This window comes from Myroides albus (assembly GCF_024722315.1).
GTDB lineage: Bacteria > Bacteroidota > Bacteroidia > Flavobacteriales > Flavobacteriaceae > Flavobacterium > Flavobacterium album_A.
Genome location: NZ_CP102754.1, coordinates 692059 through 749729, shown reverse-complemented (window position 1 = coordinate 749729; position 57671 = coordinate 692059). Strand labels below are relative to the sequence as shown.

Genomic DNA, 57671 nt, shown 5'->3' with positions numbered 1-57671 from the left:
GAGAAAAAGTCGATTTAGTTTTAATAGCAGGTGATTTGTTTGATACATTTAACCCACCGATTGAAGCTGTCGATCTATTTTACAGAACACTCAAGCGATTGGCAAAAGATGGAGAAAGACCGGTCATTGCTATTGCAGGTAATCACGACAGTCCGGAGCGAATAGACGCTCCAGATCCTTTGGCACGTGAGTGTGGTATTATTTTTATTGGTTTGCCTAATGCGGAAATTTCAAAGTACGAGATTGAGAATCAATTCAAAATCAGTAAGACTGCACCGGGATTCTTTGAAATAAGGTTAGCCACTTTTAAACAACCTATTAGAATATTTCACACCCCATATGCCAATGAAGTAAGACTTAGAAAAGCATTAGATATCGAAGACAAATCAACTGCATTAAATGAGATACTAAAAAGCAGTTGGAGTGATTTAGCTAATAAGTACTGCAAAACAAAAGGAGTGAATCTATTAATCTCACATCTATATATGCTAAATAGAAATGGAGAAGTTTTGGAAGAACCTGATGGAGAAAAACCATTAAAAATTGGGAATGCAGATATGATTTACAGCGATATTATTCCCGAACAAATACAGTATACTGCTTTAGGACATTTACATCGAGCACATCAGATTGGTCAAGAAGAACGTCCTGTTGTTTATTCAGGTAGTCCTTTAGCTTATAGCTTTAGTGAAGCTGGGCAGCAAAAATATGTGATAATTGTAGAAGCAGAAGCTGATAAACCAATCTCATATAAGCAAGTTCCTTTGCAAAAAGGGAGGTCATTGGTTCGCATGAAGTTTGATAATGTAGACGAGGCTGTCTTTTGGTTAATGGCTAATCCAAACCAATTGGTAGAGTTAACTTTAGTAAGTGATACTTTTTTAAAAGCAGATGACTTAAAGCGAATTTATCAGGCTCATGATGGGATTATCTCTATTATTCCACAGGTTAAATTAGAGAAAGGACAAACAGAGGCGAATTTTAAGCAGGTGAATTTAGAACAAGATATGAGCGATTTGTTTAAAGACTATTTTAAACAAAAATACCAGGGGCAAGAACCTAATGAAGAGATTATGGATTTGTTTAAAGAAATTTTAAATTAGTGAGTGTATGATACCTATAAAGTTGACGATTGAGGGATTATACTCTTATCAAGAGAAACAGACTATTGACTTTACAAGTTTAATTGAAGCTGGACTATTTGGGATTTTTGGTAGAGTGGGCTCTGGTAAATCTTCTATATTAGAAGCTATATCTTTCGGATTATATGGAGAGAGTGAACGATTGAATGCGAAAGATAATCGCGCTTATAATATGATGAACTTAAAATCTAATCGTTCGTTAATTGACTTTGAGTTCTTTAATTTCAAAGATGAGAAGTATAGAATTTACAGAGAGTTCAAAAGGAATAGCAAGCGATTTGATGATGTAAAACGCGGAGAAGCTATCTTATATCAATGGAAAGAGGGGGAATGGGTTCCGTTGCCTGATCTAAACATAGAAGGTGTAATAGGCCTTAGTTATGAGAATTTTAAGCGTACAATCATTATTCCTCAAGGACAATTCAAGGAGTTTCTTGAACTTGGAGGTACTGCTCGTACAAAGATGATGCAGCAAATATTTGGTTTGGATAAATTTGACTTATCATTTAAAGTTAAGGGTATTCTTGCCGAAACCAAGCAGAATTTTGATCAACTACAAGGTCAGCTTCAGAGTTATAGTTTAATTAATCAGGAATTACTGGATATTAAAGAAAGTGAATATAGCAAGAGTGAAGCTTTACAAGAGCAGTTAACGGAGCATTTTAAGCATGAGAATACGGTCTTTCAGCAATTGAAAGCAGTTAAAGATGATTTTGATACTCTTGTTCTTCGCAGGGAAGATGTAAGTAAATTAGAAGCAGATGTTCCTGCTATTAACGATAAGAAGCAAGAGCTTATTCGCTACGAAAATTTAGATAAGGTATTTCGTATTCCACTTAAAGAAGCTGATGCAATACAATCTCAATGGCAAAGTAAACAGAATTTGTACGCTCAGTTTAGCAAGGAGGTTGAAGAAGTGTCAAAAGAGTTTGTACAAGTAGAGAGTACTCTAAAGAGTATTCAGCTTGAATATGCTACTTTAGAGCAAAAGAAAGCCGAGTTCTATGAGTTTGGTTTGATTAGAGATATAAAGAAGTTGTTTGTACAGCAAAATGATATAGAGCAGGGGATGACGTCAAGTAATCAGCTTGTTAAAACAGCAGGGGACAAGTTGGTAGAAAGTCAACAACTCTTGTCACAAAAGGAGCAAGAGTTAAATGCTGTAAAACAGAGTCGATTAGATACGAATTTGCTTTTATCTATTGATACTTGGTTCAAACAATTTGATTATTTAAACAAAACTATTTTTGATTATAAAGAGAGTTTAGATAAAGCAAATGCTGAAATAGGAAAAATTGAATCACAGATTAAAGGTCTTCGATTGAAAAACCCTTCTAATTGGAAAAATGAAATAGCTGAGTTTCACAGTTTATTTAACAACAAGCAAGAGGTTTTAGAGGAAGAAATAAGACATTTAGCAGTCTCTCATCAACTTACGCAGTTTGCCAATGACTTACAGCAAGGTACACCTTGTCCTTTGTGCGGTTCTCTATCTCATCCCAATCTATTACAAGGTCAGGATGTAGCTAAGACAATTGAAGATAGAGAGTCTAAGCTCAAAGATATCAAGGATAAGCAAAAGCGATTAGTAGGATATGAAAGCAAAGCAAGAGGTTTGTTTGAGCAATACAGTTTCTATGGAAATCAGAAAAGTGAAGTTGGGCAAAAGTACTCGTCTTTACAACACGAGTTGCAACAGCATACCCTGCAATATCAATGGGGAAATTATGTTTCCTTAGGAGATACTAATCAATTAGTTCAGTTAAAGCAAAAGGCTAGTGAAGTTCAGAAACAAATTGAATTATTGGAGTCACATTGTAAGCAATTGAGAAATGAAGTAGAACAGAATAGACTTTCAGTAGAAAAGGCAACAAGTGATTTTAGAACCTATGAGTTGACACATACAAAAGTGCAAAGTGAAATCCACTCAAAAAGCACACAAATTATACGCCTAAATCTAAATTCGTATTTGACTTTAGCTGATAGCTTGATTGAACAAGAAGCGCAACAGCGCGAGCAAAAAATTAAGTGGATTGAAGCCGAACACACGAAAGTAACAGCGAGATTTCAAGAGCTATCTTCACAACTTACAGCTTTGCAAACAAAGTGCAAAAGTGCGGAGGAGGAGTCAAAAGAGTTAGAAAGTGCAAATAAAGTATTACAGGACCATATTGCTACTTTGCTTAACACACACGCAATTGAATCAATAGAGGAAGTTAAACAAGTATTGAATATTGCAATTGATATTAGTGAGCAACGCAATTTCATTCACGAGTTCGAAACTAAATTAGCTGTAGTGCGTAGTCAAGTTTTAAACTTAGAAGAAAAGTTAGCCAAGGTTTCTTTTGACAAAGAGCGATTTGAAAAGCAAGAGGTTTTAGTAGCTAAACTTGAACTTGAGCTAAAAGAGGCTACTGAGGTTGCTGCAAAATTAAAAGGGGAAATTGAGCGAATTAAGCTGGACCTTAATACTAAAGCTAAACTATTGGTAGAGTACGATGGTTTAGAAAAGAGGTTAAAGAACATCACTGTACTAAAGAATATGTTCGATGGAGCAGGTTTTGTTAATTATGTATCTTCGATTTATTTGAAGAATTTATGCGATATGGCAAATCATCGTTTTCACAGGTTAACTAATAATCAGTTGAGCTTACAGTTGAATGAGAATAACGATTTTGAGATTATTGATTACTTGAACGAAGGTAAATCGAGAAGTGTAAAAACCCTTTCAGGAGGACAGAGTTTCCAAGTGTCTTTGTCCTTAGCTTTAGCTTTGGCTGAAAGTGTTCAAAGTTTGTCTAAGTCAAATAAAAACTTTTTCTTTATAGATGAGGGATTTGGAACGCAAGACACAGAATCTGTAAATGTTGTCTTTGAGACTTTAAGTAATTTGCACAAGGAGAATCGCATTGTGGGTATTATTTCTCACGTTGATGAATTACAAGAACGCATGCCTATTTCTTTATCAGTAGTGAAAGATGAAGAAAATGGAAGTATGATTACGGTTAATAATGTATAAGTTAAAAAAGTACGGGAATGGAGCATAGAAATAACAAGCTTAGAAAGTATAAGGTATTAGCAAGAGTTAATGTCTTTTTAGGTTTTTTTTCTTTGTGGTTTATAGGTATTCTCTTAGGAGTAATTGCTTTATTTAGTTTTAAAAGAGCAAATGCTTTTTTACAAAAGGGAAATAATAAACAGGTCAAAAGATTGTGCAAAAACATTATAGTATTGTTCATTATCACACTACTTTTGGTGGGATTGAACATCTTTATCTTCACTTCTTATATCGCAGAAATAGGAGGTTGGAGTAATTTTTTACTTGAAATGAAACAATCTTCAAATTAGATTAGCTACCATGATAAAAATCGGCCTACGCTTTGTGTTTTACAGTTTGCCACTTGTTGTACTTTATTATTATTTACAATATTTTGGTACCGATAACAATGAAGGCGTAGGCTGTTATATTTACGATACATCTGGATGGTTGTGCCCTGGTTGTGGAGGACAGCGTGCCCTTCATTCCATATTACAAGGGCATTTGCTTGAGGCATTTCACTTTAATCAATTGATTTACATTTATATTCCTTTGATCGCAATATTGTATATTGCTTTTGTTGAAACTTTTGTTTTGAAGAATAAGAGAATAAGAAATTACATTCATTTCCCGAGGTGGTTTTCTGTCTTTCTAATCGTATTGATTGCTGCCTTTACTATCTACCGCAATTGGAATAGATAGGCTATTTTACTAATCTTTTTGATGAATCGTGATGAATCTACTCAATAGTGAGATCGCTAATCCAAAGAAAGCTACGATAGCAAATGCAGTCTTTAATGACGAGTGTTGTGCAATAAAGCCTATTACAGGAGGGCCTAAAAAGAAACCGATAAAACCAATACTGGTAATCAAAGTCAATGCTTGTTGAGGTGGCATAGATTTGGTGTGACCTGCTAAGTTATAACACATCGGTACTACAGCAGATACCCCCAGTCCAACTATCATAAAAGAAATAATTGTCGTATATACACTTGGAAACATTACAGAGGCTCCTAATCCAATAAAGAGTAAAACACCACAGATAAGTAATGTTCTCTGTTCGCCATATTTTCTCACTGTAAAGTCAGAAATAAAGCGTCCACTTGCCATTGCAAACATATAAGCTGTTAGGCCATATCCAATAAGTTCAATAGGGGCATGAGTGACGTGTTTCATATATTCACTGGACCAGTCAGTCATCATTCCTTCTGCTACCATTGCAAAGAAGGCTAATAAGCCAAGCATAATTAAGTTTCTATCAGGCAATCGGAATCCTTTTTTTTCTTCTTTTATAGGACTGTCACTTTGTGGGTTTGTATCCTCAGGTATTAAGTATTTGAACAATAGAAGGGAGATGACAATACCTACTGTAGAATAATAAATAAAGTGTTCGATAGGAGGGACATAACTACTGATCATTTCTGCACCTATCCACGAGGCAGCAAAACCTCCAATGCTCCATGTTCCGTGTAGAGAGCCAATGATTTGTCCTTTGTATAATTTAGAAACTTTGATTGCCTGTGTATTAATAGAAATATTCGTGATATTACTAATGGCTCCGAATAGTACTAAATTTAGCTTCAATTGCCACAGCACTTCCCAATAGCCAATACCAACTAATAATACAAGATAGGTTAATAAAAAGATAAGAGTTGCTTTCTTGCTCCCCAGTTTCTCTATTATTTTACCTGCAATAGGAAGTGTGATTAAGGTTCCTATTGATATATAGAGAAGTACAAAACCCCAAGCGGAATCATTTACTCCAAAAGCTTCTTTTATCGTAGGAATACGCGAAGCCCATGAGGCTGAAATCCCTCCAAATATAAAGAATAAAGCAGTTACGGCTATACGTGCTAAGTGTTTTGACATAGTTCTTTTTGATTGAAAGCTGTAAATGTATGAATAAATAAAAACGGTCTGTATATTTACAGACCGTTGAAGTACTTTTATTTTTTAATCGCTTTTGCGATACTCTCTAAGTTTTGATTGAAGTCCATCAATTGACTTAATACTTGTGCCGTTTGATTGTCTTTACCGGCCATTCCCAACTTGTTTTGTTTGACGAATATATCTTTAATTTCTGTCCAGCGTTGGAGCTCTATTCCTGATAGTCTGCCCGCGAGTTCTTTTAATTTTAGCAAATTAGCTTCTGTATCAGAAGTCAATGTTTGTGATTCGTTTTCGTAGTGAGTCAAGATTAACTCATCTATTTCACTATCGTTCATCAGTGGAACAATTTTACTCATCATCTTATTCATATCACGGTAAGAACCTTGTAGCTTAAAGGCAGGTTCTGTTCTATAAGCATTGTCCATACTTGCACTTAAGATATACTGTTGGTTTACTTTTAGTACAATATCTCTTACAGCGATTGCTTTCTTTAAAACAGCTGTAAATTCTTCTATTTCTTGTCCACTGAAGTTTCCTTCTAAAGAAATTGAATCTTCTGATTTGGTTTCTATATGATTGATTAGTTTATAGAAATCGTCTAAAGAATTGCTGCTTAATTTCTGCAAATAAGTATTCTCAGCAATTGCATTTTCTAATAAACTCAATTTAAACAAATCTTCTGTGCTACCAATGACGTCTCCCAAGTTATAGGTATCTGCACGGTTGGCTAACATATCTGGTATTTGGAATTTCTCTCCAGACTCTGTATATGGGTTACCTGCCATAATGATACAAAAACGCTTACCTCTTAAATCATACGTTTTACTCTCACCTTCAAATATACCATCCATCTTACGCTGTCCATCAGCAAGAGAGATAAACTTCTGTAAGAACTCAGAACTACAGTGTTGGATATCGTCTAAGTATAGCATTACGTTATCCGCCATTTCGAACGATAAGTTGATCTTCTTCAGTTCTTCACGAGCACCGGAAGTCTTCGCTTCAGTTGGATCGATAGAAGTAATAGAATGACCAATAGTAGGCCCGTTAATCTTGACAAAGTGCAAGCCTAATGCATTTGCTAAATATTCCATTAGTGTAGTCTTACCATATCCAGGAGGTGATACTAACAATAACATTCCCATTCGCGCAGTACGCTTACTATCCCCGTGTACCCCAATCTGCTTGGCTAAGTTATTACCTATTAGAGGAAAGTACACTTCATTTATTAGTTTGTTACGTACAAATGAAGTTAATACACGTGGTTTCAACTCATTCACTTTAAGTGATTTTTTATACGTTGAAAGCAACATTTCTTTAGTAGCAATAAAGTCAGTAAACATTGGTATGCGCTCTGTTTCGAAACTCTCTAATCTCGCTATAAAATCGTGATAGTCTAAAGTATAGGTGTCATTGACAATTAAAGGATGATTGCCTTTGAGATTCTTTAGTACTATTGTATCACTACTTTCTTTTAAAGTATAGTTGTATTGCTTTTCAAATAATAGTAAACAACAAGTCTCATCAATGTATTTTTTATACTCACTTACTTTTGGCTCATTGTCAATATAAGAATACAGCCAGTTTTGAATCAAGTAAAATGCATCTAACCTACTTAAGTTAACATCGTTGATGTCATTTTCAAAAGTGATATTTGCATTTTTTTGCTGTAAGAAAGCAATAAATTGTTTCTTTAATTGGGAAGCTTGTACAGTTTTGGTAAAGAAGATACCTGTAGCAAATTCTTCATATAAATAATGTGCTATTGCTTTTTGATATTTTACATCGCGTAATGGAGATACCCATGAAGCGTATAATTCCTCTAATTGACTAAGTATATATTTATAGTTTGTACTTAGAGGGAATACCTTTTGTACTGCAGCTGCACTACTTATACTTTTCAAAATGTTATCTCTTACGGCTGTGTCTAATTCATACCAAAAGATTTGTGCAGATACGCGGATAGCAGGAGCATAGGTTAATATACCTAAGTCTTTGCGCAACTTTAACAGGGATTGAGTAATTTCTAAAGCGTCGAAATCGTGTACACCTTTAAGGTACCCTTCTGAATAGTTTTGTTCTGTTCTAAACTTGACAGCCTCTTGAGTATTCAAAGTAGGATTTTTTTGTAACTCTTTCAGTATTTGGTAAGCCAAATACTCCGCTCTATAGACCTCATTATTCTCAGAGATGATGTCTTGATTCCATATCTCTTTATAAGTATATATCTTGTCATCTGTGATAGGATACGAAAAACTTGTACCAGTAAGATGATAGTAAAGCGTATCGTTGCGTCTGACAATTGTCAAATCTAAAGGTTGTTTGTTAACCAAGAACTTGTGAGTACCTAAGCTAATGATATTCTCTCCATCGGCAAATAAGTCTTGCTTATCTCTAAGCGTACGCAGTGCATCTTCTTGACTGGTTTTAATACTATTCTCTAAGTTTTCTGCTTTAGAGACATCACCTAAATCTTTTAATTCAATAACCAGTTGACGTACTTTGTCCACCATTAAATCAGTAGAGAAGAAAGCCAATATTTCTTCTTTTGACTTAAAAGATGCTGATTTGTTTTCGATATTCTTTAGGATGCGCAGCCCTATCTGCTCTAACGAACTTGTACGTCTATTGATTTGCTCAACTAACTGTGTTTTTCGCGTGTCAAAAGCCTTAGAAACTTCTTCTCGTTTATCTGCTATCTTTAAGATAAAATCATCGAAGTCAGCAAACTTACTCTCCAGCTCTTCTACCTGTACACTTACTTTAGAATGGTATTCGTCACACTTTTCGGGTGAATTGGATAACTCTAAGAAGTTGATAATACTCTGATCAAGTAGAGTTAATTGAGCGTGAAATTCTGCGATAGACTCATTGGTACGCAGAGAATCTATTTTTCTCTTTAACTGAGAACGCACCTCATTTAGCGAAGCAAAGATGACAGATATCTTCTCAATAATCTTTGTCGCCTGGGTAGTGTCCTCTATTTTTAAACTATTCAGTATATCGATTAGTAATTCTAATTCACTGGATATAGCCTTACAGTTTTCATCAATAGCATTAGCGTCAATAACCTTAACTACCTCATTTACTTTATTCTTTTGATCAATAACCTTTTGTTCATAAGGAACTAAGGCTTGTTCCTGTAGTAAGAATGCAATTGTTTTATCTGATAAGGACTCATTGGTCTTACCTAACTGTTCTTGGTACTTTTCCAAGATAGTTAAATCGACATATTTTGTTTGACGGGCACTAATTACCTCTCCTAACAATTTTCTGTTTTCAGCTAATAGATGCACTAAACTTTCAAGGGTGTCTCCTTTGGCATTTTTAACATTAAAGAGTTGTTTATCTACCTTGTCTTTTAGCTCTGTCAATAAGCCTGCAGCCCTTTTACGTTGCTCTTGTACCTTTTCGAACTCGTCTATTGCTGTATTTGCAATTCCCTTGATCTGCTCTAAAGGTTCATTTAAACTTTTGGTCTCACTCGTTTTAATCCAGAAATAAGCATCTATGATGTCATTTGCTTTCTTGGCTATGTCACCATATAATCCTTCATACGAATCTTCTTTATCGATGAGGTGAATAATCTCTTGACATTCAGCCATTGCTTTGACGATGTCTTTATTTCCAATTTTGTATAAGTGATTTTCTTTTTGTTCTTTGTTTTCTATTAATGTAGCAGTGTATGGGGTTTCCCATATCTGTACGACATGATGTCTTACCGCTTCATTTTCTGAACGGAAATAAATTAACTTACCATCGTTGAACAAGGTAAAACCACTACATACGATAGGAGTTTCTACTTGTTGTTTGATGATGTTATAAGACATCAAGGTGTAGATGTTGTTTTCTGCTTGATAGAATAGGTATAAGAAGTCCTCTCCATTGTGGGAAGGAATGGTTCTGATGAACTCTAAGTTCTTGACAGTATTGTCAAATATCTTGTAATCACCATTTTGTAAATAATACCCATTAGAGAAGATAATACCTTGACCATCAGGTAATAATATACCTGTTTCATTTAGAGCAGGTACATTGATGACTTGTTTGGTTCTGTTGTTAAAGATAAATGCGCGAAAGTCTTCTTGGTAAGGCTTAATGCGGATGGCAATAAAATTACCCAAATCAGCGTAGAAGTAATCAGCATCATCTAATTGTTGATCTATATTGTTAACCGGTTCTGAGTAGATACCCTGTCCCTTGTCAGTATTGTCTTCTATTTTAAAAGTGATATCTCCTCCGACAGCTTCGATGAATACTTTGTCTTGTATAGAGATATGAGGGTGTATACCTAATCGTCTATTTTCGAGATTAGTTTTTACCCAATTGAATTCAAATTGAGGACTTTTTACTACCTCGTGTATGCTTCTATCATCTTGATAGATTAACTGATTATCCTTTATAAGCCATTTAAAAGCTTTTAGACTATCGGCATTTTTACTTGTTTGAAATACCATATAGAGGTAATTCTCTGTCTTCTTAAATCTACTGAAGATAGAATCTCTATAGTATTTGTATAAATTTTTGTAATCCTCAATGAAATTAGCATCATTGATAAAGTCTAAAGGTTGAGGTAAGAATTGATTGTCTTCAAAGCGATAAATGCTAAATACATCGCTTAGTTGAATATCCGTTTTAAGGCCAAAGTGTACGTTATAGGCAAAAATACAGATAGAGTCAAAGGCAATTATACCTCTGGCAGTACAGTTGTTTTCTGTTGTTATACGTTGATTGGCAATAAGTTTAAGGTCAACAGAAGTAAAGACATTTTTTCTATCTTCATTAAGGGCATTTAATCGTTGGATTAAATCTCCTTTCTGTGTCTGAAGCCTTTTCTGTATGATCTCATAAGTATTAGAATCAAGCGATTCTATATGTTGGTTTTCTAATTCAGCCATAGGTAATTAATACTTTGTATCAGTGAACGATCACGAATACTTAGGTAAATGAAGGATGAGATAGGGGATAGGATAAACATCACCCTTTTCTTTAGAAAAGAGTGATGTCAAAATATTTTGTTACGATAATTTTTTATTACCTATACCAAAGCTCTGAACTGCATCGGCAATACTGCTTAACAATCCCATATTGTCTTCTGTTGCGTTTTGTTGCATCTTTAAGACTAACGATGCGATACTAAGGTTTTTTAAATCTTCAGTGGTGATATTAAATTGACTCGCATAGTGTCTTATATTGTTAAACAACTCGCCTTGACTAATTGTAGAACCATCACCTAATAAAGCTAATTTGATATCTTGTGCATTCTGACTCTTGTCTATCAATTGATCAAATCCTTTAGCACGACTCACTTGGTTAATGATATTTTCAAAGAACATTGTTTCTCCTCCTACGATGTCAATCTTAGCTGTTTGTAAAGCGGAAGACAATACCTCTGCTTGAGATTTAGCAATGTCTTTTTGGATATTTAGAGCAGCCAATTCTACATCTTTTTCTTTTTGAAGTTGTAGTTTGAACTCTTCGTGTTCTTTTCCTACACCATCCATCTGCTTCATTGCTTCTGCTTTTTCTTTTAATCCTTCAGCATCTGCAATAGCTTTTTCTTTGATAATTTGGGCTTCAGCCAATCCTTCTTTTCTCTTAGCTTCTGCTTTCGCTTCAATACCTGCAGCTTCTGCAGCTGCGATGCGTTGTATTTTTGCAGCGTCAACAATACTTTGTTGCTCGACTGCTTCGGCTTTAGCTTTGATTACTTCTGCCTCTGCTAATCCAAGAGTAGCGTCTTCACGAGCTTGGGCATCTGCCAGTATTTTACGAGCTTCTGCTTGTTTAAGTGATGCTTCTTTTTGTGCCTCTGCTTCGATTAACATTTGTTGAGAAATCTGTTCTTGTGCAAATTTTTTAGCTTCAGCCTCTTTGATTGTTCTGATTAAGTTTTCTTCAGCTTGTCTACTTGCTTGAGTGATACCTACTTGTTTCTCTCTTTCTACAGAACGGAATGCTTCCACATCCTTAATACTTTGTTGTTCTTCCACTACTCCTTTTTCTAACTGTACTCTTTCACGGATAACATCTTGTATTGTTTTTTTCTCTTCCTCCACTGCGCGTTCTTTGTTAATTTGCGCCAAGGTTACGATACGCTCTCTTTCTGTTTGTTCTAACGCTCGATCTTTTTCAACTCTTTCTGTTTCTACAGCATCTGTTCTCTCTTTGTTTTTTGCAGCAATAATTACTTGGCGTAGTTTGTTTTCTTCTAACACAGCTAAGCTTTCTTCTGTTGAAATACGTACACTTTCAGACTTTAAGCGTTCTTCTTCACGTACCTTTTGAATTTCTGCTTCTTCACGAGCACGGATATTATCGACTTCTCTGCGTTGCTTTTCTTCTTTTTCAGATAATTGTCTTTCTAATTCTAAGATGGCTTCGCGAGCTTCAACATCTTGTTTTTTGATTACTTTTTGCTCATCTCTACGGATAAGGTTAGCATTGATGTTTTGCTGAGCAGTAAGTTCTGTAATTTTCTTAATCCCTTCAGAGTCTAAGATATTCTGTGGATCTAAGTAAGAAATGTTCGTTTGCTCTAAGTAGTCAATAGCACAGTCATCTAAAATGTACCCATTTAAATCTCGACCAATGATATTGATGATTTCTTCTCTAAATTCTCTACGCGCTTCGTATAATTCGATGAACTCAAATTTTTTACCTACCGTTTTTAAAGCTTCCGAAAACTTTGCTTCAAAAATATTGCGAAGTGTTTCTACATCACTTGCACGTTCACATCCCAGTGTTTGTGCTACGTTAATAACGTCTTCAATAGACTTGTTTACCCTAATAAAAAATGCTACCTTAATGTCTGCACGGATATTGTCCTTACAAATAAGTCCTTCATTTTGCATTCTATCTATTTGAAGTTTTTTTACAGAGATATCCATAATCTCCATTTTGTGGAACACTGGGATAACATAAATCCCTTTGTTAAAAGCAACTTTTGTTCCTCCAACCCCTGTTCTTACAATAGATTTACCTTGTGGTATTTTTTTATAAAACGATGCAAGTATTGCAAAGAATAATAAGACTAATAGAAATAAGGCTCCAATAATTATGGTTATCAATGTTCCTATACCAAACTCACCCATAGTTTTTAGTGTTTGTAGTTAATAATGTTATTGTATTTTCTGTACTTGATATATATTTTCTGTTTTTGATTTGTTGACGATAAGCACTTTGTCCCCATATTGTATAGGAGTGCCATCTGTGCTTGTCGCTAATATTTTAATTGGATCTTGGTTGATGACAATCTCTACGTTCCCATATTTATCTGCCGTTATACTCGACAACATAGTCCCTTCTTTTCCTATGCAGTTAATAGCTATTTCACCGTGAAACCCAGTGTCTTTTAAAAATTTAACCAAGGGAATAGTTGCGTAATGTGTCAAAATAACCGCAATAAAGGATAAGGGGATTAAAATAATTGCTGACCACAATCCTAAACTGGCAACTTTAGGGATAGTTGTAGTTAATAATGTTCCTGCCCAAGTAAAAAATTTGAAAATGGTCAGTATAATCATAAAGGGAATTTTGCCGACATTCATAAATTCGAGTATCTGCGTAAATAAACCTGGCTGTCTGACATTGACATGATCGGCTAAGTCAACCTCTTTATCGTGAATGACCTCTACATGATTTTGTTGTAAATCAAAATCAGTATCTACATTAGCATCTATATCTACATCAACGTCGATATCAATTTCAGGCTGTACATCCATATCAATATCAAAACCGTCAAACCCTCCTAAGACTGCCGAAAATATCCAATAGATAGTAGATATTCCCATTAATACAGTCATGATTGCATTAGGTAAAGGATTAAATAAATGATGAATAATCTCTGTCATTTAATAATATGTATGTTTTTAATATTTTATTTTTTAATATACTGAAATAGTGTTAACAAATATAGTAAAAATACACATGGTGAAAATTATGTTTTTTTATATTTTGTTAATTTATTTTTATTTTATTAATTTGTAATACTCTGTTAAAAGTTAATGCAATTAAAAAAAGGTATTGAACAATTCGTCAATACCTTTTTTTTGTTTTCCTATATGAGATGTAAATTAACTTAATCCTTCTATTAACCCATCGACCAAATCAATTCTCAATGCTTGTGGTGATTTAGGTAATCCAGGCATACGCATAATATCACCAGCGATGGCAACGATAAATTCTGCACCTCTGTTGATCACGATGTCGTTAATCACAATATCAAAATCTTTAGCTACACCATAAGCTGTTGCATCTGCAGAAAAAGAATATTGTGTTTTGGCAATACATACTGGAAACTTATCCATAGCTGTGTTTCGAAGCTGAGCTAATTTCTTTTTAGCTGCAGATGAAAACTCTACATTATTAGCACCGTATATTTTCTTAGTTATATTTTCTATCTTCACTGAGATAGTATCTTCATCTTGATAAGGAAATTGTAAAGGTTTGCTTGGATTAGTTGCAATAGTATTAGCTACAACTTCTGCTAATGCTTTTGCACCTTCACCTCCTTCTATAAATGCATTATTAATAGCAAATCCGATATGATTGTCTTTACAATATTGTTCTACGATAGCTAGTTCTTCGGCATCATCAGTAGCGTATTTGTTAAAGGCTACAACGATACTTTGCCCATATGACTTTATGTTTTCAACGTGCTTAGCTAAATTGTCTAAACCTTTTTGAATACCTTCTATATTTTTAGTCTTGATTTCATCGATTGCTACGCCACCGTGCATTTTTAATCCTTGAGCAGTAGCTACTACTACCGTCAACTTCGGCTGTAAGCCAGACTTACGACATTTGATATCAAAGAATTTCTCAGCTCCTAAATCTGCTCCGAATCCCGCTTCTGTAATCACATAGTCTCCGTAGCTCATCGCCATTTTAGTTGCAATAACAGAGTTACACCCATGAGCGATATTAGCAAATGGGCCTCCATGTATAAAAGCAGCTGTATTCTCTGTAGTCTGTACTAAATTGGGATTTAGTGCATCTTTAAGTAAAACTGTAATCGCACCAGCAACGCCTAAATCTTTTACAGTAAACATACTGCCGTCATATCTATATCCTAAGAGAATGTTTTCAATGCGGCGACGCAAATCTTCTATATCTGTAGCTAAACAAAGGATTGCCATAATCTCAGAAGCAGGAGTGATATCAAAACCTGATTCTTGAGGAACACCATTAGCACTACCTCGAAGTCCTGTATTGATATAGCGAAGACTTCTGTCGTTTACGTCTAAAACTCTTTTCCACAATATCTCCTTGATGCCATTTTCTAAAGATCTATTTTGATAAATATAATTGTCAAATAAGGCACTAATGGTATTGTGCGCTGAGGTGATAGCATGAAAATCGCCAGTGAAATGCAGGTTGATATTCTCCATAGGTAATACTTGCGCGTATCCACCTCCTGCAGCCCCACCTTTCATTCCGAAGCATGGACCTAATGAAGGTTCGCGTAGTGCTACTACGGCTTTTTTACCTATTTTATTTAATCCCAATGCTAATCCAATAGAGACAGTAGTTTTGCCAATTCCTGCTTTTGTAGGGGTGATGGAAGTAACTAATATGAGGTTTGATTTATTGATGCCTTCTGTGTCCATCTCACTTAAAGGAACTTTAGCCATATATTTCCCGTAGGGAATTAATTCATCAGGGTTCACACCAATAGATTGGCCTACATCTTGTATTCTTTTTAGCTCACTTTCGCGAGCAATTTCGATATCTGTTTTCATGTAAAATAATAGTTTGTGTTATTGATTAGTAAAGATAAGGTTTTTTGACACTGTCTTTCTGTTTATTCACCAGCTATGAGGTATTATGATGAATTGTGTAATGATTTAGAACGCTATTTAGGTGAAACCACAATTCTAAGAACTAATTTTTAGAAGCATTTTAAAAAATTAAGTGTTTTGTTAAATTCATATCTGTGCAATAAAAAAGGTTTAATTACTGAAGTGTTTTATTATTTTTTATATCTAAATAATAACATATATCTTTACAACTTTAATAATATATTGTTTTATAAATGAAAACTGAAGCGCAATTAAAAGAGAGAAGTGGTAATAAATGCGAACTATGTGAAGCAACAGGACATTTGAATGTGTATGAAGTACCACCAGCGGCAGCTAACGAAGCAGATAGAGAAATCTATATTTGTGATACTTGTTTAGAGCAAATTGAAAAGAAAGCAGAGTTAGATGCAAACCACTGGCAATGTTTAACTACTTCTATGTGGAGTGAGTTTCCTGCTGTTCAGGTTGTAGCTTGGCGTATGCTAAACCGTTTCCGCAATGAAAGTTGGGCGGCCGATAGTTTAGAGATGATGTATTTAGATGATGAGTTGTTGGAATTTGCTAAGTTAACAGGTGATCATACTGGAGATGGAAGCGTTGATTTGCATAAAGATTGCAATGGAAATATACTTGTCGGTGGAGATACAGTTACCTTAATTAAAGATTTAGATGTAAAAGGATCTACAATCAATGCTAAAATTGGTACTGCTGTGCGTAATATCCGTTTGGTACACGATAATACTGAACAAATTGAAGGAAAAATTGACGGTCAACAGATTGTTATTTTAACGAAGTTCGTCAAGAAACAAGCTTAGTGATTGTTAACGATATAAAAAGCCTCTTAGTTTTATCCTAAGAGGCTTTTGTCTTTTCTATAATGTATTTTGATTTTTATAAAATCCATTGGTTAGCAATCAGTAATCAACTGTAGCTCTATTTTTTATAGAATGGGTAAGCGCAGTAGAGAGCATATAATATTAGGTTTGTTTGTAGAGAGTTGCGTATATATATCCTTTTGAAGGAGTCATCATGCTGAGCAACTCTGCTCTAAGTAAGTTCACCACTATGAAAAAAATGTGGTGCATGAAATAGTGAACTACTTCATAAGTTTAAGCCAAATAGGAAGACTAAACTCTTTTAGTAAATGTGCGAGTTTCGTTTCTTGATAGTTATCTATTGTTAACCATTTAATTTCTTCAATTTCTGATGCAGGTTGTATTTCAGTATTATTTACAATAATATGGTAAATATGAGCTGTGACAATTGTATTTGCTTCGTTAACTGCTGTTGTACTATGTGTACCTAATAATTTTATCTCGTTTGTTGTAATAGTCAGACTTAATTCTTCTTGCAACTCTCTGATTAATGCTTGTTCGGGAGTTTCTCCCTTTTCTATTTTTCCGCCAGCCATCATATAATAGATGGATTTTTTTTTGCGCACGGTTAACATGCGATTGTCTTGATCAGTAATAAGAGCTGAGGCTAAATAGATCGTGGTAGTATTCATTTTGTTTTTTTGGCAATTTAGTAAACCTTAGGGGATATGTCAAGATTGAAACAGTATTACTCATAGTATTAATTGAGAATAGTTTATCCGTTGTCTTATATTAAAATTTTATTGACTTAAGGTTGAATGTTTGATAGGAAAAAGTAAAATAATATTTTGTTCCTCTCAGGAATGGTAAAGAAAGGCTAAAAACAACTTTTCTCACTTGTGTAATTTAGCAGCTTGCTATTACTGCATTAGTCATGTTAAAGAGTAATCTTCATTTTTACGATTAAGAAAAGGTGTCTACGGGATTTAATAGCCTCTATGATGACTTCGTTTTGTGTTTTTCTATTGTAACCTAAATACGAAAAGTTTTCGGTTATAGAGAAAATTACTGTAAGATTGGAGGTAGTTTCTTTGGGAATTCGAGGGGCTTTCTTGGGGGTTTCTTCGGGAAATACCCCTTTTTGCGAGTAAAACCCCAAGGATACTCGAAGAAAAGTGCAAGAAAGTCCAAGGAAATGATGTTTTTAGTTTGCTTGAAGTTTTTGCTATCAAGAAGAATGTGATCAAATGTTGTTCGAAGTAAATTTTTGTTTTAAACAACGCTGTGTGTTTGTAAATATGCTCAAATGAAGTTTAGTGAACAGATAACTAAAGAATTAGAGTGTAATTTAGGGAACTTATTGTTTTCTAAATATGGAGTATGGTGCCTTTTCAATTCTTTAGAACTTTTTTAGCGAATTTTGATTGCTCTTATATAAGGCTAATTCATTGCTTTATTTCTATGCACTTCTGCAAAAAATACCAAATGGCGAAATTAATTTCTTTTTGTTTATGTCTATAAGTATGCGTCATAAGTGGTTTTACTATTTTGCTATAACTGAGTTTTTACCTTAATTTCAACTTTTGTCGTTGATTCTTTTTCTTCAATCATTACTGTCTAAAAAATGTATTAGTAATTCAATATTACAGCTGTAATGATATTTAATGAGTGATTTTATATAGAATATCTTGCCATTTTTTTTTATTGGTCGCAGACTGTAGTTAAAACTATGCACTTTAGTGCATTTAGCTTTCAGCTTCTAAAAATGTTTACCTTTGATATATGGAATATCAACGAACCGGAGGACATAGTGTATCACGTTTAACCGCCCATATAGTATGGGTGACTAAATATCGTTATCCAGTATTGGAAGGAGATATTCAGATACGTTGTCGTAGTCTGATCATTCAGATTTGTGAAGCAGAAGATATTCAAATTTTAAAAGGTGTAGTATCAAAGGATCATGTTCATCTTCATATAGAATATCGACCATCTCAAAACATAAGTAATATTGTCAAACTCTTCAAGGGTCGTACCTCAAGGAAACTCCAAATAGAATTTCCTGAGTTGAAGCACAGATACTGGGGACGTCACTTTTGGGCAATAGGCTTTGGTTGTTGGAGTACAGGAAATATTACTGATGAAATGCTAAATCAATATCTTGAACACCATCGTAAACCAAATGATAACGGAGGTAACTTTATACTTGAGTAAGTAGCTCCACCCAGGCAGACTTTAGTCTGCTTTAACAAACTATGGACTTTCAGTCCATAGTGGTTTATTTAAAGGTATTAATACATTATTTTTTATAGATTAAATGCGAATAAATTTGAAGTAGAGTAGAACTTTTAGGTATTCTATCTGCTTTTTAAGTTTAATTTACTTAATTCTATTCTTAGATAGAGAAAAATTGATTTATTTTATAAAATATTATTTTTTGTAAATAAAATATTTATATCTTTATTTGATGAAATAGTGCAACGTTTAGAATGCCTATTTTTATGTTTAATATTAAAAAAAGAAAAAGCCACTTCGTGGACAAAATGAACAAGACAATGGTAAAAGAAGAATTTACTGCGTTATTTAAGGGGTATAAAATCCCAAATGTTTTGAAAAGCTTAATTGATTTTCAAACTTCAGAAAATGTAGCATCATATTATTCAAATGCTATTTATTTAATAGATGAAGTAGATGGTGTAATTGATGGGTTTTCGAGTGAACCAGAATTTTTAAACTCTTTTATTCCTTTTGCAGAGGCAGATTCAGTTGGTAGCATCTATGCTTTTTGGATCAATAATAAGGAAGAAAAAAATTTAGAGAACTTACCAATTGTTGTTTTTGGGGGTGAAGAGGGAGTTCACGTTATAGCTCAAAACTTAACTGAACTATTGCAAATAGCAGCTTATGATGTTGAGCCAAATGTTTTTGAGGATGAGGTTAGCTTTCCTGATAAAGAAGAATTGATTGAGGAGGATGAGTTTCATCCTACTGAGTTTAATAAAGAGTATTTAGATTGGTTGAGAAGTGAAGCTAAATTAAAACCATTTGTTAAAATTGAAGATATTGATGAAGTCGTTGAAAGAGCAGCTGAAAAGTTAGGTAGTTCTTTGAATGATTTTTTAAAGAAATATAATGAGTAGTTAATACTCGAATAGTATAAAAAAAAGGAATTGCTTTCATGCAATTCCTTTTTTTTTGATTACATTTATAGGTATAACTATTTGATTATTATAATTTTGTATTCTTTTTGTTGTAGATTGGGTGATAAAGTTTCTTTGTAAATGATATGAGCAGAGAGTGGTTTTTGTAGAATGTTAAAATTGTTTGATTCCTATATTTTTATATAATTTCTAAAGTTTTACTTTATAAATTATAATTAACAAACTAAACTATAAAGTATTCCATATGAAAAAAATTACGCTATTATTACTGAGTCTTGTTCTGTTTTTTAAGCTTGATATTGTTGAAGCTCAATCTATAGAAGTGAGAAATAAGATTATGGAAAACTATGGGGAACATAGTAGGCAACTTAATCTTGCAATCCAAAGTACGTTAAATGAAACAAACCAGGCTTGGCGTATTGCGGAAGAAAAAAGTATACCCATAACAGGGGTGGATATGAAAGGAAATGTGTATTCACTTGTAAAATTTAATGAGGAGGGGGTACCTATTTATAAAGCCACTTTAAATAAGGGGTCTAGGATTACTGCTCGTGTTGACGGTATTAAGAATACGGCATATAGAAGAGAATTGAGAGGGCATGGAATTTTTGTTGGTGTTTTTGATGGAGAGGTGGCGTTAGATCAACACAGAGAATTTGTCGATAGGGTGACTAATAAAAGTGTTGTGATTTTAGGTGAAAGTTTGCCAGACTTTAACTCTCCAGGTTTTAGTAAAACTGGTTTTGAACGTGGTAGAGCTCACGCAACACACGTGACAGGAACAATTGTAGCACAGGGATTAAATGAGAGAGCTCTTGGGATTGCTCCTCATGCGACTGTTCTAAGTTATTCTTGGAATAATGATATTTTTAATATGCTTGATTTAGCAAATGACGGTTTATTAGTTAGTAATCACTCTTATGGTTTTCAATTCTTTGATGAGTATGGATTTCTTTATGATCAATCTCTTAGACATGAATTAGGAGCTTATGTGAATGAAAGTAGAATGGTTGATATTGTTGCTTATGAAAGGAAGTTCTATCAACCTGTGTTTGCTGCTGGTAATGATGGAGAGTATACCAAACAGACTTATAGAAACTTTCCTGAGAAAAAGAATGTAGACATGTTGAATGGTTATTCGTTGTCTAAAAATGCTGTTGTCGTTGCAGCAGTAAAGGAAGTGAAAAATTATGTTGGAGCGGAAAGTGTCGTGTTAGCGAGCTTTAGTAGTCAAGGTCCTTCTAATGATTTTCGTATCAAACCTGATATTTCAGCAAAAGGGGATATGGTTTTTTCTACTACATATAAGAACCCTGCGAATATGAATAATGATCCTAATACAGGTTTGTATGTTAGTTATTCGGGAACATCAATGGCTGCTCCTGCTGTCACAGGTGTTTTTGCCTTGTGGCAAGAATGGGCAAGCAAAAGGAATAAGGATAAGAACCCTTTGAAATCAGCATCAATTCGTGCGATTATGGCGCATACGGCTGATCAAACAGGCGAGAGAAAAGGACCTAATCACTTATTTGGTTGGGGATTAATCAATGCTGCAAAGGGTGTACAGTTTTTAGAGGCAAGTAGAAAAGGGGAGTATGCACTTTTATTAGAGCACGAACTAAAGAATAAAGAGGTTTATTCAAAAGAGATTGTTGTAAAGAAAGCTACGGATAAGTTAGTAGTTACTTTGGCCTGGACTGATATAGCTGGTGGAGTAGATTTTCATTTATATAGAGACGAAGATTACACTAAGAAGAATCCTATTCTTGTTAATGACTTAGATATCGTTGTCAAAAAAGATGGGATAGAATATCTTCCTTGGAAATTGAATAAAGATTGGTCAAACCCAATAGCTTTAAAAGGTAATAATGACGTGGACAATATCGAACAAATCGAAATTGAAGACGTGGAACCTGGTACGTATACTATTTATATTAGCCACAAAGGGGATCTTAGTTATTGGGAAAGAGAAAAGGAACTGAAACAAGAATTTTCTTTAGCAATGAGTTTGTCAGATGCATACACAGTTGAAAAAATACCAGGAGAGGATAAAAAAGATGAACTTGTCAAATTAATTCAAAGTCTTTGGCCGAATCCAATTATTGATTTTGTCAATATTCAAATTATGGAAGAGTTTGCTAAAGAAGCTATTTATATACGTGTATATGATACCACGGGTAGATTAGTACATACATATGAGAAGAAAAATGATGAGGGATTGTATAGTTTCTCAATGGAAAAACTGCCAAAAGGTATGTACTTTATTGATCTTCAGGTTGGAGAGTACAATATCGTTGAAAAAGTGGTAAAAAAATAGGAGAAGACTATAACCTAACTTAGGTAATATTTTTACTATTACAATGATAATGCATAACTGTGTGAAAAAAAGTTTCACTTGTAACGTGTATCATAATAGATAGTTATCGTTAATGCGAAAAAAACCTTTAAAAAAAGGCGTTATAAAGTTTGGAAGTAGCGTAAAAGATACTACTTTTGCATCCGCATTAGAGAAGTAATAACGACTCTAGAGGTAGACGCTCCTAAATATAAAGAAAGCAGCAAAGAAGAATTAATAACTTTGAAAAGCTTTAAAAACTTTAACAAAATAAAGTTTGGATAAGTAAAATATAAGGTATTATCTTTGCGGTCCGCTTCAGTAAACACTGTAGCTCGCAAGAAAAAAGAAAAAGAAATTTTTTGAAAAAAGTTTTGCGAGATTAAAAAATAGTTTTACTTTTGCACTCGCTTTGAAACACAAGTGGAAAAAACAAGAAGAATACGTTCTAAGACATATTGGACAACAGCATACAAAAAGAGAGTAAGGCAAGTCGAAAGATTTGAATTAACGCGCTAATCGAAAATATAAAAAATATACGATGAAGAGTTTGATCCTGGCTCAGGATGAACGCTAGCGGCAGGCCTAACACATGCAAGTCGAGGGGTATAAGAAGCTTGCTTTTTAGAGACCGGCGCACGGGTGAGTAACGCGTATGCAACCTACCTTTTACAGGGGAATAGCCCGAAGAAATTCGGATTAATGCTCCATGGTTTATTTGGATGGCATCATTTGAATAATAAAGATTTATCGGTAAAAGATGGGCATGCGTGTCATTAGCTAGTTGGTATGGTAACGGCATACCAAGGCAACGATGACTAGGGGTCCTGAGAGGGAGATCCCCCACACTGGTACTGAGACACGGACCAGACTCCTACGGGAGGCAGCAGTGAGGAATATTGGTCAATGGAGGCAACTCTGAACCAGCCATGCCGCGTGCAGGATGACGGTCCTATGGATTGTAAACTGCTTTTGTACGGGAAGAAATGTACCTACGAGTAGGTATTTGACGGTACCGTAAGAATAAGGATCGGCTAACTCCGTGCCAGCAGCCGCGGTAATACGGAGGATCCGAGCGTTATCCGGAATTATTGGGTTTAAAGGGTTCGTAGGCGGTCAGATAAGTCAGTGGTGAAATCTCATAGCTTAACTATGAAACTGCCGTTGATACTGTTTGACTTGAATAGTATGGAAGTAACTAGAATATGTAGTGTAGCGGTGAAATGCTTAGATATTACATGGAATACCAATTGCGAAGGCAGGTTACTACGTACTTATTGACGCTGATGAACGAAAGCGTGGGTAGCGAACAGGATTAGATACCCTGGTAGTCCACGCCGTAAACGATGGATACTAGCTGTTCGGTTTTCGGACTGAGTGGCTAAGCGAAAGTGATAAGTATCCCACCTGGGGAGTACGTTCGCAAGAATGAAACTCAAAGGAATTGACGGGGGCCCGCACAAGCGGTGGAGCATGTGGTTTAATTCGATGATACGCGAGGAACCTTACCAGGGCTTAAATGTAGATTGACAGGTTTGGAAACAGACTTTTCTTCGGACAATTTACAAGGTGCTGCATGGTTGTCGTCAGCTCGTGCCGTGAGGTGTCAGGTTAAGTCCTATAACGAGCGCAACCCCTATTGTTAGTTACCATCGCGTTGTGGCGGGGACTCTAGCAAGACTGCCGGTGCAAACCGAGAGGAAGGTGGGGATGACGTCAAATCATCACGGCCCTTACGTCCTGGGCTACACACGTGCTACAATGGCAAGTACAGAAAGCAGCTACCTGGCAACAGGATGCGAATCTCCAAAGCTTGTCTCAGTTCGGATTGGAGTCTGCAACTCGACTCTATGAAGCTGGAATCGCTAGTAATCGGATATCAGCCATGATCCGGTGAATACGTTCCCGGGCCTTGTACACACCGCCCGTCAAGCCATGGAAGCTGGGGGTACCTGAAGTCGGTGACCGCAAGGAGCTGCCTAGGGTAAAACTAGTGACTGGGGCTAAGTCGTAACAAGGTAGCCGTACCGGAAGGTGCGGCTGGAACACCTCCTTTCTAGAGAATTAGTTAAGTGTTAATTCTACTTACTCTCGCTGCTTGTTCAAAAAATAAAAAAAGGTATTATACAGAGTCTCGTAGCTCAGCTGGTTAGAGTACTACACTGATAATGTAGGGGTCGGCAGTTCGAGTCTGCCCGGGACTACTAAAATACACAGGAAATACTAGAGGTTAAACTAACCGCCTAAAAGTTACTGTTAACTGTAAGCTGTTAACCAAACACTAGAAACGGGGGATTAGCTCAGCTGGCTAGAGCGCCTGCCTTGCACGCAGGAGGTCATCGGTTCGACTCCGATATTCTCCACAAGGACTAAAGTCCAACCGTTCATTGACATATTGATAAAACTTAACTAACAAAACAGTTAGAAAGAACAAAAAATATAGAAATATATAGAAAGTACGATTCGAAAGAATTGTAAGCACATAAGCAAAATAAGGGCGTATGGGGAATGCCTAGGCTCTCAGAGGCGAAGAAGGACGTGATAAGCTGCGAAAAGCTACGGGGATTGGCACACACGAATTGATCCGTAGATATCCGAATGGGGCAACCCAATATGTTGAAGACATATTATCCTGTATAGGAGGCGAACCCGCTGAACTGAAACATCTAAGTAGGCGGAGGAGAAGAAAACAAAAGTGATTCCGTAAGTAGTGGCGAGCGAACGCGGAATAGCCCAAACCAAAGTTGTTACGGCAATTTTGGGGTTGTAGGACCACGACATTTCTTGCGGCTTGAATTAGAAATACCTGGAAAGGTATACCAAAGAGGGTGACAGTCCCGTATAAGTAAGAAAAGATAAGAATAGTGGTATCCTGAGTAGGTCGGGGCACGTGAAACCCTGATTGAAACTGGCGGGACCATCCGCTAAGGCTAAATACTCCTGAGAGACCGATAGTGAACCAGTACCGTGAGGGAAAGGTGAAAAGAACCGTGAATAACGGAGTGAAAAAGATCCTGAAACCATACGCCTACAAGCGGTCGGAGCCCCTTTGTGGGGTGACGGCGTGCCTTTTGCATAATGAGCCTACGAGTTACCGTTGCTGGCAAGGATAAGGACTTCAGGTCTGGATCCGTAGCGAAAGCGAGTCTGAATAGGGCGCTTTAGTCAGTAGTGGTAGACGCGAAACCGTGTGATCTACCCATGGGCAGGTTGAAGTTTAGGTAACACTAAATGGAGGACCGAACCGTTTAACGCTGAAAAGTTTTCGGATGACCTGTGGGTAGGGGTGAAAGGCCAATCAAACTCGGAAATAGCTCGTACTCCCCGAAATGCATTTAGGTGCAGCGATGATCATAGTTACTTAGAGGTAGAGCTACTGATTGGATGCGGGGGCTTCACCGCCTACCAATTCCTGACAAACTCCGAATGCTAATTAATGATAATCATCAGTGAGGGCATGGGTGCTAAGGTCCATGTCCGAGAGGGAAAGAACCCAGACCATCAGCTAAGGTCCCCAAATGTATGCTAAGTTGAAAAAACGCGGTTTGATTGCCCAGACAGCTAGGATGTTGGCTTGGAAGCAGCCATTCATTTAAAGAGTGCGTAACAGCTCACTAGTCGAGCGATCGAGCATGGATAATAATCGGGCATAAGTATACTACCGAAGCTATGGATTTACGTTTTATAACGTGAGTGGTAGGGGAGCATTCTATCGGCAGAGAAGGTGATTTGTGAGAATTGCTGGAGCTTATAGAAAAGAAAATGTAGGCATAAGTAACGATAAGGGGTGCGAGAAACACCCCCGCCGTAAGACTAAGGATTCCTGAGCTATGCTAATCAGCTTAGGGTTAGTCGGGACCTAAGGCACACCCGAAGGGGGACGTCGATGGCCAACGGGTTAATATTCCCGTACTACTTATAACAGTGATGGAGTGACACAGTGATGAAAGCACCGCGAACTGACGGAATAGTTCGTTGAAGCACGTACCTATAGGTTTGATAGTAAAATGCGTCAGACTTGGAGAAATGCGATAGTACTCAGCGTCTACGGACAAAGAGATAGTGTGCCTAAGGGCTGTCAAGAAAAGCTTCTAAACATAGGTTATAAGTACCCGTACCGTAAACCGACACAGGTAGTCGAGGAGAGTATCCTAAGGCGCTCGAGAGATTCATGGCTAAGGAACTAGGCAAAATAGACCTGTAACTTCGGGAGAAAGGTCGCCAGCGCAAGCTGGCCGCAGTGAAGAGGTCCAGGCGACTGTTTATCAAAAACACAGGGCTCTGCAAAATCGTAAGATGACGTATAGGGCCTGACACCTGCCCGGTGCTGGAAGGTTAAGAGGAGATGTTATCGATGAGTAATTGTTGAGAAGCATTGAATTGAAGCCCCAGTAAACGGCGGCCGTAACTATAACGGTCCTAAGGTAGCGAAATTCCTTGTCGGGTAAGTTCCGACCTGCACGAATGGTGTAACGATCTGGACACTGTCTCAGCCATGAGCTCGGTGAAATTGTAGTATCGGTGAAGATGCCGATTACCCGCAGTGGGACGAAAAGACCCTGTGCACCTTTACTATAGCTTAGTATTGTTCTCGGATAAGTGATGTGTAGGATAGGTGGGAGACTGTGAAGTGGCGTCGCTAGGCGTTGTGGAGTCATTGTTGAAATACCACCCTTTGCTTATTTGAGATCTAACTCCGCAATTGTGGAGGACATTGCTTGGTGGGTAGTTTGACTGGGGTGGTCGCCTCCAAAAGAGTAACGGAGGCTTCTAAAGGTTCCCTCAGCACGCTTGGTAACCGTGCGTAGAGTGCAATGGTATAAGGGAGCTTGACTGAGAGACTAACAAGTCGACCAGGTACGAAAGTAGAGCATAGTGATCCGGTGGTTCCGCATGGAAGGGCCATCGCTCAAAGGATAAAAGGTACGCCGGGGATAACAGGCTGATCTCCCCCAAGAGCTCATATCGACGGGGGGGTTTGGCACCTCGATGTCGGCTCGTCACATCCTGGGGCTGGAGAAGGTCCCAAGGGTTGGGCTGTTCGCCCATTAAAGTGGCACGCGAGCTGGGTTCAGAACGTCGTGAGACAGTTCGGTCTCTATCTACTGTGGGCGTTAGAAATTTGAGTGGATCTGATTCTAGTACGAGAGGACCGAATTGGACCAACCTCTAGTGCATCTGTTGTCTCGCCAGGGGCATCGCAGAGTAGCTACGTTGGGCAGGGATAAGCGCTGAAAGCATATAAGTGCGAAACCCACCACAAGATGAGATTTCTTTAAAGGGCCGTGGGAGATTACCACGTTGATAGGCTATAGATGTAAAGGCAGTAATGTCATAGTCGAGTAGTACTAATAGCCCGTAAGCTTATGTGAATCTCCCCTTGTTTACATACAAGGGGAGGGCAACTTTCTAAATGCTAGTTAAGTTACAATATCAATATAGTTAACAATATTAGTTACGTTAAGGTAACAACCGATTTAGGGTGGTTATTGCGGCGGGGCTCACCTCTTCCCATTTCGAACAGAGAAGTTAAGCCCGCTAGCGCAGATGGTACTGCTAACCAGTGGGAGAGTATGTCGCCGCCCTTCTTTTAAGAATCCCCAATCTCATATGAGGTTGGGGATTTTTTTGTTTATATACTTCACAACTTAGTAGGAGGATACTATTGGTGAATTTGTATTCAAGTGCTGAGAATATTTTGTTTAATATATTTTTTAGTACTTTTCTTTTTTGTTTCTATAATAAGTAGCTTCCTTTTCCGTATAATATTTTTTTAGAATATTATTTTTATTTACTTTACTAATACCGAATAAAATTCTTTTTTACTATTTGTTTGCTGAATAAAATTCTTTTTATTACTTTTGCATCGGCAAATTGAAAAGTATGGAATATAAATTAGATGAGATAGATTTGAAGATATTGCGAATGATGCAAGACAATGCTAGAATTAATAATTCTGAACTTGCGCGAGAATTAGGAATGGCTCCATCTGCTGTTCTAGAGCGTGTAAAGAAGTTGGAACAAAAAGAAGTATTGTTAGCATATCATGCAAGGGTTAATCCTACAGCAATAGATCAAAAGATGTTGTCATTTATTTTTATAAAAGTTGATGAGATTATTGGTGATGAGGAGACAGGTAAGCTTTTAGCTGAGATTCCAGAGGTGTTAGAAGTTCACGATATTGCAGGAGATGATGGTTATATGATTAAAGTTAGAACATCGGATTCTTTAGCTCTTGTTTCGTTGATGAGAAACTCGCTTTCAAAGATTCAAGGTGTCATATCGACGAGAACGATTATAGTATTACAAACAGTAAAAGAAGATAATAAATTAATTATTCCTGAAAAATTAGATTAGGTATGAGTGCAGTAGTTAATAATAGTGCAAGTAAAGGATCTGTAATATTTGCATATCTTGTTGTTTATTTTGTATGGGGATCTACTTTTTTCTTTATTCATAAAGCATTAAGTGATTTTACTCCTTTCGTGTTGGGATCGCTTCGCTTCTTTGCAGCGAGTGTTATATTATTGACTTATTGTAAGTTAAAAGGATATAAGTTGTTTAATAAGAAAGTGGTTAAGCAAGCGTGTATTACTGGTTTCTTATTATTGTTTATTGATATGGGAGCTCTTATTTGGGCAGAACAACATGTTTCGAGTGGTATTGCAGCTATTATGGCGGCAGCGGCAGCTTTGTGGTTTATAATTTTAGATAAACCTCAGTGGAAGAATAATTTTTCAAGTTTGCCAATTGTACTTGGGTTAATCATGGGGTTTGTAGGCGTGATTATGCTGTTTGCAGAGCAGATTACCATTGCAAGTGATGAGTCACAGCGTTTGTTAAATATATTCTGTATGTTTTTATTGATCTTAGGATCTATTGCTTGGACGATTGGGTCCTTATATTCAAAATACTCTAAAGATAAGAATGAGAACCAAGGAGAGGATCTTCACGTTATGGTTAAAACTTCTTGGCAAATGATTACTGCTGGAGTATTATTTTCTATAGTAGCTACAGTAAATGGGGAGTTTAGTGCATTTGAGCCAAGTGAGATTAGCAATGGTGGATGGTTTTCACTTGTGTATTTAATTACTTTTGGATCAATATTGGCATTTGGTTCATATATATGGTTAATACAGAATAGACCAGTAACAGAGGTGAGTACTTATGCTTATGTAAACCCTGTTGTAGCAGTAGCATTGAGCTATTTCTTTACTGATGATATCATCACAAGCTTACAAATCGGTGGATTAGGTGTTGTTCTTGTAAGTGTCGCGTTGATGAATTGGGATCTTTATAAGAATAGTAAGTTTTTTAAAAAGATCAAAAAGAAAAAAAATGTAAAAGCTTCGGATAGTGAGCAATTGCATATGAGTAATTAGCGTTTAATTCTTTTTTAATATTATTACATCAGCCTCTGCATTTGTGGAGGCTTTTGTTTTTGTAATTATTTTGAAGTTAGTGTATTAAGTATGAAAAATGTATTAATTGTTTGGTGGTTAAATTAAAAATAGTAATTTTGCACAGCTTTTGGATCAGCTTGGTTTCTCCATTAGTGTATTTTATAAAAAGTAAAACCTCTTCTATTGAATGTAACTGGTATTAAGAAACTTACACATTAATAGAATACAAATTTATTATCAGCTATGTCTGAAATCAATAAAACACAAGAAGATTTTTTAAAAGACTTTAATTGGGAAAACTACGAAAACGGTATTGATGCTGTTGATGATAGTCAATTAAAAGAGTTTGAAAATTTAGTAGACAAAACATTCATTTCTACAGATGATGAGGAAGTTGTTGAAGGAGTTGTAGTAAGAATCACTGACAGAGATGCAATTGTTGATATCAATGCTAAATCTGAGGGTGTTATTTCTTTAAACGAGTTCCGTTATAATCCAAACTTAAAAGTAGGAGATAAAGTAGAAGTATTAATCGACGTAAGAGAAGATAAATACGGACAATTAGTTTTATCTCACAGAAAAGCTCGTACAATCAAAGCTTGGGATAGAGTTATCGCTGCTCATGAGTCTGGAGAAATCGTTAATGGATTCGTTAAATGTAGAACTAAAGGTGGTATGATCGTTGACGTATTCGGTATCGAAGCATTCTTACCAGGTTCTCAAATTGATGTTAAACCAATCCGTGATTACGATCAATATGTGAACAAAACAATGGAGTTCAAAGTAGTTAAAATTAACCACGAATTCAAAAACGTTGTTGTTTCTCACAAAGCACTTATCGAGGCTGATATCGAAGTTCAAAAGAAAGAAATTATCGGTCAATTACAAAAAGGTCAAGTGTTAGAAGGTGTTGTTAAAAACATTACTTCTTACGGTGTATTCATTGACTTAGGAGGTGTAGATGGTTTAATCCACATCACTGACTTATCTTGGTCAAGAATTAACCACCCAAGTGAAGTATTAGAATTAGACCAAAAATTAAATGTTGTTATCTTAGACTTTGATGATGAGAAAACAAGAATTCAATTAGGTTTAAAACAATTATACGCTCACCCATGGGATGCTTTAGATTCAAACTTAAATGTTGGAGATAAAGTTAAAGGTAAAGTAGTTGTTTTAGCTGATTACGGTGCTTTCATCGAAGTTGCTGAAGGTGTTGAAGGTTTAATCCACGTTTCTGAAATGTCTTGGTCTACTCACTTAAGATCAGCTCAAGATTTCGTTAAAGTAGGAGATGAAGTAGAGGCAGTTATTTTAACTCTTGATAGAGAAGAAAGAAAAATGTCTTTAGGAATTAAACAATTAACTCAAGATCCTTGGACTGATATCACTGCTAAGTACCCAGTAGGTTCTAAACATGTAGGTATCGTTCGTAACTTTACAAACTTCGGTGTATTCGTAGAATTAGAAGAAGGAATTGATGGATTAATTTACATTTCTGACTTATCTTGGACTAAGAAAATCAAACACCCATCTGAGTTTGTAAACGTAGGAGATAAATTAGACGTAGTAGTATTAGAGTTAGACGTTGAAGGACGTAAATTATCTTTAGGACACAAACAAACTACTGCTAATCCTTGGGATAAATACGAAGATGCTTACGCTGTAGGAACTGTACATTCAGGAGAAATCTCTGAAGTAGTTGACAAAGGTGCTACTGTAGTATTCGAAGAGGATGTAGTTGCTTTCATTCCAACTCGTCACTTAGAGAAAGAAGATGGTAAGAAATTGAAAAAAGGAGAATCTGCTGAGTTCAAAATTATTGAGTTCAATAAAGAATTCAAGAGAGTAGTTGCTTCTCATACTTCAATCTTCCGTGAAGAAGAAGAGAAAAATGTAAAAGCTGTTGAGGCTTCTAACAACAATACTGCTGAGAAAACAACTCTTGGTGATATTGACGCTCTTGCTGAATTAAAAGAAAGAATGGAGAAAGGAAAATAATTCCTAACTTATAATATTTCAAGCCCTAACATTTTAATGTTAGGGCTTTTTTGTTTTTAAATTATTAAGCTAAAGTTGTAAAAGAGTACCAAGTTAAGTACTTATTACTTTTCTAAGCTCTTTGTCTAACTGGGAAGTTATGTGGATAGGAGTGCTGCTTGGAAAGCCTGGTAATCTTTTGTCATAGTTTATAGTACAAGATTGCGTCAGTATCACGAATTGGAACTTATCAAAATTAATAATGACAAGGTTCTGAAGTTAAAGCAGCATTTAGCAGATACATTAGTTGTTGTGATTAAAGGTTATAAACAGGAGGTTCTTGAGATTAATGGTGTTAAAACTATGTCATTTTGAATTGATCTTGCTATTAATGTTGGTCAATTGAAGTATGAAGGCTTGAAATAAGATATAATTTGTTAATAAATACCGAAAATTAAATCTAATCTTGTATTGTTTTTAATATCTTTAAAAGAAATTTAATCTTTTTAATTTGATGGGTTGGTTTACTAAAAGAAGTAAAAGTTGGGAAGTTAAAAATACTGTACTTTTATTAGGCGTAGTCGGATCAGTTAGTTTTATCAGTTTCGGTGTCTTAACACCTATTGCTATTGCTATTTTTGGCAATATAGTCAATGTTAACAGATGGTTTTGGAAATCTTGTATGATTGCCCTTGTTTATCTGTTGTTTTTAATATTAGCCCTTTTCTTTTTGGTAGCTGATGTAAGTTCAACTTATGTTTTAGCAGTTAATTTTTTAAGCTTTTATATTTATGTAGTTTATATGTCTTTAGATTTAGGAGAGTATCTACAACGATTAGATCTACAGAATTATATTACATTAGAGAAGAATAAAGATTACAACTACGACGCTGTAATTAGTCAGTTTAATCAAGTACAGGAAGATATATCACCCAAAGATCGTTTTATTGCTAAACTTACTTTCTGGAGAGATCAAATTAGCAATGCTAAAGTGGTTGAGAATGTAAGCGAATTAATACGCTTGACAGAAATCATCATTGCAAAGGATGAAAGTAGAGCTGATTTGTTTTTCGTGCGTCATGGCAGTACAATTGAAAATGTTTTACAGCAATATGTTGAGTTGGATCAAACTTATATCGCAAATGCATCAGTGATTAGCACAAAAGAGAATTTAGAACATGTTATTGCACAGTCTAAAGTAGTATTTGAAAATGAATTGTCTAATATGATTGAAACGGAAGCACTTCAAGTCGATGGAGAAGCTTCTGTGTATATATCTGTTTTGAAAGGAAGGGGGATTTTATAATGGGATGGTTTACTAAGAAAGAGAATAGTTGGGAGATAAAGCATAGTTGGTTGGCTATACTATCTCTGTTTTTTCCATTTGTTTTTCCTCCATTGGGAATGCTATATATGGGAATTGTTGGTAAAATTAGAAGTTTATTATACGGAAGCTTTCTCTGGATGGCTTTGTATACAGGAGTTTACTTTTTTTACTTTTTTATAGGTAATACAACTTTCTTTAAATTATTATCCTTTTGCGTTTTCTTGGGAGGTGCAGTAGTTGTTTCAATGTATTTAAGAGTGTTTTTACAACGTTTGCACTTGAGGTATATTATTAATTTAGAATGGTCTAAGAAATACGATTATAAGGATTTTATACGAAGAAAGAATATATCTGAAATTTTATCAGTAAGTACCTTTATTGATAGCTTAACTAAGTGGCAAACTGTAGTAAAGAATGCTGAAGTAAGAGGGTATATTGCAAAGATGATTCTATTAGTTAAGAAGATAACAAGTCAAAATGACCAGTTTGTTAGTGAACTGTTTTTAGAGAGACATGCATATTCTATTGAGAATATTCTGCAACAGTATTATCAGATTGAGTTGTCAAAAATAGAGAATGACGTTATTAAGGAGGCAGAAGAAAAATTGAGATTTACAATAGGACAGGCTTCTCAAGCATTTGAAAATGAGTTGACAGGTAAGATGAAATTTCAGAATATGTCCATTGAAGCTGAATCATCAGCTTATTTAGAAGATATGAAAACACGAGGTTTATTATAAAAAGAAATATGGAAAAAGATATTCAACAATTAAGACAAGAAAGAGAGTTAGCTCCAGAAATCAATGTGGAATTCACGGAGCAAGAACAGCGACAAATTGAATCTTATAAGAACAGTATCAATTTAGCTAACACTACTCAAGTAATTCAATACGGTGCAGGGAGCCAATTAAAGTCAAGTGCTTTTGCAACAGAGATACTTAAACAGGTACAGACAAAAGATTTGGGAGAAACTTCCAATGTACTTGTTGGATTGCGTCAAGAGATTAAATCTTTTGAGGGCATAGCTGAAAAGAAAAGCTTAATTCCTTTTTTTGACTCAATCAAAAAGAAAATAGGTAGACTACAAGCACAGTATAGTAAGGTTGAAACAAATATTAATGCGATTGAACTTCAACTTGAACGTCATTATAAGAACATGATGAAGGATGTCGCAATGTTTGATAAGTTATTTGATGAGAATAAGAAGTACTTCAAGGAGTTGTCTTTGTATATTGAAGCAGGTGATCAGAAGTTGGTAGAATTACACGATCAAGTTTTACCACAAATGAAACAAGAGGCTGAGTCAGACAATGATCCCTCAAAGATTCAAGCTTATAAAGATATGGAGCAACAAGTTGTGCGCTTTGAAAGAAAAGTACATGATTTGAAACTGACGCGTATGGTTATACTTCAATCTTCCCCTCAGATAAGAATGGTGCAGAATAATAGTTTAATGTTGATGGAGAAACTACAATCCAGTATTGTAAATACTTTGCCACTTTGGAAAAACCAGATGGTTCTTACATTGGGGATTGCTCGTTCTCAGCAAGCATTAAGTGCACAACAAGCCGTTAATGATGCAACTAATCAATTGCTAACTCGCAACAGTGAAATGCTACGTGATGCAACAGTAAAAGTGGCACAAGAAACTGAAAGAGGTATTGTGGATATTGAAACGATACGCAAAGTTAACTCTGATATCCTTAGTACTATTGACGAAATTGTACGTATTCAAACAGAGGGACGTGAAAAACGTAAAGCTGTAGAAGTGGAGTTAAAAGATGCTGAACATCAGTTAAAACAACGTTTATTAAACAATAATGTAGACACGAATAAAAAGTAAACGTTATAGATAACGTCATACAATAAAAAAAGCTTTCTATTTAGAAAGCTTTTTTATACCATATAAATACGTTAATCATAGAATTTGTCAAATCTTGCATATCCTGAGATATTTGTTGGAATTGACATTCCTTGTGTAACTTTATCTGTTTTACTGTCGTAGATCCAAACATAATTGTTATTGTCTTTCGAATTAATAGCGAAGTATAATTTGTCATTTTGAACAAAAGTTCCCCATTCATAAGGTTCATCACTTGGAAGTTCTTTAAATTCTCTGACGATTTGCTGCGTTTCTAAATCGACTAAAATGTATCTTCCGTTATAACTATTACCAAGTTCTTTGTCGCGGTAAAGTACCATCATCTTATTGTTTCCTAAGTATTGTAATATGGTTTCTACCTTTTTGCCTTTTACCAGTTTAGTTAAGTTAAAGGAGTAGTCTGCATCGTAAGAGGTTTCTCCTTGATTTACTCTAAACAAGTATATGTCTTCATCATCACTTTGTACCCTTGGAAAACACGGATAATAAAATTGATTGTTTTCTGTTGTAAATGTCGTGTGGAAGTAAGGTGAAGCATTTGACACCCCTGTACTTCGATTATCTACTCTTGTATCTTTAACTGTAAAATCGCTGTAATCAATAGTAGCAAAATTATAGTAATCGGGAATTAACCATTTGTCATCTCGAAAACCATATTGCATATATAATGTGTTGTCGAAATAAGTAATTGCACCGACCATATAGTGATTGTATTCATCAGGAAAAGGTGTTAGGCCTTTAAAAGCATCTTGTTTAATGATAGAAAGGTCTTCTGCATTGATAATAGTATATCTTATTTCACCAGCATTTCCTGTTGTACCAGCAATTAGAAGTGTTTTGCTATCTATCCAAACAAAGCTTGAGATTTCTGATATGTAGGTATATGGTATTTCTTTAATGGTCACTAATCGGTCATTGGTATATTTGAATTTCTTTAGGATACCTTGATCGTTTTTATAGTTATAGATATATCCATTCTTTACGATATAGGAATAGGTACCTTTAGTGTTAATTTCATCACCTTCTTTTTTCAAATCCATTTGGCCTTGTGTGAGGTCATTGGTAGCTGTCATATAGTGAACTGTATTAGGCCAGCTTCCCAGGGCAGATAACAAAAAGTAGTTGTAATCTTCTTCTCCTTGATATCCTCCTGCGCTGCTTGGTTCTTTACTGCAACTTCCCAAAACGAAGAATAGGCATAGTAACGATATGCTTTTGTATATATTTAATTTCATTTTATTCTTTTATTTTAATGCGTATCTAAACTTGAAATAAAAAGCGCGGCCTTGTTTTTGTAACTTAAAGTTATCGTATGCAAGGGCATCTCCTATGTTTGTGCAATCAAGAGCAAAGTTATACTTGCCATTTTGCATGGAGTAGCTAACTCCAACATTGTGTAAAGTTTGTCTTGGTATGGTCGGAATATTTCTTTTGTTACCGTAAGACTGCCAGTTTTTATAGTACCATTCAGTCATTTGTAAGCCATAATGAAATTCTAAGCGACTGCCTTCTTGGATGATATTGTTTTGTCCAATACTAACATCAACGTTTCCAAATAGCCAAGGTTGGTTTGGTACCTCTTTTTTGTATGTTGCAGAAACCACGTCATTGCTATTATTCGCATATTTAGTATTGTCATACGCATAGTTATACGTGATGTTCATCATGACTCTGATTAAGTCCTTGTATTGATAGTTAACTTCCCCTTCGATTCCTTTAGTTAGGATGTTAGTCAGGTTTTCGTATTTAAATGTACTGTTGTGTAAGTTTTGTACAGTATAGATAAAATCCTTTGTATCTCTTATATATCCAGCTACTTCAGCTCTTACAAAATGGTCAGCAAAATTATTTGAGTAATAGAAACCAAGGTTATAGTTATTACTTGTTTCTGGTTTAAGTTCCATATTAGCCGTTACAGATACGCCGTCACCAAATATTTCATCAGGTTCAACTAAGCGATAAGAGTGTTCATACGAAGCTTTAACTCCAAGTTTATCTGTTATTTTAAAGGTAGAGGCAATACCGTACCCCCAATTATCATATGGTTCTTTTACTTTCTCATCCAAACGCGTTTCTCTATTAAAAACTAATTTTTCTAAATCTACTTTGTAGTATTTAGCGAAAAAAATGTTGGACCATCTTTTATCAAAAAAGTCTTGTTGATAGGCTAAAGACAGTATTTGCTTGGTCATCTTGGATGGTGTTATATCAGATTTCTTATTTACAAGAGTATTATACGATGTGTTTTTTAAGTAATCAAAGGTGTAATTTGCTGTGAATTTATGATTTTCAGCTATTCTATAAGTAGTGGTAAGTTGTGAGTATAATCTATCTTCGTGTTTTTTGTTTATTTGATAACCTCCTAATTCACTTGTAGCTGAAGGTACATAACTACCATCCCAACTGTATTTTCTTAGAACTGTATCTGTTGAAGTTTCTAAGCTTTTAGAGTAACCAGTATAAAAGTTAATATCCAATTTATCATTGAGTAGATTAGCTTTCTTATACTTTACAAAATAGTTATTGGCATCTCCATCTTGTTTTAGTTTTCCATATACAACTTCTTGATCTGCTCCTGTTTGTATGTTTTTGTCAAAAAGGGAATGAGAAACTCCTACGAACAATTGATCAGCCCATGATTTGTCTTCAATACCAAACTCTCCCATAACAAATAGCGATTGATACTCATCATTAAAGCGCTTTACATCTTTTAATTCAAAAGCATTTGTATTGGTGTTCCAGATTTTCATGTCCTTCATTTTATAATCGTTATCTGATTTATTTAAGAAGGTATTTACGCGCATGATTAAACCTGTTTTCTGATCTTTTAATTGTCCATTAAGATTAACCTTATGTGTATTAAAAGAGCCTATTGTATAGCTTGCGTCTAAGTAGTCTTTACTCGTTCCATTTGATATAATATTTACAGCACCTCCCATAGCGTCGGTACTTAAGTGCACTGGTACGACTCCTTTAAATATTTCTACGCGTTGTGCCATGTTGATAGGTAGGCTATTCATATCTACTCCTTTACCTAACATTTCTAAAGGCACCCCATCGATAAAGAATTTAACAGCTTTACCTGACATACCATTAATAGAGAAATTGTAATCCGATCCCACTCCTCCTTGTTGGCGTATTTTGATTCCCGATGTTTTGTTTAAGATTTGATTCAGATCCATTGTGCTGTTTGCCAACTGTTTCATGTCAATAGCATTAACAGTAAAAGCTTCTTCTTTAAGAGAAGTGACTTTCGATTTAGCAGTAATCACAACATCATTCAGAACAGCTAAGTCTTGTTCTAATTTTATTCTCAAGGACTGTGTTCCTTCTTTTACAGCAATCGTTTTCGAATATGGTTTATATCCGATATAGTTTACTGTAATGGTCGTGGAACCTAAGTTACTTTGTAAAACGAACTCTCCTTGCTCATTTGTAGCTGTACCAGTTGTTGTTTTGTCAATCATTACGGTTGCTCCAATAGCTGGAAGTGAGTTTTCGTCTAAAACTACTCCTTTAATACTTCCAACAGCAGTCTGAGCATGTAAGTTTAAGTGAAAGAGTACACTTATAACTGCGAAGGTAATTGTCCAATACGTTTTCATTATTTTTAATTAGAATAAATAACAAAATTATAATGGATATTAATTCTAACCTAATAAAACATGAATTATTTTTATTTGTTCTAAGTAATGTTAGTGTAAAATTATTGTATTATCAAAATATAGTCATATTATGACAAAGTATTTTTATTAAAAAATTAAGGAATGATTTGGCAGATATAAAAAAAAGAGGCCTATACATAGACCTCTTTTTAGTTATATGAGAATAAGAATATCCTTATTGTTTTTTAGCAGCAGTAAGTTCAGCAATTTTTACAATTACTTGAGTAGCTTTTACAATGCTTTCTACTGGTACGTACTCGTATTTTCCGTGGAAGTTGTGTCCTCCAGCAAAAATGTTTGGACATGGCAATCCCATATAAGACAATTGTGCTCCATCTGTACCACCTCTAATAGCTTTAATCAAAGGTTTAATGTCAAGGGCTTTCATAGCTTCTTCAGCGATATCTACGATATGCATCACAGGCTCAACTTTTTCTCTCATATTGAAATACTGATCTCCAATTTCACAATTCACAATTGGGCCACCAAATTTCTTGTTGTATTTTTTGTTGATTTTATCTGCAAGTTTAGCAATTTGCTTTTTGCGCTTTTCATACTTTTTCAAGTTGTGATCGCGTATAATTAACTCAACTACAGACTCTTCAATAGTACCTGTAACGTGGTGTACGTGGAAGAAACCTTCATATCCTGTTGTTCTTTCAGGTACTTCGTCTTTTGGCAATTTTTTGATAAACTTGTTTGCAAGCAAGACAGAGTTGATCATCTTACCTTTAGCATAGCCTGGGTGTACGCTTTTTCCTGAGAAAGTCAATTTAGCATATCCCGCATTAAAGTTTTCAAATTCTAACTCTCCAATTTGACTTCCGTCCATTGTATAAGCCCATTCAGCGCCAAATTTCTTAACGTCAAACAAGTGTGCTCCTCTACCAATTTCCTCGTCAGGTGTAAATCCAATGCGGATTTTACCGTGTTTGATTTCCGGATGTTGGATTAGATACTCCATTGCTGATACAATCTCAGTAATACCAGCTTTATCATCAGCACCTAATAATGTTGTACCGTCAGTAGTAATTAAGGTTTGACCTTTGTATTGTAACAAGTCTTTAAAGTAAGACGGAGATAATATGATATTTTGTTCTTTGTTTAAAACGATATCACCACCATCATAGTTTTCAACGATTTGTGGTTTAACATTAGCACCAGAAAAATCAGGAGATGTATCAAAGTGAGCGATGAAACCGATTGTAGGTACTTCGTGATCTACGTTACTTGGTAATGTTGCCATGATGTAAGCATTTTCATCTATAGTAACATCTTCTAATCCTATTTGTTTAAGCTCCTCTACTAATTTATTTGCTAAGTCCCATTGTTTTTCAGTACTTGGACATGTGTTTGAAGAAGCATCAGATTCAGTGTCAACAGTTACATAACTGATAAAACGATCAATGATATGTTGCATAATGTGTTATTTTTATAGTAAACAAAAATAAGAATTAATTATTTAGAAGTTCAAATATTTAAGGATTTCTTATTTAGACCTGTATTATTGTCGGTAATCAAAGAGGGGGTTTATAGTGATTTACAATGCTGAGACATCGCAATTTTGGAAAATCATTATTTGTGTCTTTTCTTTATTCCTATCTTTGAGTAAGAAAAGATATTTTACTATGAGAAACTTTCTGTCATTTTTGTTGTTGTTTCTTACGTGTACAGTATACGCATTGGAACCCATAAAAGAGTATGTAGATCACCCAGGTAATTCGGAGTATAAATTTGAAGCAGTTGAAATTCTTACGGAGGATGCTTATAAATTGAAGTCGTGGATTATCTTTCCCAAAGAAGAAAGTGACTTGCACCGCACTTTGATTTTGGCTTATGGGGATAATGGCAATATGTCCTATTTAGTTAGACAAGTATTGGAAGTAGTCGGACAAGGGTATACTGTAGTTATGTTTGATTACCGAGGATTTGGAGAGAGTCAAGATTTTGTTGTTGAAAAAGATGTATTGTACTACGACGAGTTTACTTTAGATTTAAAAGCTGTTGTAAATTATACCAAAGCGCGTTTTGATACCAAAATAGGAGTATGGGCTTTATCTATGGGGACTATTTATGCAACAGAACTTTATTCGCAACTTCCTTATGATTATTTGATAGCTGAGGGATTTGTTGGAAATCCAAAGAAAGTAGTAGAAGTGGTACACAAACACTTAGAGCGAGAATTGACTCTACCTGAAAGCTCCTCTAAATACGAGTTGGCCCTAAGCAAGTTGTCTTTACCTGTTCTTTTCTTCGCGGGAGACAGAGATGGTTTGACCTCACCTGAGGATAGTTATAGAGCTAAGTATTTGAATGAAAAAAGTGAGGTTATCTTGTTCAAAGGTGGGCACTTGCAAGGCTTCCAAGCATTGTCAAATGAATATCACGGTCAAAGGTATATTGAAGCCATTAGCTCTTTTTACGAACGCACTTTTAAGGAATAAACTTCAAATTATAATAGAATCCTAATAATAGGATAGGACTTAATGGCTACATTTGCACCCAGAAAAGGTATTGAGAAAGAATGTCAGAACAATCGAATCACAAGCATTTTAAACTGTACAAACCACATGGTTATATCAGTCAGTTCATCTATGAAAAGAAACGCAATAAACGCAAATTAGGGGAACTTTATAATTTTCCTGAGGGAACAATGGCTATTGGACGTTTAGATGAAAACTCAGAGGGGTTACTTCTGCTGACAACCGATGGAATGATGAGTGAAATAGTTAGAGGGGCAAAGTACGAAAAAGAGTATTATGCTCAAGTTGATGGTATGATAACAGATGAAGCTGTTGCTTTGTTGCGAACAGGGGTTGAGATAGGAGTGAAAGGGGAAAAGTATATGACAAAACCTTGTGAAGCTGAACTACTTGAGTGTTTACCCGATTGGGTAGGTGAAGGTAGAAGGGTGAGAGATGAAAGACATGGACCTACAAGCTGGGTACGCATCGTACTAACCGAAGGAAAGTTTAGACAAGTGAGAAAAATGACGGCTAATGTTGGTTTTCCTACACTTAGACTTGTGAGAGTTCGCATTGGCAATCACCGTTTGGAAGGATTAAGCGTAGGAGAAGTTGTTGAAGTGAAAGAATTTTAATAGTTAAAATAGTAAGGGAATGAATACTAAAGCTAAAGATAATTATCAGTTTCAAAAGATCATTGCAGCAGTAGGAGTACTTTTATTTGTTGTCAAGATTATAGCTTGGAGTATTACACACTCTGTTGCCATTCTTACGGATGCATTAGAAAGTGTTACAAATGTTGTAAGTGGTTTTATCGGCTTGTATAGTTTGTATTTGTCTTCTTTACCTCGAGATAGAAATCACCCTTACGGACATGGAAAAGTGGAGTTTATCTCCGCTACTATTGAAGGCGGATTGATTATTATGGCTGGTGTAGTGATTATCTTCGAAGCCGTTAGAAACTTTTTGGATCCCCAACCTATTGGTCAATTAGACTACGGTATCTTATTAGTTGGTATTACTGCGATTGTAAATTACGTCTTGGGTTGGTATGCTATCCGAAAGGGAAGTCAAAATAAATCATTGGCATTGATAGCAAGTGGTAAGCATTTGCAATCTGATACTTATTCAACTATTGGTATTATCATAGGTTTAGTTTTACTCTATTTTACAGGATATCAATGGTTAGATGGTGGAGTCGCATTAATCTTTGCCGGTATAATCATCGTGACTGGGTATAAGATTGTTCGGGGAGCTATATCGGGCATCATGGACGAAACAGACGAATTACTCTTGGAAGAAGTTATCGCTTATTTACAAGAACACCGCAGAGCTAATTGGATTGACTTACATAATTTGCGAATAATCAAATATGGCAGTGTTTTGCATTTCGATTGTCACATGACTGTTCCATGGTATTTTACAATTGTTGAAGGACACAAGGAGGTCGAAATATTAGAAAGGGAGATTAGTGAAAAGTTTGGTACAGACTTAGAGCTTTTTGTTCATATGGATGATTGTAAAAGTTTTTCATGTAAAATTTGCACCAAAGAAGATTGCCCTTTTAGAAGTGACCCATTTGAAAAACAAATAGAATGGAACAGAGAGAATGTTCTAAAAAACAAAAGACACAATAGTCCTACTCAACTAAAGTAAAGCGAAGTTGTTCTGGACAAAAAGAGATAGAAGCATCGTTAAAGAAGTTGTCAAATACATTCATTTGAACAACTTCTTTTATTTTGCCTTGTATTGAAAAGCGTTCTTTTAAAACAATAATTTGATCACTTAGTTTTAACGCTAAGTCTATATCGTGATTGGAGAGCAAGATTGTTTTGTTTTCCTCACGTGCCAGCTGTTTTAAGATTTTATACAGCGATACTTTGTGGTGAAAATCTAAGTGATTTGACGGTTCGTCAAGTAATATAATAGGGGTGTTTTGTGCAATTGCCCTTGCAATAAATACGCGTTGTAATTGCCCATCACTTAACTCCGAAATATTTCTGCCTTTTAGATCTTCTAACTGACAATAGTATATAGCTTTATCAATCCACTTGATGTCTTCTTCTCTCAAAAGGGTATTTCTCTTTAAATGTGGAGTACGACCTATTCGGATCAAATCATATACAGTTAGATTTTGCACAATCACCTTTTCGGTAAGCACTACACTTATCTTTGTTGCGATTTCTTCTCTTGTGTATTCCTTGATAGATTTGTCAAGTATATAGAGCTCTCCAGAAAGAGGAGTATATTCTCCAGCGAGGGTACGCAGTAGAGTTGTTTTGCCAATGCCATTTATCCCGAGCAAGCTGATTAACTGTCCTTGGGGTAGTGAAAGATTGATATTCTCTTGGATAGCTATATTTGCTCCTTTGTATTTGTAGCCTATTGCTAAGCTTTTTGTTCTAAGAGATATAGGTGTATCTTCCATTTTTTTGGCTTTTTGGATTACAACAAACATACGGTATTATCCTTAAAAAATAGATGCTAAAGTTATTAAATCCATCAATTAAGGAGGTACAAAAAGGTAGTAATACGACAAATATGTGCTATATTTGTATAGCAATAAATCATATTATTTAAAGTAATGAAACCAAACACACAACAATTAACTGAGTTAACTACTCAGGTAAGAAGAGATATTCTTAGAATGGTGCATGCTGTTAGTTCAGGACACCCAGGAGGATCTTTAGGATGCGCTGAGTTCTTAGTGACATTATATCAAAGATTAATGGATAGAAAAGAAGGGTTCGATATGGATGGTAAAGATGAAGATATTTTCTTTTTATCAAACGGACATATATCGCCTGTATTCTATAGTGTTTTAGCTCGTAGTGGTTATTTCCCTGTAAGCGAATTAGCTACATTTAGAAAAATCAATACAAGATTACAAGGGCACCCAACAACACATGATCACTTACCAGGAGTGAGAATGGCATCAGGATCTTTAGGTCAAGGACTGTCTGTTGCTTGTGGAGCTGCTCAAGCTAAGAAGTTAAATAACGATAATCACCTTGTTTATGTTTTGTTAGGTGATGGTGAATTACAAGAAGGTCAAAACTGGGAAGCTTTAATGTACGCATCTGCTAAGAATGTTGATAACATCATTGCTACAGTTGACTTAAACGGGAAACAAATTGATGGACCAACAGATAAGGTTTTGGATTTAGGATCTGTAAGAGCTAAGTTTGAAGCTTTCGGATGGGACGTGATTGAACTGAAAGAAGGAAACAATATTGATGCTATTATAAAAGGTTACGAAGAAGCGAAAGCTAAAACAGGAAAAGGAAAACCAGTTTGTGTATTGTTACATACAGAGATGGGGAATGGAGTTGACTTCATGATGGGAACACATGCTTGGCATGGTAAAGCTCCAAATGACGCTCAATTAGAGGAAGCTTTTAAACAAAATCCAGAAACTTCTTTTGGAGATTATTAATCTTATTAAATAGTATTGAAAATGAAAAAATATACAAATACAGGTAGTAAAGATACTCGTTCAGGTTTTGGTGCTGGTTTAGCTGAGCTTGGTAAAACGAATGAGAATGTAGTAGCGTTGTGTGCTGATTTAATCGGTTCATTAAAAATGGAGGAGTTTATCAAGAATAATCCTGAGAGATTCTTCCAAATCGGTATTGCTGAAGCTAATATGATTGGAATTGCTGCTGGAATGACTATCGGTGGAAAGATTCCTTTTACTGGAACTTTTGCTAACTTCTCAACAGGGCGTGTTTATGATCAAATTCGTCAATCAGTTGCTTACTCTGAAAAGAACGTAAAAATATGTGCATCTCATGCTGGGTTGACTCTTGGAGAAGATGGTGCAACACACCAAATCTTAGAGGATATCGGATTGATGAAAATGTTACCTGGTATGACTGTAATTAATACTTGTGATTACAATCAAACAAAGGCGGCGACGATTGCAATTGCAGAGCACAATGGACCTGTTTATTTGCGTTTTGGACGCCCAGTGGTGCCTAACTTCACTCCTGCAGATGAAAAGTTTGTGATTGGAAAAGCGGTGATGTTAAGTGAAGGTACGGATGTTACAATTGTTGCAACAGGTCACTTAGTATGGGAAGCGTTAATTGCTGCTGAAGAATTAGAGAAAAAAGGTATTTCTGCAGAGGTGATTAACATTCATACGATTAAGCCATTAGATGAAGAAGCTATTTTGAAGTCTGTTGCTAAGACGGGTTGTATTGTTACTGCAGAAGAACACAATTTCTTAGGAGGTTTAGGAGAAAGCGTATCGAGAGTATTAGCTTTGAATAATCCACTACCTCAAGAGTTTGTTGCCGTTCAAGATACTTTTGGAGAGTCTGGTACACCAGAGCAATTGATGGAGAAATATGGTTTGAATGCTGCTGCAATCATTGAAAAAGCAGAGAAAGCTATCAATAGAAAATTTAAAAGATAATCGTCATTAGAAATATAAAAAGGAGTAGCGTGAGCTACTCCTTTTTTTTGTGGTATACTATTCTCAAAAAAAAGGAAGTCGTCTATGTAGACGACTTCCTTTTTTGATATATGTAATAATTGTTATTTTAAGTTTTTCCAAACCCATTCACCTTCTTCCATATAAGGGCGACAAGTTCTATCTAAATAGTTTGGTGTATCCGTACACATTTTTAACTTCTCATCATCATATTTATAATGTTTAACAACCCCATTTTCTTTGTATTGTAACTCTAAATAGGTTGGAACTCCATCATTATCATCATCAACATTCAAAAAGTTTGGCGTATTGCTAAAACCGCTTGTCGAATAACTGAAATAGTCTTCCAGTGTTAATTCTGTACCGATTTTTGAAGGATCTACTTCGTACTTTGAAGGGATTCCGTCCAAATCGTGATCTCGCTCTATGGCGTAGTATAAAGAGATATCGACAATAGCAGGCTGGTAACCTTTTAATTTTCCTCCGACAGGATTATTGAATGTATATAGTCCTGATGGGATAATTGCTATAAGTCTACCTGCTTTTCCTTCAACCTCTACACTTCCGTCAGCTCCTGTTTTGATAGACGTAGCTGTTTTGATTAATGAAAGCAGTTGTCTTTCTCCTGATGTTAGTTGAGCAGGACGAGACACTGATTTACCTGTTACTACATTCGAACCATTGTATTCGTGTATTGTCAATGGATAAGAATAATAGTCAGGTTTATAAGGATTTGATACTACTTCGTTATTTAAGTTATATACTTTACTTTTCACATAAGTAGAGTCGATAGGTAGAACATGACTTCCCGTTCCTTCTTCTATGATGAAATAGTTGATTTCGTATTCCTGTACAGCATCGTCAAAGGGATTGTATTCCAAACGACTTACTGCATCCTTCCACATTCCTGTATAAGGGTCAATCGTCTTTGTCGCTATTGGGTTAATACTGTATAAATCGTTTTTAAATTTTATTGTCTTAAATCTTGGGTCATCTTTTAAGATAGGCTCTCCATCGTAGTCTTTACTTTGTATACTATCTAATCTAATTTCTCCTGTTTCCTTATTCTCGTAGATATAGTTATTAGTTAGAAACTTTTCTATATCCGTCTTGTTTTCAGTATAAACTTCAGTACGGTCTCTTAATGGTACAGTTACAGTACCTCCGCTATTGTCATCACTTTTACAGTTAACAAATACTAAGCTTAATGATAATAGACTTAGACCGGCAAAAATTCTCTTCATTTTTTTGACTTATTTTAGTAGTGCAAGATACAATTTTACTTTATTTTTGTATACTTTGTTATTAAAAATTAATATTTTATTATGCGAATTGACAAGTATTTATGGTGTGTTAGGTACTATAAGACTCGAAATATAGCTACAGAAGCTTGTAAAAAGGGGCACGTAACAGTTAATGGTCAAGCCGCTAAACCATCTCGAGAAGTATTCCCTACCGATAAGATAACGTTAAGAAAGGATCAGATAGTATATCAATTGTCAGTTTTAGATATTCCCCAAAATAGAGTAGGGGCAAAACTGGTAGATATTTACCGTAGAGATACTACTCCAGAAGAAGCTTTTGAACACATAGAAATGTTGCGATTAGCCAAGAGTCACTATAGAGCAAATGGCACAGGTAGGCCTACCAAAAAAGATTTGAGAGATATTAATGATTTTTTGGATTACGAGGATGATGAAGATGAAGTTAATGAATAAAGCATATTGGGAACGTAGATATATTGAAGGGAGTGACTTTTGGAATGCAAAAGGAATTACTACCCCGATCAAGGAGTATTTGAATCAATTGACAGATAAGCATATTCGGATTCTGATACCAGGTTTGGGACACGGATATGAGTTAATGTACCTCAAAGAACAAGGGTTCGCTAATGTGGTCGGTTTAGATTTGACAGATTTAGCTGCTCGTGAAACCTTAGAAAAGTTTCCTTTGTTTCCTATTGACGAGGTAGTTTTAGGAGATTTCTTTCAGCATGAAGGTCAGTACGATTTAATATTGGAGCATACGTTCTTTTGTTCATTGCCTATAGCGTTAAGGCCGAAGTATGTTGCTAAAATGAAAGAACTCCTCGCAGTGAATGGGCGCTTGGTTGGTGTCCTTTTTGATTGTGAGTTTGATAGTGTTGATCCTCCTTTTGGAGGCAGTCTAAGTGAATATAAGAAGTTATTTTGCGTTTCGGATCTCAACATTGAGATTTTAGAACCTTGTTATAATTCTATAAAACCCCGAAAAGATAGAGAAGTATTTATAAAAATAGTAAAACAACAACATGACTAAGAATATTATTTTAACGAAAGAGCAGATTGCTTTTAAAACAAAGCGCATTGCTTATCAAGTGTATGAAACCTACGTAGATGAAAAGGAAATCGTTATTGCAGGTATAGCTAATAGCGGTTACATTTTTGCAAAGAAAATCGCTGAAGAACTTGAGCGAATATCTGATATAAAAGTTAGTCTTTGCGAGGTGCGCATTGATAAGCAAAGTCCAATAAATCCAATTGAAACTTCTATCTCTGCGTCAGAGTACCAGGATAAAGCAATCTTGTTGGTTGATGATGTACTTAATTCAGGAGCAACGTTAATTTATGGTGTAAAACACTTTTTAAACGTTCCACTAAAGAAAATGAAGACTGCTGTACTCGTGGATAGAAATCATAAAAAATATCCCGTTAAAGCGGACTTTAAAGGGATATCTCTTTCAACTTCTCTATTGGAACACATTCAAGTTGTTTTTGACAAAGAAGAGGAATACGCATATTTAAGTTAATCCAATTATCTTGTTTTATTTATAATAGTGCTTTGATATCAGTGACAATCTCATTGACGGACTTATCGTCAATTGAGATAATATGTTTTGCTTGATAGTAAAAGTAGCTACGGTCAAATAGATGTTTGGCAATAAAAGTTTCGAGAGTATCGTCTGTATCTTGATTTAAGATAGGGCGATGCTCTTTTTCTTTTTCTAATCGATTGGCAAGCGTCTTTATTGAACCTTTCAAGTAAAAAGACTTGACATCTTCCCTTTGTAATACTTCGTGGTTATTTGCATAGCAGGGTGTGCCTCCTCCTAAACTGAGAATTACATTTTGGGGTAGATCTATAATTTCGCGAAGAGCAAGGTGTTCTAATTTTCGAAAATGAATCTCTCCTTTGTTTTTAAATATAGCACTAATCGAAGTTTGCTCTTTTTGTTCGATATAGTCGTCTAAGTCTATAAAAGGGAAAGATAAGTCTTCGGCAAGTTTTTTACCTATGGTTGATTTTCCTGAGCCCATATAGCCTACAAGGATAATTTTTTTCATAAAAATAAGGAGTTGTTATATAGTAAGTTAGGGGATAATTTGAAATTAAGGGCAAAAATAAAACAAATATGTCATGGATTTTAAAAAAAACGTTCTATATTTGCACCCGCAATTAGGAATTGAAATAACGACTCGATAGCTCAGTTGGTAGAGCACAACACTTTTAATGTTGGGGTCCTGGGTTCGAGCCCCAGTCGGGTCACAATTACAATTCAAGTCTAATCGCAATGACTCGATAGCTCAGTTGGTAGAGCACAACACTTTTAATGTTGGGGTCCTGGGTTCGAGCCCCAGTCGGGTCACAAATACATATTGGCATTTTCAGAGATTAATAAATTGACTCGATAGCTCAGTTGGTAGAGCACAACACTTTTAATGTTGGGGTCCTGGGTTCGAGCCCCAGTCGGGTCACGAAAGTAAGAAATCTATTTATTGAAAATGCCGACTCGATAGCTCAGTTGGTAGAGCACAACACTTTTAATGTTGGGGTCCTGGGTTCGAGCCCCAGTCGGGTCACAAAGATAAGAAGCTACTCAGTATGAGAGTAGCTTTTTATTTTCAAAAAGAGTAAGCTTTGGCTTATTTGAAAAACTACCTTAACTCTCCTTTGTCAAAAGGAAAGTTGGTTGTAACAGATTACGGCCACGTGGAGGAATTGGTAGACTCGCCATCTTGAGGGGGTGGTGTCGCAAGACGTATGGGTTCGAATCCCATTGTGGTCACTATAAAAAAAAGAATTACATAATTGACTCGATAGCTCAGTTGGTAGAGCACAACACTTTTAATGTTGGGGTCCTGGGTTCGAGCCCCAGTCGGGTCACATCGTGGAAACGAGATACAGCTACTGTATCTCGTTTTTTTGTATATCATAGGTTTGCGCTCGACTGTATAATACCGTTATGTATGTTGACTTAGTGCAAAGTCAAGTGATACTGTATCTATAAAAAAACAAAGAGAGTCACTATGTAGTAACTCTCTTTGTTTTTTCTTGCGCAAGAACAATTCTTTAAAATAGAACATATCTATTGTTGATCTTCCGTTTTTTCCATGTTATCTTGTGTAACTTGAGGAGGAACTTGTTGTTTCTCTTGTTCATCTTCAGTATCAGGTAGCTTAGGTGAGCCTCCCATGAACATGAATAAAGCAATAACTAATCCCACACATACCAATGCAAATATGATAATCATTAATGTACCATTGGCAAAGTTGTAAAGAGGTAAGTTTTGTAGTGCCATAACTTGTTTATTTTTGTTATTTTAACACTAAGGTAGTTATATTTTTTAACATTTAAAATGATAATTATCATATCGATAGTTATGGTCGCTTGTTTTCATTTTATTGATGTTCTGTTGTGTAGTGTAGTATAAGGCATTGAAGATGAAATCTCTCCATTTGTTAATTTTCCGAAATTGCCTATTTATTTTTTGTTAACGAAAACAGATTGAGCGATAAGATATCGCTCAGACAAATTAAAGGATAAATATTGATATTCCCTTTCTAAAGGATGTACTATCTCAGAAGGAAATCTATTTATTGAACTTTACAAAATAGGGATAAGAGGCTGTGTTCCGAATGACTCGTTTACACAAACTATTTCACTCTCGTTGTTCTTCCCTCATTTTGGTCATCATACTATTAGGGAGCTCTTGAGCGTTCAATGTGTTTTCTGTGTACTGAGGGGAGTTTGTTCGACTGATCTGGTTCTTGTTTTTAGGAGTTACTTTTTTAATTTTTCGAATTAGACCAAAGGGGACGTTTGGGCTGACCTCTTTTTTGTCTTGTTGCTCTGTAATAACAGAAGGAGTGTGTTTGCTCGTATCGATGTTAGTCTTTGTTTGGCTGACTTCGGTATGCTTTACTTTAATCGTTTTGTTTACCTCCTTTTTCGCTTTGGCGTTTTTGACTGTTGAGTGTGGTTTAGGAGTGGTTGTTGTAGTTGAAGCTTTTGTGTGATTGTCAGTTGCTTTATTTTCGTTGTCTATTTGTGTTGTTGTTTTTTCTATGGGTAATTCTTCTGAATTTGCATTTAGATCCAATACACCGTGAAAACAACTTGTACTGTGAACACTGCCATCTTGGGCTTTCCACATACTCCACAAGTAAACTCTACCCGTAGTCCATTGTTCAGGTAGATTAAAGTGAGCATATTTGTCTCTGCGCTGTGCGATAGCTGTGATAGGGATGAACTGATCTAAATCTTCGTGATAGGCCATGATCGTAAGTTGATCTGTATCTAAAGCGAGGGGATTAATTAGCGCATTGTCCCATTGCACTTTTAGCTTGCCCGTTTTTAATCGGTTGATTTTTTTGATCACAGCAGGAGCGAGTACGCCTATGGAGAGCAATACTTTTTCGATATTGATATACTGTGTGTTTTCGTGTTCGACAACTCCTTGTTTCATTAGCCTTGAAATCATTTGCTCTTTTCCGTTCAACCATTTTGTTCCTACGGCTATAGGTGGGCAGTTTGCATTGACAAACTCTTTGAATCGACTGCAAAAGGAAGAAACCAAGCTCATCTTGTCCCATTGTTTGAGCTGTGTTTCTGTGGCTTTTTTCTTCGATTTTGTCGGTTTTGATCTCAGTATATTTCTACCTCTCCACTTTACTCCAACTACAGATGCAATCTTGCCTACTAAGGGTCCTAATATTCCTTCTTTTATTTCTGCCATGGCCTTGTCTTTTTTTGAATATTATAAGGTATAAAATGCTTAGATACGGTAGTTTCACAAATAAAAGAAAATTGAAAAAGTTGCTTGCTTTACTTTGCTGGGCTTGAATGGAATTTGAACTTGTAAAGAAGGAAATCAAAGAATGGTATAAGGCAAGTAGGTGGATATTTCACGAGGGGATGCGGTTGATGATCTGGCATTATTTGTTATCAATAAGTAATCTACAAAGGGAGGATAGAAGGACAAAAGGCTTGTTTTGCCTGTTATAGTCCTATCATTGTCCTAAGAATGTCCTATAATCTTGCTTGAATGCCTTCTGTTGCTGCGATGAGAATGGGTGTTTCTGAAAAGGGAATTTTGAATAAATTGATGTAATGTGTTTATTTGTAGTGGTTTAGATTTTGTTTTGATTGCGAAAAAAAATACTTTTTTTTGCATTACAGGTTGTTTGAGGAAGCTTCCTGCCTTCAATAGTGTAAAAAAAGATGGGAAAAAGGAGGGGAATTGAAAAAAAAGGAGGGAATTAACCTCATTATTTTAAAAATGGAGTAGAAATTTTAAGGAGATACGGCTTTGAACTTCGGTAGTCATTTGTAGGTGTCTTGTAGTGTTGAGGTGACTGTAGTTGGTTGAAAGTTGTAAGGGGTGTTGCCGAAACAAGTGAGATAGAAGGGATGAGGTTGGATATGAGTTGGTAATTGAATGAATGCTCTTTTGTTGGGATAGAGTGACTATTCAAAGGTGTTGTGTTTTTGACTTTTGTTTATTTTCTCTCTTTTTATTTGTAGTTGGGAGAGGAAGGAGATCCTTATGTTTTCATTTTATGGAGCTACTTTATCTTTTGTACAATCTATGATTTAAAATATTTACAGCAGGTAAATATTATTATTTCTTCTAATGCTTAAAAACTAAATAGTTAGGTCTGGAGTGTTGTAAATGCTGGGAAAAATATAAATAAAATGTTTGGATGGTATTCAAAAAGGTTTACCTTTGCACAGCAATTGGGAAACAAAATATGTTTTCAATGACTCGATAGCTCAGTTGGTAGAGCACAACACTTTTAATGTTGGGGTCCTGGGTTCGAGCCCCAGTCGGGTCACAAGCATAAAGCCATCCTAAAAGGATGGCTTTTTTTGTTATATATGAGGTATTGTTTATACAGCATAAAAAAAGCACCATTCGGTGCTTTTGATTATTTGAAAGAATCTCCTACAGGTAGATTCATTTTGTTTGTTAGTGCTGATATTTCATTTATACTGAAACTGCCTTGCAAATACATGATGCTATTTTCTCCCTTGCTGCTGTCTTGATTTAACATAACCAATTCATTGACATTCGTAGCACTGCCGTCTTTGTTAATATAGATGGTTACTTCAGCGCCATTTTTATTACTTGACGAAAATTGTTTTAGGCCTTTTTTAGATGCATAGTCAGCTACAGCAGTTGTCATTTTACTTTTGCTTGCATCGTTTTTAGTGTGAAAAACACGAAGGTTGTCAAGCTTTTTTATCAAGTTAAAATAAGCTTTATCTTCTTCGCTCGATTGATTTACTTTGACGTTGCTCATCATTTCAAACATCTTCTTGTTTACGATGACATTATTAACCTGTTTGTCTTTTTCAAATTCCGAAAAAGCTTCTTGTGCAAAGAAGTTTAGCGAAAATCCAAAAACAAATAATAAGGTTATTATCGCTTTTTTAATGATATACTTCATAATGTTTTATTTTGTAGTCTGTTTCTTATCGAGTGTTTTATTCAAATTCAAAGAAAGGTTATTCAATATTTCTTTGCACTCATTGAACGCAGTTTCTGGGTTAGTGAATGTACCATATTCTACTTTAGGCTGTTGTTTGACTTCTTTTTTACAAGCTTGCAAAGTAACAGCAAAGAGCAAAATAGCTATACACAATAATGCTTTATTCGTATATATTAGTTGTTTTAAGTTTGCCATAGATAATACAATTATATATAAAAGTAATGAGATTTTTAATATAAATTATTCTTTTCGTCATAAATTACAATTATCAGGAGGTGTAATTGCTTCAAAAGTCTAAGAAATAATTCTACATTTGTGAAACAAACCATTGATTTTATATGAAAAAAGGAATAGTAATTACACTTAGTGTATTATCAGTTTTATTTGGTTTTACATCATGTAAAAAACAAATAGCACGAGGAGATGTTCAACGTGAGAATATTTTTAGTGGAACGACTTCCATTGCTTATGCTAAAGGGTTAGAAATTGAATATCACGAAGATTATTCCCTTGTAAATATATCACAACCTTGGGCAGGGAGTAGTAAGACTTATAGTTATGTATTAGCTAAGAAAGAGGCTGTTTTACCTGATTCATTAAAGAACAGACAGAGGATTGAAGTACCTGTCAAGGATATTGTCGTTACTTCAACAACGCATATACCAGCTTTAGAATTATTGAATGAAGTAGGTACATTAAGAGGTTTTCCAGGTTTAGACTATATTTCTACTCCTGTTGTACGTCAATTGATCAATGAGGGGAAAGTAAAAGAGTTAGGGTCGAACGAGAGCTTAAACACGGAACAAGTAATTGATTTGGAACCTGGGGTGGTAGTGGCTTTTGCAATGGACGATAGCAATAAGAGTTTACAGACAATTGCTCAAAGTGGCATTGCAGTTTTGTACAATGGCGATTGGGTAGAGCAAACTCCATTGGGTAAAGCGGAATGGATCAAGTTATATGGTGTTTTATTTGACAAACGTGAAAAAGCTGAACGCTTATTTACAGAGATTGAGGAGGAATATCAAAATGCTTTGAAATTAGTAAATGATATAGTTGTTCAGCCAACGGTGATGAGTGGTGTTATGTACCAAGATGTGTGGTATATGCCAGGAGGAGGCAGCTGGGCAGGTATCTATTTCAAAGACGCTGTATCTGATTACTTGTGGAAAGACACTGAGGTAACAGGTAGTCTTGCTCTGAGTTTCGAAAGTGTATTCGATAAGGCGAAAGACGCTGAATATTGGATCAATCCAGGGCACTATGAAACATTGGCACAATTGAAAGAGGCAAATCCTCATTACGCCAATTTTAAATCCTTTCAATCGGGCAAGGTGTTTTCTTTTGCACCTACCAAAGGTAGCACGGGAGGAACTGTCTTTTATGAATTAGGACCTACGCGTCCTGATCTTGTATTGAAAGATTTAATCTACATTTTTCACCCAGAGGTTTTACCCGGGTATGAGCCTGTGTTTTACAAGCAGTTGAAATAATGATGAAAAAAATGATAGCCCTCCTTTTATGTTTCTCAATCTTTGTGGTATTTATATTGAATATTTCCACAGGGACAATTCGCATACCCTTTGATTCGGTTGTAGCGATATTGTTGGGGGATGAGGAAATGAAGAGTACTTGGCGCTATATTGTATTGAATTTTCGCTTACCCAAAGCTTTAGTAGCTATGCTGGTAGGGGTTGCTTTGTCAGTAAGTGGTTTGTTAATGCAGACCCTTTTTCGAAATCCGATGGCAGAATCTTATGTGTTAGGGGTTAGCTCTGGTGCAGGTTTAGGTGTTGCTATATTGTTTTTGGGGAGTTCGATTTTACCTGCAAGTCTGGTTTCTCTGTTATCTTCTACCTACGGTGTTGCTATTATATCTATTTTAGGGAGCTTCTTATTACTGCTTTTAGTTTTGAGTGTGTCTTATAAAGTTAAGAATACTGCGACAATTCTAATTGTGGGAATTATGTTCGGGAGTTTTGCCAATGCTGCTATTAGTATACTGACTTTCTTTAGTTCAGCAGAGGAAATCAAGCGATTTACTTTTTGGGCCTTGGGTAGCTTGGGCAATTTAAGTTATGAAGTCATTAGCTTTTTTGCCTTTGTTGTACTGATAGGTCTATTGGGAGCTTTGTCGTTAGCAAGGGGACTTGATGCCTTATTACTTGGAGATAATTACGCTTCTTCGATGGGGATAAATTTAAAGTTAACGCGCAATAGCATTATTGTAGTAACGGCTTTGTTGGCTGGTGTATCCACAGCATTTGTAGGACCGATAGCTTTTGTAGGGTTAGCAGTTCCGCATATTACGCGTATGCTATTTAGAGTAAATCAGCACCGAAGTTTGATCTATTATTCGGCAGGTATAGGGGCAATATTGATGTTGCTTTGTGATATGCTAACACAGATAGGAGGAGATCATTTTTTGCTGCCTATTAATGCAATAACGTCACTTTTTGGAGCTCCAATTGTAATTTGGTTGTTGTTGAAAAGCAGGGCTTATTTATAGGGTGAATGACAAATGATAAAAATAAATTAATATTGTTCGCTTAGATTGTTTTACATTATCTTTGCGAGTTGTAAATAATTAATATGAAGTTCGATTTATTACAGACAGATGCACAATCTCGTGCGAGAGCAGGTAAGATAACGTTAGATCACGGTGTAATAGAAACACCAATCTTTATGCCAGTTGGAACTGTTGCTACAGTTAAAGGTGTTCATCAAAGAGAGTTAAAAGAGGAAATAAACCCAGATATTATCTTGGGGAATACATACCATTTATACTTGCGTCCAAAAATGGAAATTTTAAAGGCAGCAGGTGGTTTGCATAAATTCATGAATTGGGATAGAAATATCTTGACGGATAGTGGTGGATTTCAAGTTTATTCTCTGTCATCTAACAGAAAGATTAAGGAGGAGGGTGTAAAATTCAAATCGCATATCGACGGTTCATATCACTTCTTTTCACCAGAAAGCGTTATGGAAATTCAACGTACGATTGGAGCAGATATCATTATGGCTTTTGACGAGTGTACGCCTTATCCGTGTGACTACAGATATGCAAAAAGATCGATGCACCGTACACATAGATGGTTGGACAGATGTGTTGATCACTTGGCTAAAGTTCCAGAGATGTACGGATATTCTCAAACGTTATTTCCGATTGTACAAGGAAGTACATTTAAGGATCTACGCGAGCAATCTGCGGAGTATATCGCTAATGTAGGGGCAGAAGGGAATGCTATTGGTGGATTGTCTGTTGGAGAGCCAGCAGAAGAAATGTACGCAATGACTGAATTAGTATGTGGTATATTGCCAACAGAAAAACCTCGTTATTTAATGGGGGTTGGTACGCCGATTAATATTTTGGAGAATATCGCATTAGGAGTAGATATGTTTGACTGTGTAATGCCGACGCGTAATGCGCGTAACGGAATGTTATTTACAGCACATGGATCTATCAATATTAAGAATAAAAAGTGGGAGGCAGACTTTTCACCTATCGATGAGAATGGCTATACATGGGTAGATACGGCTTACTCAAAAGCGTATTTACGTCACTTGTTTGCAGCAAACGAATCGCTGGGGAAACAAATTGCAAGTATCCACAATTTAGGTTTTTATCTATGGCTTGTGCGTGAAGCTCGTCGTCAGATATTAGCTGGAACTTTCACAGAGTGGAAGAATAAGATGGTAAGACAAATGGATCAACGTTTGTAATATAGTATAGAAAAAGATCTAATTAGCAAGGTATGAAGATTATTGATTGGTATATTCTTAAGAGGTATTTAGTAACATTTACTGTAATGTTATTATTGTTTGTACCTATCGGAATAGTTATCGACGTTTCAGAGAAAGTAAATAAAATGATAGACAAGCAAGCTCCTCTGTTAGAAATATTGCAGTATTATCTCGACTTTACGATTTACTTTGCTAATATGCTTTTTCCCATATTTTTGTTTATCTCTATCATTTGGTTTACTTCCAAATTGGCTAATAATACAGAAATCGTCGCTATTTTAAGTTCTGGGATTTCGTTTAATCGCTTTCTAAGACCTTATTTTATTGGAGCTACCTTGGTTTCTTTAATGGCTATGTTTATGGCATTTTATTTAGTGCCTAAAGCAAGTGCAGGATACAATGATTTTAGATATAAATATCTGACGAGAAGTGAGGCTCGGGAATCTCAGAATGTTTATAGGCAAATTAGTGCAAATGAGTTTATTTATGTAAGTAGTTTTTCGTCGACAACAAAGACAGGTTTTAACTTTATGATGGAGGAGATGGATGGCAATAAGTTAAAGACAAAAATTACAGCAGAACGCATTGTATGGGATCCGGAGGCAGAAGTTTATATGTTGCATAAATATGCCAAGAGAGAGGTAGGCGCAGAAGGAGATGAAATAGAAAGAGCAGACAAGAAGGAACTGAAGTTAGATTTTGACTTAGATGATTTAACTCCTGTTGTTTATGCTGCTGAGACGATGCCCTTGCAACAGCTTAGAAACTTTATCGCTAAGGAGCAGGCAAGAGGATCATCGAATATAAATATCTATTTAGTCGTATTATACAAA

42 protein-coding genes, 9 tRNA genes and 3 rRNA genes (2 of these 54 only partly in view) are annotated in these 57671 nt (G+C 35.6%); 38 read left to right on the top strand and 16 right to left on the bottom strand.

Annotated elements, in window-relative coordinates; all coding sequences use genetic code 11:
• The 4 genes in view from NWE55_RS03400 to NWE55_RS03385 are tightly spaced (at most 17 nt apart) and all read left to right on the top strand, a layout consistent with a single transcriptional unit that may run on beyond the window.
• Positions 1–1103 carry the 3' portion of a metallophosphoesterase family protein gene (locus tag NWE55_RS03400; protein ID WP_155093012.1) on the top strand. Its footprint begins 115 nt before the window's first position, so only the last 1103 of its 1218 coding nucleotides appear in the window; the start codon falls outside the window, past its left edge; it ends in the stop codon at positions 1101–1103.
• Between the two features lie 7 nt (positions 1104–1110).
• The gene (locus NWE55_RS03395) at positions 1111–4161 is read left to right on the top strand and encodes an SbcC/MukB-like Walker B domain-containing protein (protein ID WP_258204609.1); all 3051 of its coding nucleotides are present in this window, start codon (positions 1111–1113) and stop codon (positions 4159–4161) included.
• A 17-nt stretch (positions 4162–4178) separates the two neighbouring features.
• Entirely contained in the window at positions 4179–4490 is a 312-nt protein-coding gene (locus NWE55_RS03390) for a hypothetical protein (protein WP_155093014.1), read from the top strand.
• A gap of 10 nt (positions 4491–4500) precedes the next feature.
• Entirely contained in the window at positions 4501–4881 is a 381-nt protein-coding gene (locus NWE55_RS03385) for a DUF2752 domain-containing protein (RefSeq protein WP_155093015.1), read from the top strand.
• 9 nt (positions 4882–4890) lie between these two features.
• On the opposite strand, the gene NWE55_RS03380 is transcribed toward NWE55_RS03385, so the two are convergent.
• The 5 genes from NWE55_RS03380 to NWE55_RS03360 form a co-directional block, all read right to left on the bottom strand.
• Complete coding sequence (locus tag NWE55_RS03380) at positions 4891–6048, bottom strand: MFS transporter (protein ID WP_155093016.1); 1158 nt, start codon at positions 6046–6048, stop codon at positions 4891–4893.
• 77 nt (positions 6049–6125) lie between these two features.
• Positions 6126–10967: a DNA repair ATPase gene (locus NWE55_RS03375; protein WP_155093017.1), complete on the bottom strand. Its 4842-nt coding sequence runs from the start codon at positions 10965–10967 to the stop codon at positions 6126–6128.
• Positions 10968–11087: 120 nt separating this feature from the next.
• Positions 11088–13163 (bottom strand): flotillin family protein, encoded by a 2076-nt coding sequence (locus NWE55_RS03370; protein ID WP_155093018.1) that lies wholly within the window; start codon positions 13161–13163, stop codon positions 11088–11090.
• 27 nt (positions 13164–13190) lie between these two features.
• On the bottom strand, positions 13191–13922 hold the full coding sequence (locus NWE55_RS03365) for an OB-fold-containig protein (RefSeq protein ID WP_155093019.1): 732 nt from the start codon (positions 13920–13922) through the stop codon (positions 13191–13193).
• 222 nt (positions 13923–14144) lie between these two features.
• Entirely contained in the window at positions 14145–15812 is a 1668-nt protein-coding gene (locus tag NWE55_RS03360; protein WP_155093020.1) for a formate--tetrahydrofolate ligase, read from the bottom strand.
• 293 nt (positions 15813–16105) lie between these two features.
• On the opposite strand from NWE55_RS03360, the gene NWE55_RS03355 reads away from it, so the two are divergent.
• Positions 16106–16687, top strand: coding sequence for a PhnA domain-containing protein (locus tag NWE55_RS03355; protein ID WP_155093021.1), 582 nt, complete (start codon positions 16106–16108; stop codon positions 16685–16687).
• Positions 16688–16968: 281 nt separating this feature from the next.
• Here the strand turns inward: NWE55_RS03355 and NWE55_RS03350 are convergent, their stop codons facing one another.
• Positions 16969–17379 (bottom strand): NUDIX hydrolase, encoded by a 411-nt coding sequence (locus tag NWE55_RS03350; protein ID WP_155093022.1) that lies wholly within the window; start codon positions 17377–17379, stop codon positions 16969–16971.
• A gap of 1090 nt (positions 17380–18469) precedes the next feature.
• On the opposite strand from NWE55_RS03350, the gene tnpA reads away from it, so the two are divergent.
• The 14 genes from tnpA to NWE55_RS03280 all read left to right on the top strand — a co-directional run bounded on the left by tnpA (position 18470) and on the right by NWE55_RS03280 (position 34736).
• Positions 18470–18901: an IS200/IS605 family transposase gene (tnpA, locus tag NWE55_RS03345; RefSeq protein ID WP_155093506.1), complete on the top strand. Its 432-nt coding sequence runs from the start codon at positions 18470–18472 to the stop codon at positions 18899–18901.
• Between the two features lie 329 nt (positions 18902–19230).
• Complete coding sequence (locus NWE55_RS03340; protein WP_230381557.1) at positions 19231–19827, top strand: cell wall assembly protein; 597 nt, start codon at positions 19231–19233, stop codon at positions 19825–19827.
• Between the two features lie 265 nt (positions 19828–20092).
• The gene (locus NWE55_RS03335) at positions 20093–22165 is read left to right on the top strand and encodes a S8/S53 family peptidase (RefSeq protein ID WP_258204608.1); all 2073 of its coding nucleotides are present in this window, start codon (positions 20093–20095) and stop codon (positions 22163–22165) included.
• A gap of 556 nt (positions 22166–22721) precedes the next feature.
• A 16S ribosomal RNA gene (locus tag NWE55_RS03330) occupies positions 22722–24239 on the top strand.
• 74 nt (positions 24240–24313) lie between these two features.
• Positions 24314–24387 (top strand) — tRNA-Ile (locus NWE55_RS03325).
• 85 nt (positions 24388–24472) lie between these two features.
• Positions 24473–24546: transfer RNA gene (locus tag NWE55_RS03320), tRNA-Ala, on the top strand.
• A 117-nt stretch (positions 24547–24663) separates the two neighbouring features.
• Positions 24664–27555, top strand: a 23S ribosomal RNA gene (locus NWE55_RS03315).
• Positions 27556–27661: 106 nt separating this feature from the next.
• Positions 27662–27771 (top strand): 5S ribosomal RNA (rrf, locus tag NWE55_RS03310).
• The 16S, 23S and 5S rRNA genes sit together here with 2 tRNA genes alongside, the layout of an rRNA operon.
• 295 nt (positions 27772–28066) lie before the next feature.
• Positions 28067–28540, top strand: a complete 474-nt coding sequence (locus tag NWE55_RS03305; RefSeq protein ID WP_155092064.1) for an Lrp/AsnC family transcriptional regulator — start codon at positions 28067–28069, stop codon at positions 28538–28540.
• A 2-nt stretch (positions 28541–28542) separates the two neighbouring features.
• On the top strand, positions 28543–29565 hold the full coding sequence (locus NWE55_RS03300) for an EamA family transporter (RefSeq protein WP_155092063.1): 1023 nt from the start codon (positions 28543–28545) through the stop codon (positions 29563–29565).
• Between the two features lie 264 nt (positions 29566–29829).
• The gene (rpsA, locus tag NWE55_RS03295) at positions 29830–31587 is read left to right on the top strand and encodes a 30S ribosomal protein S1 (RefSeq protein WP_155092062.1); all 1758 of its coding nucleotides are present in this window, start codon (positions 29830–29832) and stop codon (positions 31585–31587) included.
• A gap of 493 nt (positions 31588–32080) precedes the next feature.
• Positions 32081–32872 carry a hypothetical protein gene (locus tag NWE55_RS03290; protein ID WP_155092061.1) on the top strand — a complete coding sequence of 264 codons (792 nt, stop codon included), beginning with the start codon at positions 32081–32083 and terminating at the stop codon, positions 32870–32872.
• A complete protein-coding gene (locus NWE55_RS03285; RefSeq protein WP_155092060.1) occupies positions 32872–33633 on the top strand; it encodes a hypothetical protein in 762 nt (253 codons plus the stop codon). Before NWE55_RS03290 ends, NWE55_RS03285 begins: the two co-directional genes overlap by 1 nt.
• An 8-nt stretch (positions 33634–33641) precedes the next feature.
• Complete coding sequence (locus NWE55_RS03280) at positions 33642–34736, top strand: toxic anion resistance protein (protein ID WP_155092059.1); 1095 nt, start codon at positions 33642–33644, stop codon at positions 34734–34736.
• A gap of 71 nt (positions 34737–34807) precedes the next feature.
• On the opposite strand, the gene NWE55_RS03275 is transcribed toward NWE55_RS03280, so the two are convergent.
• From NWE55_RS03275 to pepT, 3 genes are all read right to left on the bottom strand, one after another.
• The gene (locus NWE55_RS03275; protein ID WP_258204607.1) at positions 34808–36010 is read right to left on the bottom strand and encodes a DUF4374 domain-containing protein; all 1203 of its coding nucleotides are present in this window, start codon (positions 36008–36010) and stop codon (positions 34808–34810) included.
• Between the two features lie 9 nt (positions 36011–36019).
• Positions 36020–38380 carry a TonB-dependent receptor gene (locus NWE55_RS03270; RefSeq protein WP_258204606.1) on the bottom strand — a complete coding sequence of 787 codons (2361 nt, stop codon included), beginning with the start codon at positions 38378–38380 and terminating at the stop codon, positions 36020–36022.
• 235 nt (positions 38381–38615) lie between these two features.
• Positions 38616–39860, bottom strand: a complete 1245-nt coding sequence (pepT, locus tag NWE55_RS03265) for a peptidase T (protein ID WP_155092056.1) — start codon at positions 39858–39860, stop codon at positions 38616–38618.
• A gap of 208 nt (positions 39861–40068) precedes the next feature.
• Between pepT and NWE55_RS03260 the strand changes: the two genes are divergently transcribed.
• From NWE55_RS03260 to NWE55_RS03250, 3 genes are all read left to right on the top strand, one after another.
• Positions 40069–40884 carry an alpha/beta hydrolase family protein gene (locus NWE55_RS03260; RefSeq protein WP_155092055.1) on the top strand — a complete coding sequence of 272 codons (816 nt, stop codon included), beginning with the start codon at positions 40069–40071 and terminating at the stop codon, positions 40882–40884.
• Positions 40885–40964: 80 nt separating this feature from the next.
• Positions 40965–41540, top strand: coding sequence for a pseudouridine synthase (locus NWE55_RS03255; RefSeq protein WP_155092054.1), 576 nt, complete (start codon positions 40965–40967; stop codon positions 41538–41540).
• Positions 41541–41559: 19 nt separating this feature from the next.
• Entirely contained in the window at positions 41560–42561 is a 1002-nt protein-coding gene (locus tag NWE55_RS03250) for a cation diffusion facilitator family transporter (RefSeq protein ID WP_155092053.1), read from the top strand.
• Here the strand turns inward: NWE55_RS03250 and NWE55_RS03245 are convergent.
• Positions 42545–43333: an ABC transporter ATP-binding protein gene (locus NWE55_RS03245; protein ID WP_155092052.1), complete on the bottom strand. Its 789-nt coding sequence runs from the start codon at positions 43331–43333 to the stop codon at positions 42545–42547. The two genes, NWE55_RS03250 and NWE55_RS03245, sit on opposite strands and share 17 nt — an antisense overlap.
• Before the next feature lie 156 nt (positions 43334–43489).
• On the opposite strand from NWE55_RS03245, the gene NWE55_RS03240 reads away from it, so the two are divergent.
• Positions 43490–44341: a transketolase gene (locus tag NWE55_RS03240; RefSeq protein ID WP_155092051.1), complete on the top strand. Its 852-nt coding sequence runs from the start codon at positions 43490–43492 to the stop codon at positions 44339–44341.
• 21 nt (positions 44342–44362) lie between these two features.
• The gene (locus tag NWE55_RS03235; protein WP_155092050.1) at positions 44363–45325 is read left to right on the top strand and encodes a transketolase family protein; all 963 of its coding nucleotides are present in this window, start codon (positions 44363–44365) and stop codon (positions 45323–45325) included.
• Positions 45326–45447: 122 nt separating this feature from the next.
• On the opposite strand, the gene NWE55_RS03230 is transcribed toward NWE55_RS03235, so the two are convergent.
• Positions 45448–46587: a hypothetical protein gene (locus NWE55_RS03230; RefSeq protein ID WP_155092049.1), complete on the bottom strand. Its 1140-nt coding sequence runs from the start codon at positions 46585–46587 to the stop codon at positions 45448–45450.
• Between the two features lie 81 nt (positions 46588–46668).
• Here NWE55_RS03230 and NWE55_RS03225 point away from each other — a divergent pair, with 81 nt between their 5' ends.
• Genes NWE55_RS03225 through NWE55_RS03215 form a run of 3 tightly spaced genes read left to right on the top strand, consistent with a single transcriptional unit; the run spans position 46669 to position 48131 of the window.
• Positions 46669–47061 carry an RNA-binding S4 domain-containing protein gene (locus NWE55_RS03225; RefSeq protein ID WP_155092048.1) on the top strand — a complete coding sequence of 131 codons (393 nt, stop codon included), beginning with the start codon at positions 46669–46671 and terminating at the stop codon, positions 47059–47061.
• Positions 47054–47641, top strand: a complete 588-nt coding sequence (locus NWE55_RS03220) for a methyltransferase domain-containing protein (RefSeq protein WP_230381512.1) — start codon at positions 47054–47056, stop codon at positions 47639–47641. Before NWE55_RS03225 ends, NWE55_RS03220 begins: the two co-directional genes overlap by 8 nt.
• Positions 47634–48131: a phosphoribosyltransferase family protein gene (locus NWE55_RS03215; protein ID WP_155092046.1), complete on the top strand. Its 498-nt coding sequence runs from the start codon at positions 47634–47636 to the stop codon at positions 48129–48131. Before NWE55_RS03220 ends, NWE55_RS03215 begins: the two co-directional genes overlap by 8 nt.
• Positions 48132–48150: 19 nt before the next feature.
• Here NWE55_RS03215 and NWE55_RS03210 read toward each other — a convergent pair whose 3' ends face one another.
• Complete coding sequence (locus tag NWE55_RS03210; protein WP_155092045.1) at positions 48151–48666, bottom strand: shikimate kinase; 516 nt, start codon at positions 48664–48666, stop codon at positions 48151–48153.
• A gap of 129 nt (positions 48667–48795) precedes the next feature.
• On the opposite strand from NWE55_RS03210, the gene NWE55_RS03205 reads away from it, so the two are divergent.
• The 6 genes from NWE55_RS03205 to NWE55_RS03180 all read left to right on the top strand — a co-directional run bounded on the left by NWE55_RS03205 (position 48796) and on the right by NWE55_RS03180 (position 49486).
• Positions 48796–48868: transfer RNA gene (locus NWE55_RS03205), tRNA-Lys, on the top strand.
• A 27-nt stretch (positions 48869–48895) separates the two neighbouring features.
• Positions 48896–48968 (top strand) — tRNA-Lys (locus NWE55_RS03200).
• 36 nt (positions 48969–49004) lie between these two features.
• A tRNA-Lys gene (locus NWE55_RS03195) sits at positions 49005–49077 on the top strand.
• Positions 49078–49109: 32 nt separating this feature from the next.
• Positions 49110–49182, top strand: a tRNA-Lys gene (locus NWE55_RS03190).
• A gap of 124 nt (positions 49183–49306) precedes the next feature.
• Positions 49307–49388, top strand: a tRNA-Leu gene (locus NWE55_RS03185).
• A gap of 25 nt (positions 49389–49413) precedes the next feature.
• Positions 49414–49486, top strand: a tRNA-Lys gene (locus NWE55_RS03180).
• A 202-nt stretch (positions 49487–49688) separates the two neighbouring features.
• Here the strand turns inward: NWE55_RS03180 and NWE55_RS03175 are convergent.
• Together NWE55_RS03175 and NWE55_RS03170 are read right to left on the bottom strand one after the other, a co-directional pair.
• Positions 49689–49901 carry a flagellar basal body-associated FliL family protein gene (locus tag NWE55_RS03175; protein ID WP_155092044.1) on the bottom strand — a complete coding sequence of 71 codons (213 nt, stop codon included), beginning with the start codon at positions 49899–49901 and terminating at the stop codon, positions 49689–49691.
• Between the two features lie 360 nt (positions 49902–50261).
• On the bottom strand, positions 50262–51338 hold the full coding sequence (locus NWE55_RS03170; RefSeq protein ID WP_258204605.1) for a DUF6266 family protein: 1077 nt from the start codon (positions 51336–51338) through the stop codon (positions 50262–50264).
• A 1026-nt stretch (positions 51339–52364) separates the two neighbouring features.
• On the opposite strand from NWE55_RS03170, the gene NWE55_RS03165 reads away from it, so the two are divergent.
• Positions 52365–52437: transfer RNA gene (locus NWE55_RS03165), tRNA-Lys, on the top strand.
• A gap of 93 nt (positions 52438–52530) precedes the next feature.
• Here the strand turns inward: NWE55_RS03165 and NWE55_RS03160 are convergent.
• Both NWE55_RS03160 and NWE55_RS03155 read right to left on the bottom strand, forming a co-directional pair.
• Entirely contained in the window at positions 52531–53052 is a 522-nt protein-coding gene (locus tag NWE55_RS03160) for a DUF4252 domain-containing protein (RefSeq protein ID WP_155092043.1), read from the bottom strand.
• A gap of 6 nt (positions 53053–53058) precedes the next feature.
• Positions 53059–53289, bottom strand: a complete 231-nt coding sequence (locus NWE55_RS03155) for a hypothetical protein (RefSeq protein ID WP_155092042.1) — start codon at positions 53287–53289, stop codon at positions 53059–53061.
• 143 nt (positions 53290–53432) lie between these two features.
• Between NWE55_RS03155 and NWE55_RS03150 the strand changes: the two genes are divergently transcribed.
• The 4 genes from NWE55_RS03150 to NWE55_RS03135 all read left to right on the top strand — a co-directional run.
• Positions 53433–54587 (top strand): ABC transporter substrate-binding protein, encoded by a 1155-nt coding sequence (locus tag NWE55_RS03150; RefSeq protein WP_155092041.1) that lies wholly within the window; start codon positions 53433–53435, stop codon positions 54585–54587.
• Positions 54588–54598: 11 nt separating this feature from the next.
• Positions 54599–55603: a FecCD family ABC transporter permease gene (locus NWE55_RS03145; protein WP_230381511.1), complete on the top strand. Its 1005-nt coding sequence runs from the start codon at positions 54599–54601 to the stop codon at positions 55601–55603.
• Positions 55604–55686: 83 nt separating this feature from the next.
• The gene (gene tgt / locus NWE55_RS03140) at positions 55687–56817 is read left to right on the top strand and encodes a tRNA guanosine(34) transglycosylase Tgt (RefSeq protein ID WP_155092039.1); all 1131 of its coding nucleotides are present in this window, start codon (positions 55687–55689) and stop codon (positions 56815–56817) included.
• 32 nt (positions 56818–56849) lie between these two features.
• Positions 56850–57671 carry the 5' portion of an LptF/LptG family permease gene (locus NWE55_RS03135; RefSeq protein ID WP_155092038.1) on the top strand. Its footprint extends 252 nt past the window's final position, so only the first 822 of its 1074 coding nucleotides appear in the window; the start codon lies at positions 56850–56852; the stop codon falls past the right edge of the window.

Coding starts and splice junctions, on each gene's coding strand:
- NWE55_RS03395 (WP_258204609.1), top strand. CDS start 1,111: ATGATACCTATAAAGTTGACGATTGAGGGATTATACTCTTATCAAGAG.
- NWE55_RS03390 (WP_155093014.1), top strand. CDS start 4,179: ATGGAGCATAGAAATAACAAGCTTAGAAAGTATAAGGTATTAGCAAGA.
- NWE55_RS03385 (WP_155093015.1), top strand. CDS start 4,501: ATGATAAAAATCGGCCTACGCTTTGTGTTTTACAGTTTGCCACTTGTT.
- NWE55_RS03380 (WP_155093016.1), bottom strand. CDS start 6,048: ATGTCAAAACACTTAGCACGTATAGCCGTAACTGCTTTATTCTTTATA.
- NWE55_RS03375 (WP_155093017.1), bottom strand. CDS start 10,967: ATGGCTGAATTAGAAAACCAACATATAGAATCGCTTGATTCTAATACT.
- NWE55_RS03370 (WP_155093018.1), bottom strand. CDS start 13,163: ATGGGTGAGTTTGGTATAGGAACATTGATAACCATAATTATTGGAGCC.
- NWE55_RS03365 (WP_155093019.1), bottom strand. CDS start 13,922: ATGACAGAGATTATTCATCATTTATTTAATCCTTTACCTAATGCAATC.
- NWE55_RS03360 (WP_155093020.1), bottom strand. CDS start 15,812: ATGAAAACAGATATCGAAATTGCTCGCGAAAGTGAGCTAAAAAGAATA.
- NWE55_RS03355 (WP_155093021.1), top strand. CDS start 16,106: ATGAAAACTGAAGCGCAATTAAAAGAGAGAAGTGGTAATAAATGCGAA.
- NWE55_RS03350 (WP_155093022.1), bottom strand. CDS start 17,379: ATGAATACTACCACGATCTATTTAGCCTCAGCTCTTATTACTGATCAA.
- tnpA (WP_155093506.1), top strand. CDS start 18,470: ATGGAATATCAACGAACCGGAGGACATAGTGTATCACGTTTAACCGCC.
- NWE55_RS03340 (WP_230381557.1), top strand. CDS start 19,231: ATGAACAAGACAATGGTAAAAGAAGAATTTACTGCGTTATTTAAGGGG.
- NWE55_RS03335 (WP_258204608.1), top strand. CDS start 20,093: ATGAAAAAAATTACGCTATTATTACTGAGTCTTGTTCTGTTTTTTAAG.
- NWE55_RS03305 (WP_155092064.1), top strand. CDS start 28,067: ATGGAATATAAATTAGATGAGATAGATTTGAAGATATTGCGAATGATG.
- NWE55_RS03300 (WP_155092063.1), top strand. CDS start 28,543: ATGAGTGCAGTAGTTAATAATAGTGCAAGTAAAGGATCTGTAATATTT.
- rpsA (WP_155092062.1), top strand. CDS start 29,830: ATGTCTGAAATCAATAAAACACAAGAAGATTTTTTAAAAGACTTTAAT.
- NWE55_RS03290 (WP_155092061.1), top strand. CDS start 32,081: ATGGGTTGGTTTACTAAAAGAAGTAAAAGTTGGGAAGTTAAAAATACT.
- NWE55_RS03285 (WP_155092060.1), top strand. CDS start 32,872: ATGGGATGGTTTACTAAGAAAGAGAATAGTTGGGAGATAAAGCATAGT.
- NWE55_RS03280 (WP_155092059.1), top strand. CDS start 33,642: ATGGAAAAAGATATTCAACAATTAAGACAAGAAAGAGAGTTAGCTCCA.
- NWE55_RS03275 (WP_258204607.1), bottom strand. CDS start 36,010: ATGAAATTAAATATATACAAAAGCATATCGTTACTATGCCTATTCTTC.
- NWE55_RS03270 (WP_258204606.1), bottom strand. CDS start 38,380: ATGAAAACGTATTGGACAATTACCTTCGCAGTTATAAGTGTACTCTTT.
- pepT (WP_155092056.1), bottom strand. CDS start 39,860: ATGCAACATATCATTGATCGTTTTATCAGTTATGTAACTGTTGACACT.
- NWE55_RS03260 (WP_155092055.1), top strand. CDS start 40,069: ATGAGAAACTTTCTGTCATTTTTGTTGTTGTTTCTTACGTGTACAGTA.
- NWE55_RS03255 (WP_155092054.1), top strand. CDS start 40,965: ATGTCAGAACAATCGAATCACAAGCATTTTAAACTGTACAAACCACAT.
- NWE55_RS03250 (WP_155092053.1), top strand. CDS start 41,560: ATGAATACTAAAGCTAAAGATAATTATCAGTTTCAAAAGATCATTGCA.
- NWE55_RS03245 (WP_155092052.1), bottom strand. CDS start 43,333: ATGGAAGATACACCTATATCTCTTAGAACAAAAAGCTTAGCAATAGGC.
- NWE55_RS03240 (WP_155092051.1), top strand. CDS start 43,490: ATGAAACCAAACACACAACAATTAACTGAGTTAACTACTCAGGTAAGA.
- NWE55_RS03235 (WP_155092050.1), top strand. CDS start 44,363: ATGAAAAAATATACAAATACAGGTAGTAAAGATACTCGTTCAGGTTTT.
- NWE55_RS03230 (WP_155092049.1), bottom strand. CDS start 46,587: ATGAAGAGAATTTTTGCCGGTCTAAGTCTATTATCATTAAGCTTAGTA.
- NWE55_RS03225 (WP_155092048.1), top strand. CDS start 46,669: ATGCGAATTGACAAGTATTTATGGTGTGTTAGGTACTATAAGACTCGA.
- NWE55_RS03220 (WP_230381512.1), top strand. CDS start 47,054: ATGAATAAAGCATATTGGGAACGTAGATATATTGAAGGGAGTGACTTT.
- NWE55_RS03215 (WP_155092046.1), top strand. CDS start 47,634: ATGACTAAGAATATTATTTTAACGAAAGAGCAGATTGCTTTTAAAACA.
- NWE55_RS03210 (WP_155092045.1), bottom strand. CDS start 48,666: ATGAAAAAAATTATCCTTGTAGGCTATATGGGCTCAGGAAAATCAACC.
- NWE55_RS03175 (WP_155092044.1), bottom strand. CDS start 49,901: ATGGCACTACAAAACTTACCTCTTTACAACTTTGCCAATGGTACATTA.
- NWE55_RS03170 (WP_258204605.1), bottom strand. CDS start 51,338: ATGGCAGAAATAAAAGAAGGAATATTAGGACCCTTAGTAGGCAAGATT.
- NWE55_RS03160 (WP_155092043.1), bottom strand. CDS start 53,052: ATGAAGTATATCATTAAAAAAGCGATAATAACCTTATTATTTGTTTTT.
- NWE55_RS03155 (WP_155092042.1), bottom strand. CDS start 53,289: ATGGCAAACTTAAAACAACTAATATATACGAATAAAGCATTATTGTGT.
- NWE55_RS03150 (WP_155092041.1), top strand. CDS start 53,433: ATGAAAAAAGGAATAGTAATTACACTTAGTGTATTATCAGTTTTATTT.
- NWE55_RS03145 (WP_230381511.1), top strand. CDS start 54,599: ATGATAGCCCTCCTTTTATGTTTCTCAATCTTTGTGGTATTTATATTG.
- tgt (WP_155092039.1), top strand. CDS start 55,687: ATGAAGTTCGATTTATTACAGACAGATGCACAATCTCGTGCGAGAGCA.